General features: G+C 61.8%; 54 protein-coding genes (2 of these 54 only partly in view). 27 read left to right on the top strand and 27 right to left on the bottom strand.

The features are described 5' to 3' along the window. A protein-coding gene (locus tag B9N88_RS11825) for a LysR family transcriptional regulator (protein WP_027604681.1) crosses the window boundary here: on the bottom strand, nucleotides 1-840 show its 5' portion. The gene continues 33 nt to the left of window position 1, outside the view; the window shows 840 of its 873 coding nt (coding positions 1-840); the start codon lies at nucleotides 838-840; its stop codon lies off the left edge, out of view. Between the two features lie 105 nt (nucleotides 841-945). Between B9N88_RS11825 and B9N88_RS11820 the strand changes: the two genes are divergently transcribed. Continuing rightward, a complete protein-coding gene (locus B9N88_RS11820) occupies nucleotides 946-2,457 on the top strand; it encodes an MFS transporter (protein ID WP_027604682.1) in 1,512 nt (503 codons plus the stop codon). A 51-nt stretch (nucleotides 2,458-2,508) separates the two neighbouring features. Here the strand turns inward: B9N88_RS11820 and B9N88_RS11815 are convergent, their stop codons facing one another. Continuing rightward, nucleotides 2,509-2,919 (bottom strand): HPF/RaiA family ribosome-associated protein, encoded by a 411-nt coding sequence (locus B9N88_RS11815; RefSeq protein WP_027604683.1) that lies wholly within the window; start codon nucleotides 2,917-2,919, stop codon nucleotides 2,509-2,511. A 213-nt stretch (nucleotides 2,920-3,132) separates the two neighbouring features. Further along, complete coding sequence (locus B9N88_RS11810) at nucleotides 3,133-4,080, bottom strand: LysR substrate-binding domain-containing protein (RefSeq protein ID WP_027604684.1); 948 nt, start codon at nucleotides 4,078-4,080, stop codon at nucleotides 3,133-3,135. Between the two features lie 137 nt (nucleotides 4,081-4,217). Between B9N88_RS11810 and B9N88_RS11805 the strand changes: the two genes are divergently transcribed. The 3 genes from B9N88_RS11805 (at nucleotide 4,218) to B9N88_RS11795 (ending at nucleotide 7,559) form a co-directional block, all read left to right on the top strand. Beyond that, complete coding sequence (locus tag B9N88_RS11805) at nucleotides 4,218-5,594, top strand: L-serine ammonia-lyase (RefSeq protein WP_027604685.1); 1,377 nt, start codon at nucleotides 4,218-4,220, stop codon at nucleotides 5,592-5,594. Nucleotides 5,595-5,655: 61 nt separating this feature from the next. Beyond that, nucleotides 5,656-6,942: a serine/threonine transporter gene (locus B9N88_RS11800; protein ID WP_027604686.1), complete on the top strand. Its 1,287-nt coding sequence runs from the start codon at nucleotides 5,656-5,658 to the stop codon at nucleotides 6,940-6,942. A gap of 299 nt (nucleotides 6,943-7,241) precedes the next feature. After that, nucleotides 7,242-7,559, top strand: coding sequence for a DUF3509 domain-containing protein (locus B9N88_RS11795; protein ID WP_027604687.1), 318 nt, complete (start codon nucleotides 7,242-7,244; stop codon nucleotides 7,557-7,559). Here the strand turns inward: B9N88_RS11795 and B9N88_RS11790 are convergent. Then, the gene (locus B9N88_RS11790) at nucleotides 7,556-8,044 is read right to left on the bottom strand and encodes a phosphate-starvation-inducible protein PsiE (protein WP_027604688.1); all 489 of its coding nucleotides are present in this window, start codon (nucleotides 8,042-8,044) and stop codon (nucleotides 7,556-7,558) included. The genes B9N88_RS11795 and B9N88_RS11790 overlap by 4 nt on opposite strands. A 248-nt stretch (nucleotides 8,045-8,292) precedes the next feature. On the opposite strand from B9N88_RS11790, the gene B9N88_RS11785 reads away from it, so the two are divergent. Further along, nucleotides 8,293-8,553 (top strand): YebG family protein, encoded by a 261-nt coding sequence (locus B9N88_RS11785; RefSeq protein WP_012722374.1) that lies wholly within the window; start codon nucleotides 8,293-8,295, stop codon nucleotides 8,551-8,553. A gap of 54 nt (nucleotides 8,554-8,607) precedes the next feature. Here B9N88_RS11785 and B9N88_RS11780 read toward each other — a convergent pair whose 3' ends face one another. Continuing rightward, entirely contained in the window at nucleotides 8,608-9,627 is a 1,020-nt protein-coding gene (locus B9N88_RS11780; RefSeq protein ID WP_027604689.1) for a Leu/Phe/Val dehydrogenase, read from the bottom strand. Between the two features lie 185 nt (nucleotides 9,628-9,812). On the opposite strand from B9N88_RS11780, the gene B9N88_RS11775 reads away from it, so the two are divergent. Next, nucleotides 9,813-10,616, top strand: a complete 804-nt coding sequence (locus B9N88_RS11775; RefSeq protein ID WP_027604690.1) for a SirB1 family protein — start codon at nucleotides 9,813-9,815, stop codon at nucleotides 10,614-10,616. Between the two features lie 79 nt (nucleotides 10,617-10,695). Here B9N88_RS11775 and B9N88_RS11770 read toward each other — a convergent pair whose 3' ends face one another. From B9N88_RS11770 to hmgA, 4 genes are read right to left on the bottom strand one after another with little or no spacing between them, the layout of a single operon-like run. Beyond that, nucleotides 10,696-12,066 carry an MFS transporter gene (locus B9N88_RS11770; RefSeq protein ID WP_027604691.1) on the bottom strand — a complete coding sequence of 457 codons (1,371 nt, stop codon included), beginning with the start codon at nucleotides 12,064-12,066 and terminating at the stop codon, nucleotides 10,696-10,698. 49 nt (nucleotides 12,067-12,115) lie between these two features. Next, entirely contained in the window at nucleotides 12,116-12,754 is a 639-nt protein-coding gene (gene maiA, locus B9N88_RS11765; protein ID WP_027604692.1) for a maleylacetoacetate isomerase, read from the bottom strand. 12 nt (nucleotides 12,755-12,766) lie between these two features. Continuing rightward, entirely contained in the window at nucleotides 12,767-14,053 is a 1,287-nt protein-coding gene (gene fahA, locus B9N88_RS11760; protein ID WP_027604693.1) for a fumarylacetoacetase, read from the bottom strand. A gap of 3 nt (nucleotides 14,054-14,056) precedes the next feature. Continuing rightward, on the bottom strand, nucleotides 14,057-15,340 hold the full coding sequence (gene hmgA, locus B9N88_RS11755) for a homogentisate 1,2-dioxygenase (RefSeq protein ID WP_027604694.1): 1,284 nt from the start codon (nucleotides 15,338-15,340) through the stop codon (nucleotides 14,057-14,059). A gap of 120 nt (nucleotides 15,341-15,460) precedes the next feature. Here hmgA and B9N88_RS11750 point away from each other — a divergent pair, with 120 nt between their 5' ends. After that, nucleotides 15,461-16,240, top strand: a complete 780-nt coding sequence (locus B9N88_RS11750) for an IclR family transcriptional regulator (RefSeq protein ID WP_027604695.1) — start codon at nucleotides 15,461-15,463, stop codon at nucleotides 16,238-16,240. Between the two features lies 1 nt (nucleotide 16,241). Here B9N88_RS11750 and dacB read toward each other — a convergent pair whose 3' ends face one another. From dacB to B9N88_RS11715, 7 genes are all read right to left on the bottom strand, one after another. Beyond that, nucleotides 16,242-17,687, bottom strand: a complete 1,446-nt coding sequence (gene dacB, locus B9N88_RS11745) for a D-alanyl-D-alanine carboxypeptidase/D-alanyl-D-alanine endopeptidase (protein ID WP_027604696.1) — start codon at nucleotides 17,685-17,687, stop codon at nucleotides 16,242-16,244. 332 nt (nucleotides 17,688-18,019) lie between these two features. Next, nucleotides 18,020-20,437 carry a TonB-dependent siderophore receptor gene (locus B9N88_RS11740; protein ID WP_027604697.1) on the bottom strand — a complete coding sequence of 806 codons (2,418 nt, stop codon included), beginning with the start codon at nucleotides 20,435-20,437 and terminating at the stop codon, nucleotides 18,020-18,022. A gap of 109 nt (nucleotides 20,438-20,546) precedes the next feature. After that, the gene (locus B9N88_RS11735; protein WP_027604698.1) at nucleotides 20,547-21,482 is read right to left on the bottom strand and encodes a glutathione S-transferase family protein; all 936 of its coding nucleotides are present in this window, start codon (nucleotides 21,480-21,482) and stop codon (nucleotides 20,547-20,549) included. A 75-nt stretch (nucleotides 21,483-21,557) separates the two neighbouring features. Next, nucleotides 21,558-21,833 (bottom strand): GIY-YIG nuclease family protein, encoded by a 276-nt coding sequence (locus B9N88_RS11730; RefSeq protein WP_027604699.1) that lies wholly within the window; start codon nucleotides 21,831-21,833, stop codon nucleotides 21,558-21,560. A 36-nt stretch (nucleotides 21,834-21,869) separates the two neighbouring features. Then, nucleotides 21,870-22,340 (bottom strand): nuclear transport factor 2 family protein, encoded by a 471-nt coding sequence (locus B9N88_RS11725; RefSeq protein ID WP_027604700.1) that lies wholly within the window; start codon nucleotides 22,338-22,340, stop codon nucleotides 21,870-21,872. Between the two features lie 96 nt (nucleotides 22,341-22,436). Continuing rightward, on the bottom strand, nucleotides 22,437-23,072 hold the full coding sequence (locus B9N88_RS11720) for a response regulator (RefSeq protein ID WP_027604701.1): 636 nt from the start codon (nucleotides 23,070-23,072) through the stop codon (nucleotides 22,437-22,439). 208 nt (nucleotides 23,073-23,280) lie between these two features. Next, on the bottom strand, nucleotides 23,281-23,706 hold the full coding sequence (locus B9N88_RS11715; RefSeq protein ID WP_133822123.1) for a hypothetical protein: 426 nt from the start codon (nucleotides 23,704-23,706) through the stop codon (nucleotides 23,281-23,283). Nucleotides 23,707-24,160: 454 nt separating this feature from the next. Here B9N88_RS11715 and B9N88_RS11710 point away from each other — a divergent pair, with 454 nt between their 5' ends. The 8 genes from B9N88_RS11710 (at nucleotide 24,161) to B9N88_RS11675 (ending at nucleotide 31,833) form a co-directional block, all read left to right on the top strand. After that, nucleotides 24,161-24,784 carry a DUF1120 domain-containing protein gene (locus B9N88_RS11710; RefSeq protein ID WP_027604702.1) on the top strand — a complete coding sequence of 208 codons (624 nt, stop codon included), beginning with the start codon at nucleotides 24,161-24,163 and terminating at the stop codon, nucleotides 24,782-24,784. 46 nt (nucleotides 24,785-24,830) lie between these two features. Further along, nucleotides 24,831-25,445 (top strand): DUF1120 domain-containing protein, encoded by a 615-nt coding sequence (locus B9N88_RS11705; protein ID WP_027604703.1) that lies wholly within the window; start codon nucleotides 24,831-24,833, stop codon nucleotides 25,443-25,445. A 29-nt stretch (nucleotides 25,446-25,474) separates the two neighbouring features. Continuing rightward, entirely contained in the window at nucleotides 25,475-26,095 is a 621-nt protein-coding gene (locus B9N88_RS11700; protein ID WP_027604704.1) for a DUF1120 domain-containing protein, read from the top strand. Between the two features lie 80 nt (nucleotides 26,096-26,175). Beyond that, a complete protein-coding gene (locus B9N88_RS11695) occupies nucleotides 26,176-26,799 on the top strand; it encodes a DUF1120 domain-containing protein (protein ID WP_027604705.1) in 624 nt (207 codons plus the stop codon). A 29-nt stretch (nucleotides 26,800-26,828) separates the two neighbouring features. Next, nucleotides 26,829-27,524 carry a fimbria/pilus chaperone family protein gene (locus B9N88_RS11690; RefSeq protein ID WP_027604706.1) on the top strand — a complete coding sequence of 232 codons (696 nt, stop codon included), beginning with the start codon at nucleotides 26,829-26,831 and terminating at the stop codon, nucleotides 27,522-27,524. Nucleotides 27,525-27,604: 80 nt separating this feature from the next. Continuing rightward, the gene (locus tag B9N88_RS11685) at nucleotides 27,605-30,037 is read left to right on the top strand and encodes a fimbria/pilus outer membrane usher protein (protein WP_081744403.1); all 2,433 of its coding nucleotides are present in this window, start codon (nucleotides 27,605-27,607) and stop codon (nucleotides 30,035-30,037) included. Further along, nucleotides 30,034-31,164 carry a DUF1120 domain-containing protein gene (locus B9N88_RS11680; RefSeq protein ID WP_027604708.1) on the top strand — a complete coding sequence of 377 codons (1,131 nt, stop codon included), beginning with the start codon at nucleotides 30,034-30,036 and terminating at the stop codon, nucleotides 31,162-31,164. Before B9N88_RS11685 ends, B9N88_RS11680 begins: the two co-directional genes overlap by 4 nt. 18 nt (nucleotides 31,165-31,182) lie before the next feature. Then, the gene (locus B9N88_RS11675) at nucleotides 31,183-31,833 is read left to right on the top strand and encodes a DUF1120 domain-containing protein (protein WP_027604709.1); all 651 of its coding nucleotides are present in this window, start codon (nucleotides 31,183-31,185) and stop codon (nucleotides 31,831-31,833) included. Here the strand turns inward: B9N88_RS11675 and B9N88_RS11670 are convergent. Next, entirely contained in the window at nucleotides 31,830-33,095 is a 1,266-nt protein-coding gene (locus B9N88_RS11670; protein WP_027604710.1) for a CynX/NimT family MFS transporter, read from the bottom strand. The two genes, B9N88_RS11675 and B9N88_RS11670, sit on opposite strands and share 4 nt — an antisense overlap. After that, nucleotides 33,085-33,744, bottom strand: coding sequence for a FadR/GntR family transcriptional regulator (locus B9N88_RS11665; RefSeq protein ID WP_027604711.1), 660 nt, complete (start codon nucleotides 33,742-33,744; stop codon nucleotides 33,085-33,087). Before B9N88_RS11665 ends, B9N88_RS11670 begins: the two co-directional genes overlap by 11 nt. Before the next feature lie 159 nt (nucleotides 33,745-33,903). On the opposite strand from B9N88_RS11665, the gene B9N88_RS11660 reads away from it, so the two are divergent. Together B9N88_RS11660 and B9N88_RS11655 are read left to right on the top strand one after the other, a co-directional pair. Next, nucleotides 33,904-34,215, top strand: a complete 312-nt coding sequence (locus B9N88_RS11660) for a type II toxin-antitoxin system MqsR family toxin (RefSeq protein WP_027604712.1) — start codon at nucleotides 33,904-33,906, stop codon at nucleotides 34,213-34,215. After that, nucleotides 34,212-34,694: a type II toxin-antitoxin system MqsA family antitoxin gene (locus B9N88_RS11655; RefSeq protein ID WP_027604713.1), complete on the top strand. Its 483-nt coding sequence runs from the start codon at nucleotides 34,212-34,214 to the stop codon at nucleotides 34,692-34,694. The genes B9N88_RS11660 and B9N88_RS11655 overlap by 4 nt, the downstream gene beginning before the upstream one ends. A 50-nt stretch (nucleotides 34,695-34,744) precedes the next feature. Here B9N88_RS11655 and B9N88_RS11650 read toward each other — a convergent pair whose 3' ends face one another. The 4 genes from B9N88_RS11650 to B9N88_RS11635 form a co-directional block, all read right to left on the bottom strand. Further along, nucleotides 34,745-35,509 (bottom strand): amino acid ABC transporter ATP-binding protein, encoded by a 765-nt coding sequence (locus B9N88_RS11650; RefSeq protein ID WP_003171943.1) that lies wholly within the window; start codon nucleotides 35,507-35,509, stop codon nucleotides 34,745-34,747. 11 nt (nucleotides 35,510-35,520) lie between these two features. Further along, nucleotides 35,521-36,618: an amino acid ABC transporter permease gene (locus tag B9N88_RS11645; protein ID WP_027604714.1), complete on the bottom strand. Its 1,098-nt coding sequence runs from the start codon at nucleotides 36,616-36,618 to the stop codon at nucleotides 35,521-35,523. 10 nt (nucleotides 36,619-36,628) lie between these two features. Next, nucleotides 36,629-37,810 carry an amino acid ABC transporter permease gene (locus B9N88_RS11640; protein WP_027604715.1) on the bottom strand — a complete coding sequence of 394 codons (1,182 nt, stop codon included), beginning with the start codon at nucleotides 37,808-37,810 and terminating at the stop codon, nucleotides 36,629-36,631. Nucleotides 37,811-37,882: 72 nt separating this feature from the next. Beyond that, a complete protein-coding gene (locus B9N88_RS11635; protein ID WP_027604716.1) occupies nucleotides 37,883-38,914 on the bottom strand; it encodes an amino acid ABC transporter substrate-binding protein in 1,032 nt (343 codons plus the stop codon). A gap of 345 nt (nucleotides 38,915-39,259) precedes the next feature. Here B9N88_RS11635 and B9N88_RS11630 point away from each other — a divergent pair, with 345 nt between their 5' ends. Both B9N88_RS11630 and rhlB read left to right on the top strand, forming a co-directional pair. After that, complete coding sequence (locus B9N88_RS11630) at nucleotides 39,260-39,916, top strand: alpha/beta hydrolase (protein WP_027604717.1); 657 nt, start codon at nucleotides 39,260-39,262, stop codon at nucleotides 39,914-39,916. A 95-nt stretch (nucleotides 39,917-40,011) separates the two neighbouring features. Beyond that, nucleotides 40,012-41,469: an ATP-dependent RNA helicase RhlB gene (gene rhlB, locus B9N88_RS11625; protein ID WP_177327725.1), complete on the top strand. Its 1,458-nt coding sequence runs from the start codon at nucleotides 40,012-40,014 to the stop codon at nucleotides 41,467-41,469. 82 nt (nucleotides 41,470-41,551) lie between these two features. Here rhlB and moaE read toward each other — a convergent pair whose 3' ends face one another. The 5 genes from moaE to B9N88_RS11600 all read right to left on the bottom strand — a co-directional run bounded on the left by moaE (nucleotide 41,552) and on the right by B9N88_RS11600 (nucleotide 45,671). Then, nucleotides 41,552-42,001, bottom strand: a complete 450-nt coding sequence (moaE, locus tag B9N88_RS11620) for a molybdopterin synthase catalytic subunit MoaE (protein ID WP_027604719.1) — start codon at nucleotides 41,999-42,001, stop codon at nucleotides 41,552-41,554. A 2-nt stretch (nucleotides 42,002-42,003) separates the two neighbouring features. Further along, complete coding sequence (moaD, locus tag B9N88_RS11615) at nucleotides 42,004-42,246, bottom strand: molybdopterin converting factor subunit 1 (RefSeq protein WP_027604720.1); 243 nt, start codon at nucleotides 42,244-42,246, stop codon at nucleotides 42,004-42,006. Next, on the bottom strand, nucleotides 42,243-42,716 hold the full coding sequence (moaC, locus tag B9N88_RS11610; RefSeq protein WP_027604721.1) for a cyclic pyranopterin monophosphate synthase MoaC: 474 nt from the start codon (nucleotides 42,714-42,716) through the stop codon (nucleotides 42,243-42,245). The genes moaD and moaC overlap by 4 nt, the downstream gene beginning before the upstream one ends. 88 nt (nucleotides 42,717-42,804) lie before the next feature. Continuing rightward, nucleotides 42,805-44,199, bottom strand: a complete 1,395-nt coding sequence (locus tag B9N88_RS11605) for a PhoH family protein (protein WP_005785025.1) — start codon at nucleotides 44,197-44,199, stop codon at nucleotides 42,805-42,807. 347 nt (nucleotides 44,200-44,546) lie between these two features. Continuing rightward, nucleotides 44,547-45,671, bottom strand: coding sequence for a polysaccharide deacetylase family protein (locus tag B9N88_RS11600; protein WP_027604722.1), 1,125 nt, complete (start codon nucleotides 45,669-45,671; stop codon nucleotides 44,547-44,549). A 121-nt stretch (nucleotides 45,672-45,792) separates the two neighbouring features. On the opposite strand from B9N88_RS11600, the gene yaaA reads away from it, so the two are divergent. From yaaA to B9N88_RS11555, 8 genes are all read left to right on the top strand, one after another. Continuing rightward, complete coding sequence (yaaA, locus tag B9N88_RS11595; RefSeq protein ID WP_027604723.1) at nucleotides 45,793-46,572, top strand: peroxide stress protein YaaA; 780 nt, start codon at nucleotides 45,793-45,795, stop codon at nucleotides 46,570-46,572. A gap of 886 nt (nucleotides 46,573-47,458) precedes the next feature. Beyond that, nucleotides 47,459-48,775 (top strand): nucleotide sugar dehydrogenase, encoded by a 1,317-nt coding sequence (locus B9N88_RS11590; protein ID WP_027604724.1) that lies wholly within the window; start codon nucleotides 47,459-47,461, stop codon nucleotides 48,773-48,775. A gap of 83 nt (nucleotides 48,776-48,858) precedes the next feature. Continuing rightward, nucleotides 48,859-50,340, top strand: a complete 1,482-nt coding sequence (gene alg8 / locus B9N88_RS11585; protein ID WP_161985711.1) for a mannuronan synthase — start codon at nucleotides 48,859-48,861, stop codon at nucleotides 50,338-50,340. 38 nt (nucleotides 50,341-50,378) lie between these two features. Then, complete coding sequence (locus B9N88_RS11575; RefSeq protein WP_027604726.1) at nucleotides 50,379-51,545, top strand: alginate biosynthesis protein Alg44; 1,167 nt, start codon at nucleotides 50,379-50,381, stop codon at nucleotides 51,543-51,545. A gap of 2 nt (nucleotides 51,546-51,547) precedes the next feature. Continuing rightward, nucleotides 51,548-52,939, top strand: coding sequence for an alginate biosynthesis TPR repeat lipoprotein AlgK (gene algK, locus B9N88_RS11570; protein WP_027604727.1), 1,392 nt, complete (start codon nucleotides 51,548-51,550; stop codon nucleotides 52,937-52,939). Next, nucleotides 52,936-54,423 (top strand): alginate export family protein, encoded by a 1,488-nt coding sequence (locus B9N88_RS11565; RefSeq protein ID WP_027604728.1) that lies wholly within the window; start codon nucleotides 52,936-52,938, stop codon nucleotides 54,421-54,423. Before algK ends, B9N88_RS11565 begins: the two co-directional genes overlap by 4 nt. Beyond that, the gene (gene algG / locus B9N88_RS11560) at nucleotides 54,423-55,991 is read left to right on the top strand and encodes a mannuronan 5-epimerase AlgG (RefSeq protein ID WP_027604729.1); all 1,569 of its coding nucleotides are present in this window, start codon (nucleotides 54,423-54,425) and stop codon (nucleotides 55,989-55,991) included. The genes B9N88_RS11565 and algG overlap by 1 nt, the downstream gene beginning before the upstream one ends. Before the next feature lie 11 nt (nucleotides 55,992-56,002). Then, a protein-coding gene (locus B9N88_RS11555) for an alginate O-acetyltransferase (protein ID WP_027604730.1) crosses the window boundary here: on the top strand, nucleotides 56,003-56,675 show its beginning. It continues 776 nt past the right edge of the window; 673 of the gene's 1,449 nt are visible here — the first part of the coding sequence; its start codon is at nucleotides 56,003-56,005; its stop codon lies off the right edge, out of view.

Genomic DNA, 56,675 nt, shown 5'->3' with positions numbered 1-56,675 from the left:
GACCAGTGCGTCGATTGCACAACGGGTCTTGGCCGGCATATGCACGGCTGTCGGCCAGATCACATGGATCGGCGCGGGTTGCTCGCGATAGCCGGGCAACACCGCGACCAGTTGCCCACGCAGCACATAGTGCGCAATCAACCAACTCGGCAACCAGGCCAGGCCGACGCCCGCGATGGCGGCATCGGCCACGGCCTGGAGGTCGTCCATCATCAACGGCGAGGCCACGGGATTGCGCTGCGAGGTCGTGCTGCGATAGGCGATGCCGCGATGGCCGGCAAGGTCTTCGATGCATTCAATCGGCCCGACGCGCTGCAAGTACGCCGGTGACGCCGCCAGCCCAACGGCCTGTTCGCCCAGGCGACGTGCACTGAGGCGGTCGGTGTCGGGCAGCGGGCCGATCCGCACGGCGACGTCGAAGCCTTCCTGTGCCAGGTCCACCAGACGATCGGCGAAGCTGATCTCGATCTCCAGTTCCGGATAGCGCGCCATCAACCCCCACAATGCCGGGGCTGCGTAGTGATGCCCGAAGGCCAGTGGCAAGCTCGCCCGCAAACGACCGCGTGGCTGTTGCCGGCCGCTTTCCAGCACCGATTCGGCCGCCTCGAGTTCCGCCAACGCGCGCAGGCAATGTTCGTAGTAGGCCTGGCCGTCCTCGGTCAGCCGCTGGCGGCGGGTGGAACGCTGCAACAGGCATGTGCCCAGGCGTGCTTCCAATCGTGCCAGGCCCTTGCCGACCGCAGAGCGGGTGAGGTTCAGCCGTTCGGCGGCCTCGGTCAGGTTGCCGCTTTCGACGATGTGCAGAAACAGCTCAACGCCATCAAAACGCGGTGTCGTCATGGCTCGATTGTCGCCCTTGATTCCCCTATCAGTGGAAAAGTTATCACGAATAACGAAACAGATTCCCCTGAAAATAACGCGACACTTTATCCACAGGAGAATCCCATGCCACCCGCCGCCACGCTAACCACCGCCAGCCCCCCGCGTACCGCCAGGAATGGGCTGGCCCTCACGGCCGTGTGCCTCGTCGCCCTGATGTTCGGCCTGGAGATTTCCAGCGTGCCGGTGATCCTGCCGACACTCGAGCGAGAGTTGGGCACGGGCTTCCAGGACGCCCAGTGGATCATGAACGCCTACACCCTGGCCTGCACGAGCGTGCTGATGGCGGCGGGCACGTTGGCGGATCGCTTTGGTCGCCGCCGCATGCTGGTGTTGTGCCTGTGGGTGTTTGGCCTGGCTTCACTGGCCTGCGGGCTGGCCGGGGATGCCTCGCTGCTGATCACAGCGCGGTTTGTCCAGGGCATCGGCGCCGGGGCGATGATGATTTGCCAGTTCGCCATCCTGTCGCACCTGTTTCGCGAACCGGCAGCGCGGGCGCGGGCGTTTGCAATATGGGGCGTGATTGCCGGCGTGGGCCTGGGCTTCGGTCCGATGATCGGCGCATTGATCCTGGCGGTGGCGGATTGGCGTTGGGTGTTCCTCGTGCATGTGCCGCTCACCCTGTTCACCCTGGCGCTGCTGCGCATCAGCGTGCAGGAATCCCGCGATCCGGCCGCCCATCGCCTGGACATCGCCGGCATGCTCACCTTGACCCTGTCGGTGTTTGCCCTGGTGTACTTCATCACCCAAGGCAGCGAGCACGGTTTCGGCACACCGGCCATGCTCGGTTGGGCGGCGTTGTCGGGGCTCGGCCTGCTGCTGTTCATCACGGTCGAGCTCCGCAGTGCGCACCCGATGTTCGACTTCTCGGTGTTCCGCATCCAGCGTTTCAACGGTGCGTTGATGGGTTCGATCGGCATGAACTTCAGCTTCTGGCCGTTCATGATCTACCTGCCGTTGTACTTTCAGGCGGGCCTGGGTTACGACACCTTGACCACCGGCGCCGCGCTGCTCGCCTATACCCTGCCGACCTTGCTGGTACCGCCGCTGGCCGAGCGCCTGGCCCTGCGCTATGGCGCCGAACGCATCATCCCCCTCGGCCTGGGCCTGATGGGCGCGGGCTTTCTCGCCATGGCCGCCGTCAACGGCGCCGAGCACCCACGTATCGGGCTGGTGCTGCTCAGCTGCGTGATCGCCGGCGCAGGCCTGGCGCTGACCAACTCGCCCACCACCAATACCACCACCGGCTCGGTATCGGCCGACCGCGCGGGCATGGCCTCCGGCATCGACCTCAGTGCGCGGCTGATCACCCTGGCGCTCAACATTGCCCTGATGGGGCTGGTGCTGTTGCTGGGGATCAGCCATCAGCTGGCCGAGATGCTGCCCGCCACCACGTCAATGGAGTGGCCGGCCATCAGCCAGAACATTGCCGCAGGAAAGTTGGAGTCGATGGGGCTGGCAGCCAACGATGCTAAGGCGGCACTGCGCCACGGCGCCGGTTGGGCGATGCTGTTTGCCGGGTTGGGCGCTGGGGGGCTGGCGCTGTTGAGCCGGTATTTTTTCCGACGCGGCGCCTGAACGAAAACGGGCCTGCAGATGCAGGCCCGTTTGCAGGGGGTGAAAAGAACGTCAGCCGTTGATGACCGCGTTTTCGTTTTCCAGGAATTCCTGTTCCAGCGCGTCTTCATTCACTTTGTTAATGGGCTGGTTTTTCGCGGCAGCGCGGGGCTTGCCTTGCAGTCGACCAAACAGATGTTCCAATGCGTGATCCAGCTTGGTGGCCGCGCTGTCAATCGCTTGTTCCAGGGTATCGCCCTTGGCGGACACCGACAGCGGTTGATGGCCTTTTGGCCGCGCTTCCAGTCGGCAACTTAAATCGTGGGGACCGGGCTTGTCGCCGTTCTCATCCCGCAGGTAGACCTCCACTCGGGTCAGGTCTTCTTCATAACGTTCGAGCGTGCTCTCAATGGTAGTACGTACCCACTCCTCCAGTCGGATGCTGCTTTCAATATGGTTATCGCTATTGACTTGGATTTGCATAGTTCTTCCCTTATTTCAGCTAGCTCGCGAGAGGTCACAAACTGCAACACCGGGGTGGTGAAACCATGACCTCTTGATTACACAATTGAGCAGTCAGAGAAACATTTCAACCCCTTTGCAAAGATAAATCCCACATTACAAATTAACCCTGACGACAAGCAGAAACACTGTTAGGGTGGGGAGTTAGTTACATCTTCTTACGCTCCGCGCCCCTCACAATTGCCCTTCCCCCAGCGGGTGCAAGGCGCGAAAAATGCCTGCTTCCTCCACCAGCCAGTCATGCACCGCGCGCACGCCCGGATGGTTCAGGGCGCCCGGCGCATACAGCAGCACATAACGTTTGTGGTTGGGCACCGCGAGGCCGAACGGCACGATCAAGGTGCCACGTTCCAGCTCATCATTGAGCAAGGTGCGTCGCGCAATCGCCACGCCCATGCCGGCGATGGCGGCTTCGATGGTCAGGTGGTTGCGATTGAAGGTGTGGCCACGGCGTACATCGGCGACGTGATAGCCGATGGCATTCAGGTAGAACTCCCACTCCGCATACTCATAACTCCCACGCCAGGCGGTAATGTCGTGCAGCAGCGGGAAATGCGCGAGATCGGCCGGACCGTGCAAGGGCGGTCGACCCCGCAACAGGCTGGGGGCGCAGACCGGGAAAATCTGCTCATCCAGCAGGGCTGTGGATAACAGGCCAGGGTAGCTGCCGTCATTGAGGTCGATGGCTAGGTCAAAGTCGCCTTCGTGCAGGGCGATGCTGCTGTCCTCGGCGACCATGCGCAGTTGGATATCCGGGAAGCGCTGCTGCAAGCGCGGTAGGCGTGGGGTCAGCCACTTGCCGAGAAATGATGGAATCGAGCGCAGGCGAAGCGTGCCGCTGATCATTCCCGCATCCAACCGCTGCAACTCGGCGTCAATGCTGCCGTAGGCTTCCCCCACCGTTGCCGCCAGGCGCTGGCCCTCGGCACTCAGCTCCACCCCCCGTGCCCGTCGATGAAACAGCCGAAACCCGAGGCGCTCCTCCAACTGGCGGATTTGCTGGCTCACCGCCCCCGGCGTGATGTGCAGTTCTTCGGCGCAGCGGGTGAACGACAGATGCCGGGCAGCGCAGGAAAACACGTGCAACCAGACGTAAGTCTGGCCATGGAGAGGGCGAGCCATAGGGTTTAGTCCTGCTAAAGGGTGTCTTAGGATAATTCGTTGGTCAGTGCCGATCCAGAGGCTCAGTATCGCGCCAATTGCGCTCGTCCTACAAAACATGGCAGCGATTCCTACTCCATTGCTTGTAAGGCTTTAGCATGGCTATCAGCGTTTTCGACCTATTCAAAGTGGGCATCGGCCCGTCCAGCTCCCATACCGTCGGCCCCATGCGCGCGGCGGCGACCTTCGCCCAGGCCTTGAACGACCAGCACTTGCTGAGTGAAACGCGCCGGGTCGAAGTGCGCCTGTATGGCTCGCTGTCCGCCACTGGTGTCGGCCACGCCACCGACCGCGCCTGCGTCATGGGCTTGATGGGCGAATGGCCGGATCAGGTCGATCCCACTTCGATCAACACGCGAATCCAACAGCTGCGCGAGTCCGGACAGTTGTTGCTGGCCGGTCAACAGGAAATTGCCTTCAACTGGCACAGCGACCTCCTGCTGCTGGACGAAAGCCTGCCCTACCACCCCAACGCCATGTCCCTGCACGCCTACGGCGACCACGGCCTGCTCAGCGAGCAGACCTATTATTCGGTGGGTGGCGGTTTCATCATCGAAGCCGCTGAAGCGGCTTCGGGCATCGCGCCGGCCAGCGATGTGCAATTGCCCTACGACTTCTCTAGCGCCGTCGAGCTGCTGGCCCTGTGCAACCAGCACGGCCTGCGGGTTTCGGAATTGATGATGGCCAACGAACGCGCCTGGCGCAGCGAAGAACAGATCCGCAGCGGCCTGCTGCATATCTGGTCGGTGATGCGCGAATGTGTGGAACAAGGCTTGCGCGATGAAGGCATCCTGCCCGGTGGCCTGGACGTGCCACGGCGTGCGGCGAAATTGCACCGCAGCCTGTTGGAAATCGGCAAACCCAATGTAATCACCTCGACCTTGTCGGCCATGGAATGGGTCAACCTGTTCGCCCTCGCCGTCAACGAAGAAAATGCCGCAGGCGGGCGCATGGTCACGGCGCCGACCAATGGCGCAGCGGGAATCATCCCGGCGGTACTGCATTACTACATGAAGTTCAATGCCGACGCGTCTGACGACGACGTGGTCAATTTCTTCCTGGCCGCCGCAGCCGTCGGCATTCTGTGTAAGAAAAACGCCTCGATCTCCGGTGCCGAAGTCGGCTGCCAGGGCGAAGTCGGTTCAGCCTGCGCCATGGCCGCCGCCGGCTTGGCCGACATCCTCGGCGCCACCCCCGAGCAACTGGAAAACGCCGCCGAAATCGGCCTGGAACACAACCTCGGCCTGACCTGCGACCCGGTCGGCGGCCTGGTGCAGGTGCCGTGCATCGAGCGCAATGCCATCGCCGCGGTCAAGGCCATCAACGCCACGCAAATGGCCCTGCGCGGTGACGGCAAGCACTTCATTTCCCTCGACCGGGTGATCCGCACCATGCGCGATACCGGCGCCGACATGCACGACAAATACAAAGAAACTTCACGGGGCGGCCTGGCGGTCAGCTGGGTGGAGTGCTGATCGGAGCACTTCGTCCCGCCCCAACGTGAGCCCGCGCAAAAATAATAACGAGGCAATAACGATGACCGATGTACGTACACCTGCGGCTGAAAATCCTGCTTTAGACACTACCGTTACCACTGGCTGGACCCAACACGACACCACGTGGATGCTCGGCCTCTACGGCACCGCCATTGGCGCCGGCACCTTGTTCCTGCCGATCAATGCCGGCGTCGGCGGCTTCTGGCCGTTGATCGTGCTGGCGCTGCTGGCCTTCCCGATGACCTTCTTTGCCCACCGTGGGCTGACGCGCTTTGTGTTGTCAGGCAAATCCGGCGACATCACCGAAGTCGTCGAAGAACACTTCGGCGTCGGTGCGGGCAAGCTGATCACCCTGCTGTATTTTTTTGCGATCTTCCCGATCCTGCTGGTGTACAGCGTGGCACTGACCAACACCCTGGGCAGCTTTATGGAGCACCAACTGCACCTGGCGCCGCCGCCCCGGGCGATCCTGTCGCTGGTACTGATCCTCGGCCTGATGGCCATTGTGCGCTGCGGCCAGGGTGTGATCGTCAAGGCCATGAGCGTGCTGGTCTATCCGTTCGTCGCCGCCTTGCTGTTGCTGGCGCTCAGCCTGATCCCCAACTGGAACGGCGCCTTCTTCGCCTCCGCCAGCGAAGGCATGCCCCTGCCAGTGTTTTTCAACACGCTATGGCTGGCGATCCCGGTGATGGTGTTCTCATTCAACCACTCGCCGATTATCTCCGCCTTCGCCGTCGACCAGAAGCGCGTGTACGGCCCGCTGGCCGAACGCAAAAGCAGCGGCATCCTCGCCACGGCCCACGGCATGATGGTGCTGACGGTGATGTTCTTCTGCTTCAGCTGCGTGCTGGCCCTGTCGCCGGCTGACCTGGCGGCGGCCAAGGCGCAGAACATTTCGATCCTGTCGTACCTGGCCAACCATTTCCAGACGCCGGTGATCGCTTACGCCGCGCCATTGATCGCGCTGGTGGCGATTACCAAGTCCTTCCTCGGCCACTACATCGGCGCCAGCGAAGGCTTCCAGGGGCTGATCGTCAAATCCCTGCGCGGGCGTGACCGTTCGATGTCATCCAAATGGCTGGAACGCTGCACCGCGCTGTTCATGGTGCTGACCTGCTGGGCCGTGGCCACCTTCAACCCGAGTATCCTGGGCATGATCGAAACCCTGGGCGGGCCGATCATCGCCTGCCTGCTGTTCCTGATGCCGATGTACGCCATCCATCGCGTGCCAGCTTTACGCCAGTATTCGGGCCAGGTGTCGAATGTGTTTGTGGTGCTGATCGGGCTGATTGCGCTGTCTGCGATCGTTTTTTCCGTGTTGCCCTGAAACGGATCACCAACCTCAATAACAACATAAAACCCATGTGGGAGGGGGCTTGCTCCCGATAGCGGTGCATCAGCCAAGTATTCATTGACTGATGCACCGCTATCGGGAGCAAGCCCCCTCCCCCATAAGGAGCTCATTGTTTGACAGATCGCTGTACGGCACGCCCTTTGCTGTACAGCCCATGAGGTAAACGGAATTTGTACCACCTCAGCGACGGAGTGGCCGGTGGTCAGGCAACGCGAACTAATCACGACACCGGTCGTCAATGACTGCATGTTCTTATCAGGCGGTAACGCACCATGGACAATCCTTTTCAGATCATCACCGACACCTTCACCCCAAAATACCGTGTCAACCTGAGCATCCAACGGCTCGACGGCAGCATCATGCTCACCCTCTCGGACGAGACGGGCGTAGTGGCCAAACGCATGATCAGCGCCGAACAACGCAACGACCCGCAACGGCTCAAACGCCTGGTGCAAAGCATTCAATTCGGCATCGCCATCGAGCAGGGCCACAGCGCCATGGAGATCCTGGCGGTGATGACGGACGGCGACAGCCACAAATTGTTGCAGCGGCCACCGGCCCGCGCCCTGCCCTTCAGCGTCGGGCTTTAAAGCTCACCCTTCTCGGTCTCCAGGCTCGCCTCGCCCTTGCGACGCGGGCCTTCGACCTTCACCGACGGGAACGCCGACGACGCGTAGCGCACCACCAGAATCGCAAACGCCAGCAGCAGAATCCCGCCGCACAGGTAGATGATGCCGAGGTCGGGCGGATTGTGGTGGGACACGTTGGAGATCAACAGGCGCGTCAGCGCGGTGATCGCCACGTAGATCAGGAAGCGCACCGGCATGTGGTTGGTCTTGAAATAAATCCCGACCATCGCGCCCAATTCCAGGTAGATGAACAGCAGCAGGATGTCGTCGATCTTGATGTGCCCGTTCTCCAGCATCCCCAGGAATTCCATCACCGCAGCCCAGGCGGTCACCGCACCGATGGCGAACAACGCCAGGTAATGGAACGACTCGACAAACAGGTTACCCAGGGACTCGGCCAGCCCATGGACTTGATGGCGCAGCTTTTCGGCCCAATTAAATTTCACGATGGTGCTTCCTTAGGTCGGTTCGACCGGATAATGCGGGTTGGACGTGACGGTTGTTCTGCATGCAGAAAAAAGGCCAGAGGCGGGTATAAGATGATGGCGGGGTGACATGAGGCACGCCTGGCCTGTATTTACGGGCTACATTAAAAAACTGCTACCCAAACCCCACGGTTTGGCTTACCCTTTTCGCTGTATATAAATACAGTAGTCGCAAAAGACAACTATCGTGAAGGCATGTGAGGTGGTGAATGGCCGTCGAAGTGGTATACCGCAGCAGCCGAGATCTGGAGCGTTTGTTCATGGATAAAGCCGAAGCTGACCGTCATGACAAGATGCTTGAACTCGCTGAGTTGCTCGCAGAAGTGTTGCAAAAAGCCGTGCCGTCCCTGAGCGAGCAGCAGGTGGAGGAAGCCGGGATCTACATGGCGAAGAATCGCGATGTGTTTGCCAAGGCGTTCAAGAGCCAACCGGATGCATTGTCCGAGTTGCTGAACGCACCGGCGGAATAAGCCCGAATTGAACAGGCCCTGAGTCGATGATTCAGGGCCTTTTTAATGCCTGGCCTATTTGTAGAGCAGGCGCTCGGCCAGTTCGTCCGCGACCCGTGCGGGTGAGCGTTTTTCGGCCTGGGCGTGGGCGAAGATTTCAGTCAGGCGCGTGCCGATGTTGGACAGGTGCGCGGTGATGGTCGGCAGTTCGGCACCGCTGTGCTTGAGGGCGACGTAGATCAGGCCGCCGGAGTTGATCACGTAGTCCGGGGCGTAGAGGATGCCGCGGCCTTCGAGTTGGTCGGCCACTTGCAGGTTGGTCAGTTGCGCACTGGCGGAACCGGCGACGGCGGCGCAGCGGAGCTGGCCGACGCTCTGGCGGTTGAACACTGCGCCCAGGCCGCAGGGCGCGAGGATGTCGCACGGGGTGCTGAGCAAGGCGTCGTTGGCGATAGGGTGCGCGCCGAGCTGTTCCATGGCCAGCTGCACCTTGCCGTGGTCGATGTCGCTGACCAACAGTTCGGCGCCGGCGGCGTGCAGTTGTTCGGCCAGGGCGAAGCCCACGTTGCCCAGGCCCTGGATAGCTACGCGCAAGCCTTCGAGGTTGTCGCTGCCCAGGCGGGCCATGGCGGTGGTGCGGATACCCGCGAACACGCCCATGGCGGCATGGGGCGAGGGGTCGCCGGCGGCGGTGGTGCTGGTAACGAAGCGAGTGTGCTGGGCGATGCAGTCCATGTCGGCGACCGAGGTACCGCTGTCGGTGGCGGTGATGTAGCGACCGTCGAGTTGCTCGATGCAACGACCAAAGGCTTCAAACAGCGCCGCACGGTTTTCCACATGGGCGGGGCGCAGGATCACCGCCGTCCCGCCCCCCACCGGCAACCCGGCCAGGGCGGCCTTGTAGCTCATGCCTTGGGCCAGGCGCGCGGCGTCCGCCACGGCGCTTTCATCGTCGGGGTAGGCAAGGTAGCGACAACCACCCAGGGCAGGGCCCAGGCGGCTGTTATGGATGGCTATGACCGCCTTCAACCCCGTCACCGGGTCGATGCTCAGGTGCAGCGATTCAAGGCGGGTGCTGTGCATGAGAGCAAACATCGTCGAGCTCCCGAATCACTTCTTGTGTCGCCAAGTATAGGCTTGCGGCAGAAAACTGCCGAAGTGCGCTGGAATAAGCCGTCCGGTTTTGTAGGTCTTGTGACATAAGCGGATAGGATATTTCTTAAGCCACTGGACGAAAATTCCCAGCAAGGCTAAAACGGGGGCATTCGCCGGAGAATGCAATGAATCCCCGTCACGCTTTTTTCGCCTGCCTGGAACGTTCGCCCCCCGCGCTGTTTGAAGCCGCGCTGTGGATCGCCGCCGAGCATGACCCGGCGGTGCAACCGGCGTTGATCATGCAGGACCTGAAATTGCTCGAGCAACAGGTCAGCCTGGGCATGCCTCTGCTGCCAGCGGATGAACTGGGCCAACCCTTGCTGCGAGGTATGAATGACCTCGGCTTCGCCCAGGATGATTTCACCCCGCTGCGCCCCGCCGCCGCCCTGCTGGACAAGGTGTTGCAACGCAAACGCGGGCAACCCCTGGCCATGGGGTTGATTGCCATGGAGCTGGCGCGACGCCTGGGCATTCCCATGGTCGGCGTCAACTTCCCCGGCCACTTCCTGCTGCGGGTGCCCGGTGCCGATCACTTGCTGGACCCTTGCGGCGGGCGACGCCTGTACCCCAACGACTGCCGCGAGCTGCTGCAACGCCAGTATGGTCCCAACCTCAAGTTGCAGGCCGATCACCTGCACACCGCCGAACCCCGTTCGATCCTGCAACGGTTGTCCCGCAACCTGCGCCAGTTGCACCTGGCCAATGACAACCCCCTGGCCGCGCTGATCGACGCCGAACGCGTGCTGGAACTGGGCAATGCCAGCGCTGCCGATTACCTCGCGCGGGCCAGCCTGTATCAACGCCTGGACTGCCCCAACGCCGAGCGCTTCGACCTGGAACACGCGTTGATGCTCAGCGAAGACCCGATCCAACGCCTGCGCCTGACTGAACGCCTGGGGCACCTGCCACCCAACTCCGTGGTGCATTGAACCCACTGCTCTCAAGCGCCTATTTCCCTGTGGCAAGCGGGCTTATGTGGTGATCCTGCTCGATGTAGATGCAACATCTTCAGTGATTGGCCGGCACCTTGAGGATATCGCCATGCAAAGGGCTCTTCGGCGCGTCAGTCGCGGGCGAGCGCACTTGAATGATCAACAACGCCGCGATCACCGCCGGAATCGCGCAGAAGAAGAAAATCTGCTGCACCGGAATATGCATCGCCAGCAGCATGCTGCCCAGCAACGGGCCCAGGATTGAGCCGAAGCGCCCTACACCCAATGCCCAACCCGTACCGGTGGCGCGTACATGCGCCGGATAAAAATTGCTGGCGAAAGCATTAAGGGTCAGTTGCCCGCCGATGATGCAAAACCCGGCGGCAAACACACAGGCCACCAGATAGCGCGGATTGTCGTGGTTCAGCCCCAGCAGCACGGTACACACCGCCGCTGCCGCCAGCACGCCGGACAACAGCCGCACCTTGTGCTTCAATCGATCGGCAAACCAGGCCATGCCGATGGCCCCCAAGGTGCCGGCGAACAGGAACATTGAGGTCACCAGGTTGGCTTCACTCAACGCCAGGCCACTTTCCAGCAGCAGCGACGGCAACCAGCTGATCATGAAATACAGCAGGATCAGGCTGACAAAGAAGGTCGCCCAGATCAGCACGGTCGGGCGTGCATAGCCATGGCGAAACAGCTCCACCACCGTCAACGGGCTGCCCTGCTCGCGGCGGTTTTCGTCCTCGCCCGCCAGCGGCGCACGCCACCCGGGCAACATGCGCGCGGTGACCTTATGCAAGCGTGCATACGGCGGCGCATCGCGCAGCAGGCGCGGCAGGGATTCCGGCAGCAGCCACACCAGGAAAGGGAACAGCAGCAACGGCGTCACGCCGCCGGCAAGAAACACCGCCTGCCAGCCAAAGCCGTCGATAAATCCTGCGGCCACAAACCCACCGGCTGCGCCGCCGAACGAAAAGCCGCACGCCGCCAACGTCACCATCAAGGTGCGCAAGCGTGGCGGGGAATAGTCCGACATCAACGCCATGGCACTGGGCATCGCGCCGCCCATGCCGATACCGCAGATAAAGCGCGCCGCCATCAGCGTGGTCAGCGAGCTGGCGAAGACCATCAACACCGTGAGGCTGGCGTAGATCAGCACGCAGCCCAGCAGGATGCGGCGAACGCCAAAGCGGTCGGCCAGGGGTGTCACCAGCAACGAGCCCAAGGTCAGCCCCAGCAGGTTGGCACTGAACACCGGTCCGAACGCGGCCTTTTCCAGCCCCCAATCCGACGCCAGCGCCGGTACCACATAACCCAGCACCTGGGCATCGTAGCCATCGGTTACCAGCAACAAGGCCAGCAACAGGAGAATCAACCACTGGTAGCGCGACACCGGACGGGCATCGAGTGCCGCGCGAAAGCTGGCAATCTGATTGTGCATCGCAAGGTACCTGTTTTTATTATTGTGCTCACGCTCTGCGCGGGCACGATCACTCAGGAGTGTCGGGTTGATTGGCAGGATGGGCCTGGATAAATGCCGGATGCTGCGCCGCCAACGCCGCCACCCGGCCGATGCGTGGATACGCCCCCAACGGCACCTTGAAGCGCTCCGCCGCATACAATTGGGGAATCAGGAAGGCATCGGCCATCCCCGGCTGCTCGCCGAAGCAATAGCCCTTATCGCCAATCAACTGTTCCACCGCCCCCAGCCCCTGGCTGATCCAATGCCCGATCCACTCCAGCACCTGCGCCTCGTCATGTCCCCACTGACGCAACAGGTTCTGGGTGCTGGAGTTGTGCAATGGGTGAATATCGCAGCCGATGATCGACGCCACTGCGCGCTCATGGGCACGGGTGGCCATGTCCTTGGAAAGCAGCGGCACCTGTGGATAACGTTCGTCCAGGTATTCAATGATCGCCGCGGACTGAATCAGCAGCTCGCCGTCATCGGTGCGCAAGGCCGGCACACGACCTTGGGGGTTGATGGCCAGGTATTCGGGCTGGCGATTGGCGCCACCCGCCGGCACCAGCAGGTTGACGGGCACCGCAGTGAAATCCAGGCCCTTGAGCGCAAGGGCGATGCGCACCCGGTAGGACGCCGTAGAGCGGTAGTAGGTATAGAGTTCCATCGCCCTGCCCTCCTAGCGCGCCGCGACCACGGTGCCACGGCATTCGCCGAAGCCGATGGAGGCGAAGCCTTCACGGTTGCAACGGGCGCGCAGGATGACCTCGTCACCGTCCTCAAGGAACCTGCGCACTTCGCCGGAAGGCAGTTCGATGACCTTCTTGCCGCCTTCGGTCATCTCCAGCAGGCTGCCGAACTGCCCGGCTTCAGGGCCGGACAAGGTGCCCGAACCAAACAGGTCACCGGCCTGCAGTTGGCAGCCGTTGACGCTGTGGTGCGCCACCAATTGCGCGACGGTCCAGTACATATGCAGGCTGTTGCTCAGGGCCACGCGATGGGCCGGCAGGTTCTGTTCGCGCATGGCGGCGGTGGTCAACAGCACCTCAAGCTCGATATCCAAGGCGCCAGCGGCCTGGTCACGCTTATCCAGCAGGTACGGCAGTGGCTGCGGATCGCCTTCGGGCCGCGCCGGCTGGGCTTTGCGGAACGGTTCCAGGGCTTCGGCCGTGACCACCCACGGTGAAATGCTGGTGATAAAGCTCTTCGACAGGAACGGCCCCAGCGGCTGGTATTCCCAGGCCTGGATGTCCCGCGCCGACCAATCATTGAGCAGGCAGAAACCGGCGATATGCTCGGCCGCATCGCCAATGGCAATCGAGTCGCCCATGGCATTGCCCTGGCCGATCCAGATGCCCAGTTCCAGCTCATAGTCCAGGCGTGCGCAGGGGCCGAAGGTTGGTTCGGTCTGGCCAGCCGGCAAGGTCTGGCCTTTGGGGCGACGGACGTCGGCACCCGAGGGGCGAATGGTCGAGGCGCGGCCGTGATAACCGATCGGCACGTACTTGTAGTTCGGCAGCAGCGGGTTATCCGGGCGGAACAGTTTGCCGACGTTTTGCGCGTGCTCGATGCCGACGTAGAAGTCGGTGTAGTCGTTGATCTTCGCCGGCAGGTGCATCTGGCAATCGGCGGCGCGGTGCAGCACCTGCGCTTCACGGGCCTGCAGCCTGCTGCCCTCGGCAAGCAGTTCCAGCAGGCGCTCGCGCAAGGCCACGCGCGGGCCACGGCCCAGCTCGAAAAAGGCGTTCAGCTGGCCGCCCGCAGTCGCGTCAACGGCGCGGCGGGCTTCGCCCTCAAACTCATCCAGGGCGGCGTGCAGGTCGAGGATCGCGTCGCCAATCGCCACGCCACTGCGCGGGGCCGAGCCGTTGATGCTGAACACGCCCAGCGGCAGGTTTTGCAGGGGGAAATCGCGGTGACCATTGGCGGAGGCTACCCAACTGCGGGTAAGGGTTGGCTGCGTCATGGGTTATCTCCGGTTCGGGTTGAAGGTGACGGGCAACGAGGCCCAGCACGCGTCATAGGAAGGTTGCAGTTGCGGGCACTCCAGGGCGAACTGAGTAGGACGCAGCACTTGGCTGGTCTCGAACATGAAGGCCATGGTGTTATCGATCTTGTGCGGTGCCAGGTCGACGTTGATGGCCTTGGTGCAGGTCTCGCCGTCCGGGCCGTGGGCGCTCATGCAACTGTGCAGCGACGCGCCGCCGGGCAGGAAGCCTTCGGCCTTGGCATCGTAGGCGCCCTGGATCAGGCCCATGTATTCGTTCATCAGGTTGCGGTGGAACCACGGCGGACGGAAAGTGTTCTCGGCCACCATCCAGCGCGGCGGGAAGATCACGAAGTCGAGGTTGGCCAGGCCGTGCACGCTGGTGGGCGAGGTCAATACGGTGAAGATCGACGGATCGGGGTGATCGAAGCTCACGGTGCCAAGGGTGTTGAAGCGGCGCAGGTCGTATTTGTACGGCACGTTATTGCCGTGCCAGGCCACCACGTTCAGCGGTGAATGGTCCAGCTCACAGGCCCACAGTTCACCGAGGAATTTCTGCACCAGCGTGGTCGGTTGCCTGAGGTCTTCGTAGTGGGCCACCGGGGTGAGGAAGTCACGCGGATTGGCCAGGCCGTTGCTGCCGATAGGCCCCAGGTCCGGCAGGCGCAGGGGCGCGCCGTGGTTTTCGGCGACGTAACCGCGCGCCTGTGCATCCAGCAGCTCGACACGAAATTTGAGGCCACGGGGCAACACCACAATGTCCAGCGGCTCGACGTCCAGCACCCCCAGTTCGGTGGCGATGCGCAGGCGGCCCTGCTCGGGGACGATCAACAGCTCGCCGTCGGCATTGAAGAACACGCGGTCCATGGAGCGATTAGCGCAGTAGTTATAGATGCTGATGCCCGAGGGTTTTTCCGACCCGGCGTTGGCTACCATGCCGACCAGGCCGTCGATAAAGTCTGTCGGCTCACTCGGAATATCCAACGGGTTCCAACGCAAGCGATTGGGCGTCACCGCGCCCAACGGACCGCCGGCCAGCTGCCGCTCCAGCTTGATAAACGCGGGGTGATTGGCCGATGGCTGGATGCGGTACAGCCAGGTGCGGCGGGCTTCGCTGCGTACCATGGTGAAGGCGGTGCCGGAAAACAGCTCGGTATACAGCCCGTAGGGGGCTTTTTGCGGGGAGTTCTGGCCGACCGGCAAGGCGCCGGGCAGGGCTTCGCTGGCGAATTCATTGCCGAAGCCCGACAGGTATTCGAGGTTCATGGATCATCCTCAGGGCGGAAGTTGTTTTTATCGTAATCCAGTTACGCATAACGTAATTTGATCACTATCGACCGTCAAGCTATAAAGACGCCCATTCATCTCTCGGATTCTCGCCCCTCCATGGAAAAGCCCCGCGACACCGGTAAACAGAAAGTCCGCTCGGCCGAAGTGGGCACCGATATCCTCAAGGCCCTGGCCGAACTGTCGCCCTCCACGTCGTTGTCGCGGCTGGCCGACCACGTGCAGATGCCGGCGAGCAAGGTGCACCGTTATTTACAGGCGCTGATCGCCTCGGGTTTTGCCGAACAGAACGCCGCCACCAACCATTACGGCCTGGGACGCGAGGCGTTGCGCGTGGGCCTGGCCGCGCTGGGCAGCATGGACGTGCTGAAAGTCGGCGCGATGCCCCTGGCAGAGCTGCGCGACGAGTTGAATGAAACCTGCTTCCTGGCGGTATGGGGCAACCAGGGCGCGACGGTGGTGCAGATCGAACCGGCCGTGCGCGCCGTGACAGTGGTGACGCAATTGGGTTCGGTGTTGCCCCTGCTCAGTTCATCCACCGGGTTGGTGTTCAGTGCCTTCCTGCCGTCGCGGGAAACCGTCGAGTTGCGTGAGCGTGAAATCCAGGCCGGCACCGCCCATGCCCTCGCCGACGACCAGGCTTACGCCACCACCTGCGAACAAATCCGCAACCGTGGCCTGCACTTTGTGCATGGCCTGCTGATGCCGGGGGTGGATGCGCTGTCGGCACCGGTATTCAACGCGGTCGGGCACGTGGCGGCGGTGATGACCGTGGTCGGCCCCACCTCGCTGTTCCACGCCGACGAAGATGGCCCGGCGGCGCAACGCTTGCTGGCGGCGACCCGAGCCGTGAGTTGGCGGATGGGTTACCAGCCCTGAACTAGTCGTGCCACTGGGCCAGGGCAAGCGCCAGGCGGTTCTCGAGGGCGCGGACAGGGGCTGCGTCACTGAGGTAGTTATTGCTGATTATCGAAAACACCAGGCGTCGCCCCTCGGCATCGGTGATATAGCCGCTCAACGATGATACGCCGGCCATGGAGCCGGTCTTAGCGTGCAGGTTGTTTTCGGCAGCCGTCCCGCGCAGGCGATAACGCAGGCCGCCGCCGGTCATACGGTCGGCATTGCCGGCAATCGGCAAGGCGTTGTACCAGGCGTCGAACCAGGGTTGCCTGGCGGTGACCAGCAGCAGGTCCGTCAGGTTCTGCGCCGACACCAGGTTGCGTCGCGACAAGCCTGAGCCATCTACCTGGCTGAGCGTCGCCGGGGCCAGGCCCTGGCGCTGCATGAACGCCGCCACCGCCGCCACGCCCGCTGTCGCAGTGCCCGCGTTGGCGGTTTTGCGGCCCATGGCCTTGAGCAGGGCTTCGGACATGTTGTTGTTCGAGAGCTTGAGCAGCGGTGTGATCAAGTCCTGCAACGGCGCCGATTGATGCTCGACCAACACCGTCGCCGTCCCAGGGCTGGCCCCCCCGATCACGCGCCGCCCGAGCACCTGGATACCTTGCTGCGCCAGCGCCTGCTCAAACAGATTGGCCACCAGTTGCGTCGGTTCCCACACACTCACCCACTGCCGACTTTGCTTGCCCGGGGCGAGCGCGCCGCTGAGTTGCAGCAGGTTAGTGCCGTGCTGGCGGGTGATGGCGTAGCTGTTGCCGGGGCCGCTGACGGCACGGTTGCTCAGTTGCACGTAGTCGGTGGACGGGCTCACCACCACGTTCACTGGCTGGCCGAGGGCGACGGGAGCCTTTGCCGTGACGAGTAAGGTGCCTGCGTCAAAATCCGCATTCGGCGACACCGTCAACGCCGAAATCTGCGCGCCGTAGTAGGTGCTCTCATCGTCTTGCGCCCAATCCACGCCCAGGCGCTCGGCATCGAACCAGGTGTCGTCGAACACCAGGTCGCCTTGCACCTGGCGCACGCCCCGGCTCGCTAGCTGGGCCGCCAATGCCTGGTAATCGGCGAATTGCGTGGTCGGGTCGCCCAAGCCACGCAGGTACAGGTTACCGGCCAGGCGCTCGCCTTGCTGGGTGCCGTTGCTCAACAGCTGGGTGGAAAAACGGTAGTGCGGCCCCAGCACATCCATCGCCGCAGCGGTGGTGAGCAACTTGAGGTTGGAAGCCGGAATCAGACGGGTGCGCGGGTTGTGCTGATAGAGGGTACTGCCGCTGCGGGCGTCGCGCACCATGACGGAGACCATGGCGCCGTTGAGGACAGGATCGGCCAGCAGCTGATCCAGGGTTGAAGGCGTGGATGGCTGCGAAACACTCGCGCAGCCGCCCAGTAAAACGCTCAGGCACAGCAGGTGCAGCCATCTTCCAAAATGCATCAGTAACGTGTTCCGCAAAGCCATGGGTGGCCGCAACGCTAACAGCTCCGTACCTTTGTGGCGAGCGGGCTTATCCCGCGTTGGGTGGCGAAGCCGCCCTTACTGATGCCGTCGTGTTTTTTCAGGAGCACCGCAGAGTCTGTTTTGGGGCTGCTTCGCAGCCCAACGCGGGGCAAGCCCGCTCACCACAGGAAGCCCACTTACCAGAGGAAGCCCGCTCACCACAGGAAGCCCACTCACCAGAGGAAGCCCGCTCACCACAGGAGGCCCGCTTACCAGAGGAAGCCTGCCCACCACAAGGAGCACACTTGCCATAGGGAGCCCGCCAGGTTTTAGAACTCCAGGGTGCTGGACACCGATACCTGCCGCGCATCGCCCATGGACACAAACAGGCGACTGGCCGCCGAGGTGTAGTAGACGCGGTCGAACAGGTTCTTCACGTTGACCTGGAACTTGACCTTCTGCCCGTCGATCCTGGTGTCGTACGTGGCGAAGGCGTCCGCCACGGTGTAGCCCGGCAGGTTGAAGTCGTTGGCGGCGTCGCCTGCGCGCTCGCCGACATAGCGCGCACCGGTGCCCACGCGTAACTGATCGCCGCCGAAAATGTTGCCGAAGTCGTAGGCCACCGACAGTGAGCCGGTGTGCTTGGCCACGTTTTGCAGACGGTTGCCTTCCAGCGTCGGGTCGTTGTCCTTGATGTCTTCGGCGTCGGTGAAAGCGTAGCTGCCGATCAGGCTCCACTTGTCGGTCAACTGGCCGCTGGCGTCCAGTTCCAGGCCACGGGAACGCACCTGCCCTGCGATGCTGTAGATGGTGTTGGCGCCGGAGCCCACCGACACCAGCACATTGCGTTTGTCGATAGTGAACAACGCCGCGCTGGCGGTGATGCGCCCGGGGATGTCGAGCTTGGCGCCCAGCTCCCACGACTTGGACTCCTCCGGCGTGAGGTCGCCGGTCAACGTGCTGCCATTAAGCAGTGGGGCGATGGTGGAGTTGGGCTTGAACGACTCGGTGTAGCTGCCGTAGAACGACAACTCATCGGTGTAGCGGTACACCAGGCCGGCACGCGGCACCCAGGCCTGGCCGTTGCCGTCGGTGTTGGCCTTGAACGGCACGCCCTTGCCGGCGTACTGGTCATACATCTGATAGCGCGCACCGGCCACGAAGATCCACTGGTCAGTCAGGTGAATCGCGTCCTGGAAGAACAGCGAATCGCTGCGCAGCAGGTCGGTCTGGGCGCTGTCGGCGGCGCTGACGGTGGTGCCCGCAACTTCGTTGCCGTACACCGGGTTGTTGTAGTTGAAGGTACCGCGCGAGCTCTGGCGAATCAGGTCGGCGCGGTAGATCTTGCGGTACTCGTCGTCCAGGCCGAACACCAGGTCATGCTGCATGCCCAGCACATTGACCTTGCCTTCCAGGCTGGCCGTGGCGAAACGGTCGGTGGTGATCGCACCTTTGGTGCCGTCCATCTTGCGGGTCAGGGTGCCGTTGGTGTTCACCGCACTGACGCGCACCTGGCTGGCGTCGTAGGTTTCACGGTTCCAGCTGTAGCCGAAGTGGGCTTTCCAGTCGTCGTTCAAATCGTGGTCGGCTTCAAAGCGGTACAGGTCGGAACGGCCTTCCATGTTATTGAACGGCTCGTCCAGACGGCGAGTGGCGGGGATGTCCAGCGGGTGGTTGGACTTGTCGATGGCCGTGCCGCGGTCGAACGGCGAGAGAAATTCGCGGTGTTCGTAGGCGAACAACAACTTGGTGGTATCGCCGTACCAGGCCAGGGACGGCGCCACCAGCGACTCGCGGTGGGTGCCGAAATTGCGCCAGTAGTCTTCGTCTTCATGGTCGACGATCAGGCGATAGGCCAGGCCCGAATCGCCGATGGGGCCGGTGGTGTCGAGGTTGCCGCCGCTGCCGTTCTTGCCATCCCCGAAAGTCGAGCCGCGCACGGTCAGGGACGTGGCCTGGGTCAGTTGCGGTTTTTTGCTGACGATATTGACCACGCCGCCCGGGTCCTGGATGCCATACAGCAGCGACGACGGGCCCTTGAGCACTTCGACCCGTTCTGCGGTTGAATTCAACGCCCGGCCCTGCACCACCGGCATGCCATCGCGCATGATCGAGCCGTTACGGTTATCGCCGAAGCCGCGCAGCATCACCGCGTCCTGGGTGCTGGCCAGGGTGTTGGCCTGGGTAATGCCGCTGATATTGGCCAGGGCGTCATCCAGGTTGCGCGGGGTCTGGTCGCGCAACACTTGGGCGGGGACCACGTTGACGGTCTGCGGGGTTTCCAGCAGCAACGCGCGGGAACGCATCACCGAGCTGGTGGGCGGGGGCTGGTAGCTGGTGCTGTCCTCGGTTTGGCCGACACCGCTGATGGTGGTCGCGCCGAGGTTGAGCGCGCCCTCGGTGGGCACGGGTTCCAGAGCCAGGGTGCGGGCATCGATCTGGCGGAAAGTGAAACCGGAGTTGCCCAGCAGACGTTGCAGGGCCTGGGTCGCGCTCATTTGCCCGCTGACCGCCGGCGCACTGAGGCCGTAAGGCGCTTCATCGGTGTAGATCACGCTGATCCCGGTGACCCGGCTGAAATCGCTCAAGGCCTGGGGCAACGGTTTGGCAGCCAGGGCAAAGGTGAACCGGGCGCTTTGCTGCTCCTGCGCCTGCGCCACGCCGAGGGGCAGCAATGCCAGCCCCGACACCGCCAATACCGAGGCTCCCAGCCACTGTTTAACCAAACCGCCCGCCGTCGACTTCATGCTGTGAGAACCCGTGTAGAAAACGCTGTTAATGCGAATAGATCGCAGTTTCAAGCACTACACGGATGGACTGACGGTTTACCTCACCTTTATTTGCAAATATTTTTATTTATTGCGCCTGAATGCAAAAACCCAAGCGTGGGAAATGCACATGCACGGTGCCGGCGCGTTCATCGGTGCGACGCAGGATCAGCTCTTCGCGCCCGGCAAACAGCAGTTCACCGGCCACGGGGTCGGTGCCGTAGTCAGTGGCCGAGATGGTCACCTGCTGGCCGGGTTTGAAGCCGTTCAAGTCCTCGAAAACCTCATCGGACAGCGCAGTGGGCGTAGCGTTACGCGCCACTTCCAGCGCTTGCTCGGCGCTGATCTCACTGGCAGTGCCATGGCCAAAGCTCAGTACGCGGTCCAGCCACGCCGCCACAGCGGGATACGCATCCACCAACGGCGCAGTCACCGATGAGCCCTTGAGGAACCACAGCGGATGGGCCAGGGCAAAGTCGGCAATCGACGGTTCACCAAACAGGAAGTCCCCCGTCGGGTGCTGCAATTGCTGATCGATACGATGGATGATCGCCGGCCATTGATGCTTGGCCTGGTCCAGTTGCAAGCGGGCGGCGGTGCCACCGCTGAACAATTTGCTGCGGTCAGTCACCAGCACCTGGAGCATTTGCGGCGGTACCTTGGCAAATTTGACGGCCAGGGATTCAGGCTGGAACACCAGCGCCACGGCATGGGAAAACACTACCGAGTCGGCCCAGGCGGCGAAGCCTTGGGTAACCAGTTCCAGGCCTTGGGGAAACAGCGTCGGGGCGGATTTTTCCTGCTCCAGGCGTCGGGCGATCAAGGCGGTGTCGCAGTAGATGTCGGCACCGACTTGCAGCACCGGCGTCTTGCGATAGCCGCCGGTCAAGGCGGTGAGGTCAGGCTTGGGCATCACCGGCGAGATGCGCACGGAATGCCAGGACAAGCCCTTGAAGCCCAGCATCAGGCGGGCTTTTTCAGCAAAAGGGGACTGCGGGTAATGGTGGAGAATCAACTCAGACATGCCAGGCTCCGCTCGATAGGTGAGCGGCTAGCTTAGCCTGCAAAACCCCGGGCGGGGACGATGGGAACCCATCAGTCAAATCAATGAGCCACTTGCGGCCAGGCACTCCTTGGCGCTTTTCTTCAACTTCTTGATCAAGCGCTCCTGGCGCAACGCCTCGCCCTTGCTCGCGCATTGCTCCGTGTACACCAGCGCGACCGCCGGGCTGGACAGGAAAAACCGTGCGCCCTTGCCGCTCTGATGCGCGGCAAAACGGCGCACCGGGTCATTGCTGATGCCGCAATACAACGCGCCATTGGCGGCGCGTACCAGGTACACAAACCAGGGTTTGGGTTCAGAAGGATCAGTCACGGGTCGATTCGGTAAACCAGAAGAGCGCCAAGCTTATCAACGACCGGCCTGGAATGCCCTGAGGCCTTTGAGCGCCTGGGCACGCACGGCGTTTTTCAGGGCCGGCGACCAGCCCAGCAACAGGCCCTTGAGGCCCAGGGCCTGGCGCGACCAGCGCCACAGATCGAAGTGGTCGTGGTGTTCGCAGATCTTGCCATCACGAAACACAAACCGCGCGCCGATATCGTTGACCACCGTGTTACCGGTGGCGCTGAACAGGTAGGTCGCGACCCAATGCGCGCTGCCGGTGGTTTCATCGCTGCGCACATGGTCGAACGTCAGGGAGAAATCCTTGGCCCGGGTGGTGAGCATGCGCCACATATCGCCGGCGTTACGCCCGCGCAACTCACCGAAGGCCGGGTCGCTGAACAGCACATCCTCGGTGTAGCAGGCCGCCATGGCCTCGGCATCCAGCCGCTGGAAAGCGCTGTAGAACTCGGTGATCAGGGCGTTGTGTGCGTCGCTCATGGGCAGGTTCCAGACCAGGGGTTGTAAGCCGTCCAAGATAGTCCGGGCGCCGATAAAACTCTATCGCCATTTACACCGGGAATGCCCCACCCGGCGCTACGGCACCATGCCGCAGCTGCGGGCGTAGGCAAACAGGTCCACATCGGTGGAGATGCACAGCCGGCTCATGGCCGTGCTTTTCTGCTTGCTGATCGTGGAAATACTGCGATTGACCCGGGCCGCAATCTGGCTGACGGTCATGCCGCTGGCCAGCATCCTGACCACTTCGCGCTCCTTGCTGGACAGCTGCGGCTGTTGCAACTGATCGCCGGTGCCCGCCTCCACCAACTGCGCGCGCAGGCATTCACTGACAAACGTCTCGCCCCTGGTCACTGTAGCGATAGCGGTGGGCAGCTCCCGGGCCGAGGCGCTCTTGGCGACAATCGCCCGTGCCCCGTGGGCAAAGGACGCACGCAGCGTCGCCACATTGGCGAACATGGTGACCAGAATCACCGGCAAAGTCGGGTACTGGCGCCGCAACAGCCCCAGCAGTCCGTAGCCGTCGGCCTGCTGGCCGCCGGGCATGGCGAAGTCAGTCACCAGCACGTCACACGCCACGCTGCCCAGCAACTTGAGCAATTCATCGGGACCGTCGGCCTCACCGACCACTGTGCATCTACCGCCCGCCTCAATCACCACCCGTTGCCCGATGCGCACAATGGGATGATCGTCGGCAATAATTACACGCAACATAAATACCCACGAATGATGGCAACTTGGAATTGGCGCAAAAATACCTGTGTCCTCTTGTCTCAACAACCACTCGATGCAGCCGGTTCCGGACCGCGCCCAGCGTTTGATAGATGGCAACTTTACGCCTACAAAATAAAAAGAAATTACCTACACCCAAAACTTCCAACCCACAGTAATAACCTCCTACAAACCTTTGAGTCCCGAAGACTCATAACCGGCTCAGATAAGCCATGTACCCCCGCAAGTTGCGCTGGAAGGCTTGCAACTGCGGCGTATTCGCCACCACACCATCGGCCTGGACCCGCGCAATCAACTGCTCGCCGCAACGCTCCAGGTCGACTCCGCCGACGAAGGCCAGGCTGCCCACCAAACGGTGCAATCGCTCCACCAGCAAGGGCCCATCGGCGCGGGCCTGCGCCAGGTCCAGCCAGGCATCGTCTTCCCGTGCTTCCTCAATCAGGCTGGCCACCGCCCGATTCACCATCTCATCACTGCCGAAAATCTCGATCAGGCTGGCTCGCGTCGGCCATGCAATCGCGCCTGGACGACGAACCGGCTCCTCCACCAACGGTGGCAAGGGTGAGGGTGCCAACTTCAGGACAGGTACTCGCTTGGAAAATACCCTTGTCACCATGGTCACCTCACTGTGCTTACATTGATTGCTCAGCCCATGAGTTCATCAACATCCACTTGAACAGGAGCGGGAAGCTGCAACAGCCAAATCAACGAACAGCGTGCAACATCCCCATGGCACTCATGTGACTGTCATAAGCAACAATGAATAGCCTTGCGGACAGGGAAAAGACGATACAACAACTACGAAAAACCCAACTTTCCTACAATCCAAAACATTAATTCCCACGAACTTGCACTCAAATACTGACTACTCCGATTGTCGTAATAGTTGTATTTCCCCCGCCACTCCCCCCGGCTAAATTGCCGCCACCCCCAAAGAGGGGATGGATCGGCCCGTTTCGTCGATCCCAGCAAGACACCACCCGCCGCCCTGCTCGCCGCCTTCCACAAAAAGCTCGGACGATGCCGTGCGCAAGCCTTTATCAGCCAGCCCCTTAGTGGAACCTATAGAAATGAGCAAGTCCCTCACCCTGTTCAGCGCCGCCCTGTTGCTCACCAGTGCCTTGCCTGTCTTGGCTGCCAGCACGGTGGATCTGACGGTCAAAGGTTTGATCACGCCCAGTGCGTGTACGCCCAACCTGCCGGGCGCAGTGGATTTCGGAAAAATTTCCGCGAAAGACCTGAACCTCGACAGCCAGACCCCGCTGCCCACACAAACCGTACAACTGTCCGTCAGTTGCGAGGCATCGACGCTGTTTGCCATCAAGCCTTTCGACAACCGTGCCGGCTCCTCTACCCGCCCCGCCTCGTTCGGACTGGGCCTGATCAACGAGACGGAGAAACTGGGCAGGTACTTCCTGACCATGCGCAATCCCGTCGCCGACAAGCCGTCGACCTTGCTGGTGTCGTACACCGAAGGCCGTTGGACGTGGCTCGCAGAAGACGACACCGTTGAGCCCAACTACCTGATTGCACTGGGAGGCCTGGACGAAACGATTGGCTGGCAGCCTCACCCGCTGCAGGACATGAGCGTGGAGATTGTGCTCAACACCGCGATCGCGCCGGCCAACACACTGACGCTGACCAACGAGGTGGCACTGGATGGTTCTGCGACCTTTGAAGTGAAGTACCTGTAGTGCTTACCCCGCGTCCATCGACCCTGCTCAAATGGTGATTGCCCCTATGAACCTATTTGTCACTCGCGCAGCACTGTTGCTGTTGTTTACGCCAGCGGTGTTTGCCGCCAGCAATACCGACCTCACCGTCAAGGGCAGCATCACGCCCAGCGCCTGCGCGCCGCTGATTTCCGGGGGCGGCGTGGTCGACTTCGGGAAAATGTCGGCCAAGTCGCTCAATGCCGAGCAACACACCGTGTTGCCCAACCAGAACATGCAATTGAGCGTCCGTTGCGAAGGGCCGACATTTTTCACCCTCAACACCATTGATAACCGCGCCGGTTCTTCGGCCAACCATGATCACTGGCATGGCCTGGGCATGACCCCGAACGATGAAAAGATCGGCGGCTCGACCTTCCACCTCTACACCCCCGTGGCCGACGGCGCGGCTGCACGCATCATTACCTCAAGCGATGGCGGGGTGAGCTGGGCCCCCACCAACCAGTTGAACCATATCTGGCTGACCGCCGTTGCAAGCAGCAATGGCCTGGTGCCCATCGCCGTCCGCGACTTTGACGCGCAGATCCGCCTGTACACCCACGTCGCCCCCGCCGACCGCCTGACCCTGCTGGACGAAGTCCCCATCGACGGGCACGCCACCGTTCAACTCAAGTACCTGTAATTCCGCCTATCGAAAGGAGTTCGCTCACCATGAAAACCCTGTTCAGTGCCGCTGCCACCAGCTTGATGCTGCTCACCTGCGCCACCGCCCATGCCGCCTCCACCGTGGACCTGACCGTCAAGGGCCTGATCGTGCCCAGCGCCTGTACCCCCAACCTGTCCGGCGGCGGCGTCATCGACCACGGGAAGATTTCCGCCAAGGACCTGCGCCCGGACAACCCTACCCACATCGGTAAGAACGTCATGACGATTGCGGTGGTCTGTGATGGTGCGACCTCGTTTGCCCTGAATGCGATCGATAACCGCGCGGACTCCGCAATAATGGCGAGTCTCTTCGGACTGGGCTTTATCAACGGTACGCAAAAACTGGGCTGGTTCGACCTGATGTTGCAAAACGCCGTCGCCGACGGCGTACAGGTGGAAACCATCGCTTCCGGCGACGGGGGCAATACCTGGTACAAGGAAAAGTTCTGGGACCCGGGCCTGTACATGTCGGTCGCCACGACGGATGACACCACCCAGCCGGTGCCCGTGAAGGAATTGGTCATGGAGATGGAGGTCAGCACCTCGATTGCCCGCACGGACAGCCTGGACCTGAGCAACGAGGTCACCCTCGACGGGTCGGCCACCCTGGAAGTGAAGTACCTGTGATGCCGGGGATGCCATGCCAGGCCAGTCCTGCCATGGCCTCCCTTACAGATCGGCCACCGTCTCCCAGCCAGTGATGCCCTATGAACACGCCCGCCACGCTTTTCGCTGCCCTGCTGACACTGACCTTCGCCGCCCCGGCGTGGGCCGCCTCTATCGTCGATATCACCGTGACCGGCCGGTTGACCCCGGACGCCTGTCACGTCGAGCTGTCGGAAGACGGTATGGTTGACCATGGCAAGATTCCCTCCCATACGCTGAGCAGTGATGAATTCACCCTGATGCCGAGCCGACTCCTGGAGCTGTCCGTACAGTGCGCCCGGCCCATGCTGTTTGCGCTGGTGGGCCTGGACAACCGTGCGGAGTCGGCGCTGGCCCCAGGGGTCTTCGGCTTGGGCAGGAACATCCATGCCCCCGAAGAACGCCTCGGCGGCGTGGCACTGTCCTATCGCAACCCACTGGGCGACGCGCAACCCATGCAGGTGCTGATGTCCCTCGACAACGGTGAAACCTGGACGCCTCGCCCCAACGCCGCGCCCAAGGCCTACACCGGTTTTGCCCTGCCGGGGGATCGCCAGCCGGATTTCATCAGGCATCTGAGCGCCCAACTGCACATCGAAACCTCGATCAACTTTTCCAACTACCTGACCCTGGATCAAGAGGTGCCGCTGGATGGCTCCATCGTCCTGGATCTGCGCTACCTCTGACTCCTCTCCTGCCCAATGGAACTCTTGTCATGACGACACTACTTTTGAACATTGCGACCCTGGCATTGCTGTTCAGCATGAATGCCCGGGCTGATGGCATGGTCCCCGACACCTCCGTGGTGATCGTCTACGAAAGCGACGGCGAAGCCAGCGTTTCGGTGACCAACACCGACAGTCAGCTGGCCCTGCTGCACGTGACCCTGGAAGATATCCCGGAAGACAACGAGCCCTTGCTGGTGGTCACCCCGCCGTTGTCGCGGGTGGAACCGACGAAATCGCAACTGGTGCGTTTCATCCTGCAAGATCATTTGCCGCTCAAGAGCCAGCGCCTCAAACGCGTGATTTTCGAAGGCATGCCCAAGGGCCGCCCCGCAGCCGAGGCCGGACATGCACGGGTGGGTGTCACCGTGCGCCAGAACCTGCCGGTGATCATTCATCCCAAGGGCCTGGCGCCCAATCGCACGCCCTGGACCGGCTTGACCTGGTCCCTGGAAAACAACCAATTGCTGGTCAGCAATGACACGCCGTATGTGGTGCGGCTGGCCCAGGAACTGCGCCTGCTGCCCGGCGACGGCAAGGCGATGCTGCCGCGCACCTATGTGTTGCCGGGTGAGCGCCTGCGTGTACCGGCAACCGCCTCCGGCGCCCGCACCGTAAGACTGCAACCGGCCACCCTTTACGGTTTCGCCGTCGCCGCCTACGACGCGCCGCTCACCCTCCCCTGACGCAAGACGACGTGACGGCCTGACAAGCGCCGCTAAGACGCGCAGCCGCCCAATATTCGAATGCCTTGGTGAAAACAGTCGTGAATGATCGTGACGGCAACGCCGTGCCCGCCGCCCCACCCCGCCTTGCCTTACCCGTGCTGCTGTTGACCTTTGCCTTGTTCCCCGAAGAGGTACGGGCCGACGAGTACGCAGGCTTTGATACCAAGACCCTGGACCAGCGCGGCATCGACCCGCAACTGGCGAGCCTGCTACTGGATGCCCCGCGCTTCACGGCAGGCACACACGCCGTGACCTTGCGGGTCAACGGGCAACGCCGCGGCCGCCTGCAGGCACGTTTCGATGAGCACGGCGCCCTGTGCTTTGACCGCGCGCTGCTGGACACCGCCAATCTGCGGGTCCCGGCGGACAGCGGCCCGTGCCATGACTTTCTCGCCCGCTTCCCGCAGAGCCTGGTCGAGCCGGACCCGGCCAGCCTTACCGTATCGCTGGTGGTGCCAAGCGAAGCCTTGCGCCCCCTGCAGCAGGACATCTCGGAGTACCAGGCCGGCGGCGTCGCGGGCCTGCTCAACTACGACCTCAGCGGGTTCTACAACCGCTTCGGCGACGACGCCAGCCGTTTCGGCTCGGCCAATACCGAGGTCGGCTTCAATGCGGGCGACTGGATCGTGCGCAGCCGCCAGGTGCAGACCTGGCAGGATGGCCTGTCACGCAGCACCCACCTGGAAGCCTATGCCCAACGCACCTTTGCCCGTTATCAAACGGTGCTGCAGGCCGGGCAAGTCAGCCTCTACAACCCGGTGTTGTCCGGCGCCCAGATCACCGGCGTGCAGGTATTTACCGAACAAGCCCTGCAAGACCAGGAGCAGGGCGCGACCATCGAGGGCATCGCCAACAGCCCCGCACAGGTCGAGGTGCGGCAGAACGGCGCGCTGATCCACTCGACGGTGGTCCCCGCCGGCCCGTTCGCCCTCACCGATGTACGGCGCTTGAACACCCGCTCGGATGTGGAGGTAACGGTCAAGGAAAGCACAGGCGGCGAACGGCGCTTCACCGTCCCGGCGGCGATGCTTGGCCTGGGGCTGCCGGCTGCCGGTTACTCGGTGGCGGCAGGACGCGTGCGCAATATTGGTAACGCTCAAGGTGACGATCCGTGGGTGGTCAGTGCGGGCTGGAACGGCGCCGTGCATCCGCAATTGTCCGTGGGCGGTGGCGTGCTGGCCGCCAGCCAATACCGTGGAGTGGGAGCAAGCATGGCCTGGTTGCCCGGGCTGGACAGCCAGTTGCAGCTGGCCAGCCAACTCTCCGATGCCCAGGCCCGCGACAAGGCACAGGGTGTACAAACCGATCTTTCCTGGGCCCAGCGCCTGGGTGAACAATGGTCATTCAGTCTCGCCAACTCCTGGCGCACCCCAGGCTACCGCGAGCTGGAGGAAGCCACCTACGCAGCCCAACCCGACCGGCACCGCAGCACACGCTATCGCGATCAACAAAGCGCCACCCTGGGCTGGTCGCACCCGTGGCTCGGGGCATTCAGCGCCGGGCTCTCGCGCTCCAGCAATTTTGACGGGGCCAACAGCAGCCGCGCGCTGGCGTCCTGGGGGACGAGCGTCAACGGCGTGTCGCTGTCGGCCAGTGCCGAATGGCAGATGGGCGGGCGCCAGCAACAGGACAATGCGGTGTACCTGAACCTGAGCCTGCCCCTGGGCGAGAGTCGCCGGGCCCGCGCCTGGGTGCGCAACTCGGGCGGCGAGCACCGTTCCGGGCTCGGCCTGAACGAACAGGTCAACGACCAACTCAACTACCGGGTCAGCGCCGAGTACGACAGCCGTGACCGCCAGGTGGAGACCAGCGTGGGCCTGTCCGCCCTGCCGCGCTACAGCCAGTTGGACCTGAGCTACAGCCGCAGCGACGCCGAACGCTCGAGTTACCAGGGCGGTGCCCGTGGCGCGATGGTGGTGCATGGCGGCGGGATGACGTTCTCGCCGTACCCGGTGCGCGACACCTTCGCCCTAGTGTCGGTGGGCGACATGAGCGGCATCAAGCTCAGCACCCCCAGCGGCCCGGTCTGGACCGATTGGCAAGGCCAGGCGGTGGTTTCCCAGGTCAATGCGTACGGACGCAGCCCGGTCGAGGTACAGACCCGCTCGCTGCCACGCAACGCCGATATCCACAATGGCCTGGCAATGATCTCGGCCGGGCGTGGTGCGGTGGATCGCGTCGAGTTCGGCGTAGCGCTGACGCGCCGCTTGCTGCTGACGGTACGCACCGACCAGGACCAGCCGTTGCCCCGTGGCGCCACGGTGAGCACTGCCGAGGGTGAATTCGTCACCCTGGTCCAGGATGGCAGCCAGGTGTTCCTGCCCAATGTGCTGGAGCACACCACGCTGTGGGTCGGCACCGCAGGCAAACAACGCTGTGAATTGCGCTTTGAATTGCCGGCCAAGGCGAATCCGACGGTGTATTACGAAACCGCCCCCGCCCTCTGCCATACCCCCGAGGATGATCGATGACAGCCCTACGACTAGGCATCGCCTGCGTGCTGATGGGCGCGCTCAATAGCGCCCTGGCCCAGGACGAATGCCGCCTGAACGTCAGCGAGGCGTTGCTGGATTTTGGCCTGATGAACCGCGCCGCCCAGCGCGACAGCGCCCCACAGCGTTTGCTCGGCGAGCGGCGCCTGAGCCTGACGTTCACGTGCCCGCACCCCACCGACCCGAGCCTGTTCTATCGCGCCCTGGCGGCAAGCCCAGAGCGCTGGCAATTTACCGAGCAGGGCAGCTACACCCTCCACGCCAGCGACGCTGTACTGGATGGCCAGGCGGTGGCCCTGGGGTTGCTGCCCGCCAGCGGCCAGCCTGCCGTCGCCACAGGTAACAGCCTGGATTGGCGGCCGGGCCACGGGATTGCGCCGGTCCAGAACGGTACGCTGCTGACGGGCAAGCACTTTTCACTGCAACTGAGCGTCAACGCCTGGGCCGACAGCGCCGCCACCCGCGTCAGGGATGCCACCACCTGGGAAGTCTCCGGCACGGTCTACAACCGTCCCAGCGATCGCTACCGCGAACTGACACTGCAGGCGCATTTCGCTCCCGTGGCCTGTGTACCGCAGTTGTCTAATGGAGGGCTGGTGGATTACGGCACGCTGGCGGCCAAAGACCTGAACGCCACCCACGAAACCCCACTGCCCACCCGCACCCTGCAGTTTTCTGTCAGTTGCGACGCCGCCACCCCCTTCGCCTTGAAGATGCACGACAACCGCAACGGCTCGGCGACCGGAGGCACCGATGAAACCGCCTACGGCCTGGACCTGGACGCCAGCCAGAACAAGATCGGGCGCTACTACCTGAACATCGACCCGGCCGAGTTCAGCGCCGATGCCCTCGGCACGCTGTATCGCACCGACTCCACCAGCGGCGGGGTGGCCTGGAGCAGTTCCAGTGCCCGGCAGATCCCCATCGCCGCCAACAGCCTCATGGGGTTCACCGACCGCGCCGCCAGCACGTTGGGGCCGGTACCGATCCAGCACCTGGCCGGCACGGTGCGCCTCAAGGCCTACCTGGCGCCGACCCAGGCCCTGGACTTGCGTAACGTGGTGTACATCAACAGCTCCGGCACCCTCGAAATCATCTACCTGTAACCCATTGGAACCCGCCCCATGAAAACCCCCGGCATCACCCTGCTCTCCCTGCTGTTACTGGGGAGCGCGCTCCCCGCACAGGCCGCCTCGCGCGTGGACCTGGCGGTCAAGGGCCGCATCACGCCCACCGCCTGCACCCCGCAGTTGTCCAACGGCGCGTTGATCGACTACGGCAAGATCTCCCACCAGGACCTGAACACGGACAAAAACACGCGCCTGCCGGTCAAGCTGCTGCAAGTCAGCATCGCCTGCAACGCCTCGAACCGCTTTGCCTTGCGCATGCACGACAATCGCGACGGTTCGGCCATGGTCAACAGCGAGATTTACTACGGCCTGGGCCTGGACAGCAACGGCAACCGTATCGGCCTGTACGCCATGACCTTCGACCCCAGGCAAACCCTGGTCGACAGCACCACGCAGGTGTACGGCACCGAATCCACCACCGGCGGCGTGGCCTGGCGCACCGCCAACCTCAACCCGATCAATATCGGCGCCAACAGTTACCTGGGCTTTACCGACATCGCCGGCAGCACGGCCGGGCCCTCGGCAATCCAGGAGCTGATCAGCACGGTCAAGGTCGAAGCCGTGATCAATGCCACGCAAAACCTGGACCTGAGCAGCGACACACGACTCGACGGCCTTGCCACGCTGGAGGTGGTGTACCTCTAGACTTTCTCGCTGCTGACCTGCACATACTGCGCCCGCCCCGCCCCCAGCCCGGCAATGATGGCGCCCAGGCCGAGCACCGCGAAAATCCAGCCGATGGCCGACCAGCCGCCCGTCCAGTCGTGCACCAGGCCCACCGCAAATGGGCCAATGGACGCCAGGGTGTAGCCAAAGCCCTGGGCCATGCTCGACAGGTTGGCCGCCACATGGGAGTCGCGCGAGCGCAGCACGATCAGGGTCAGCGCCAGGCTGAACGTACCGCCCTGGCCCAGGCCGAGCAGGATCGCCCAGCCCCACAGGCCGTCCAGCGGTGCATACAGGCAACCGAACAAACCGCCGAGGGTCAGCAGCATCACCACTACGATCGCCAGGCGCTGGTCTTTGCCACGGGTGGCGAGCCAGGGTGCGGCGAGGGAACTGAACAATTGCATGACGATAGAGCCGGACAACGCCAGCCCGGCTTCGGTGGCGCTCAGGCCACGACCGATCAGGATCGACGGCAGCCAGCCAAACACGATGTACGACAGGGACGATTGCAGGCCCATGTACAAGGTGACCTGCCAGGCCAACGGATCACGCAGCAGGCCCTTCACTCGGTAGGCGACCTGGTGGGTGGCGTGTCTGCGGCCGACCTGCGGTAACCAGAACAACGCCGCCGCCAACGCCGGCAGAATCCAGAAGCCCAGACCAATGGTCCAGCGGTCACCGAAGTAATGACTCAGCGGCACCGTGGCACCGGCGGCCAACGCCGCGCCCAGGCACAGGGCCATGGTGTAGACGCCGGTCATGGCACCGGCCTGCCTGGCGAAATCACGCTTGATCAGGCCCGGCAGCAAGACGCCGATGATGCCGATGCTCGCACCGGCGATCAGGCTGCCGACGAACAAGCCCACTTCGCCAAAAGCGCTGCGCAGGATGATGCCGGCGGCCAGGGTCAGCAAAATCCCCAACACCACCCGCTCGGCGCCAAACCGCCGGGCCAGGATCGGCGCCGTGGGTGCGAACAGGCCGAGGCACAACACCGGCAGGGTGGTGAGCAAACCGGCCTTGGCCGCCGACAACCCCAGGCTGCTGGAGACGTCGGCCAGCAATGGCGCCACGCTCGACAACGCCGGACGCAGGTTCAAGGCCACCAGGATCAGGCCCAGCAGCAACAGCCAGGGTCGACTCACCACCGGGTGGCTGCTTTGCACCACGTCGTCGTCGGCCTCGGCGTCGATCAACAGTTCGTCCAACTCGCTCGTACGCTTGGTTTCAGGGTTCATTGATCAACTGCCGGCAAAGGGATTTGGCGCGTTCCGGGTCCTGGTGTTCCACGGCTTCGAGCAGGGCGATATGCAGGTCGAACACCGCCTGGCGACGCGGCGAAATGTTCAGGGTCTGGCGCAACTGCGCGCCGACGATGGCGGAAAAGTACTGGTACAGCTCGCTCAACGCCGGGTTGTGCGCGGCGTCCACCAGGCGTTTGTGGAACAGCAGGTCGGCGCTGATATAGGCCTCGAGGTCACCGTGGTACAGCACCGCGCTGGCCTTGAGTGCCTCATGCAAAGCGGTGAGGTCGGCTTCGGTACGGCGCACCGCCGCGAGCCCGACGGCCTCCACTTCCAGGATCTGCCGCGTCTCCTGCGCCTGCTCCAGGGTGCAGTGGGATAACGCGCGCATGGCCCCCAGCGGGTCGGTCATCGAGCGCAGGTAACTGCCGTCGCCCTGGCGGATCTCGATCAACCCGGAGAACGCCAACACGCGCATGGCCTCGCGCACGGTGTTGCGGCTGATGCCCAGCTCGGCGGCCAGCTCCGGCTCGGTGGGCAGGCGTTCGCCGATGGCCCACCGGCCTTCGCTGATGCGCCAGCGCAATTGCTCAAGGGCCTGGTCCACCAGGGAGCGTTTGATCAAGGGGGCGATGTCTGTCATGGAATGCAGGCTTTCGTCCAATCATAGGATGAATTTTCCTACAGCCTATTCAGAGTTGCCTACAAAGGCAACGCACTAGGGTTCTTAGGCAGGAAAAGGAGCAGTATTTTCGATTGGTAAAATTACCCTCAAAGGGTAATTATTCGGCTCAGGTGTCTTATGGAAAAGTACACACCTCATTACGATCTGGCGGTGATCAAGGCGGACGTCAGGCGGCTTGGAGGCCGGGCATTTACGCTCGCAGCAAAGCAAACAGGCGCGCGGCTCGGTCTGAATATCAAGGAGATGCAAGAGGTCGTTTTCGAACTACAAAACAGGATGTTGTACAAATCGATGACCACGTATGCCGATCACCGGGTGTGGCAGGACGTGTACCACATCAATTCACACGGTCTGGAGATTTACATCAAGGTCACTTACTGCACAGCCGGTAACCCTCCAGTGATCTCCTTCAAGAAGAAGAGCTCATGAACACTCAACATTGCTTCATTTGCGGTGCACCCGACGCCATGAGGCGCTTCGAAAGCCGCAGCGAAACCCTCCGTGTCAACGGTATGGAACGGCGTGTCGATGACCTGTCTGGCTGGGAATGCCAACTGTGCGGCGACGGCATGCATGACCCTGACAGCTCCGACCGCTATAGCGCCGCCAGCGATGAACTGGTCCGTACCGCGCGGACAATGATCGGCAACGAGATGAAACGCATCCGTCGCAAGCTGCACCTTACGCAGAAAGAAGCCGTGCAACTGTTGTCCGGTGGCGGTCACAACGCTTTTTCACGTTATGAACGCGGTGAGCTTCTGCCACCGAAGCCACTGGTTCTATTGATGCGATTGTTGGACCGTTACCCTCACCTGCTCGCCGACGCCAGGGGCTTGGCCGAAGGCGCTGACCTGCGGGGCTTCACCCATACCGCGAACACAGGGCAGGAGGCGCTCAAGGCCTCCTGAACAGACAAAAATAAACCCGGCCAGGCCGGGTTTATTTTTTCAGGCATCGATCAATGCAGGATCTGGCTCAAGAACAGCTTGGTCCGGTCATTCTGCGGGTTGTCGAAGAAGTCATTCGGCGCCGCCTGTTCGACGATCTCGCCCTTGTCCATGAAAATCACACGGTTGGCCACGGTGCGCGCGAAACCCATTTCGTGGGTCACGCACAACATGGTCATGCCGTCTTCGGCCAGGCCGATCATGGTGTCGAGTACTTCCTTGACCATTTCCGGATCGAGGGCCGAGGTCGGCTCATCGAACAGCATGATTTTCGGCTTCATGCACAGGGCGCGGGCAATCGCAACGCGCTGTTGCTGGCCGCCGGACAGTTGCCCCGGAAACTTGTGGGCCTGCTCCGGGATGCGCACACGCTCCAGGTAGTGCATGGCGATTTCCTCGGCCTTGCGCTTGGGCATCTTGCGCACCCACATCGGCGCCAGCGTGCAGTTCTGCAGGATGGTCAGGTGCGGGAACAGGTTGAAGTGCTGGAACACCATGCCGACTTCACGGCGGATCGCTTCGATCTGCTTGAGGTCGTTGGTCAGTTCCACGCCATCGACCACGATGCGGCCCTGCTGGTGCTCTTCCAGACGGTTGAGGCAACGGATGGTGGTGGACTTGCCCGAACCCGACGGGCCGCACAGCACGATACGCTCGCCCTGCTTGACGTTGAGGTTGATGTCTTTCAACACATGGAACTGGCCGTACCACTTGTTGACGCCCTGCATCTGGATAATGCCTTCAGGGCTCACAGGCTGTTTGATCGCTTCGCTCATAACATCAACTCCTAACGCTTGTGGCCTGTGTCGAGCTTGTGTTCCAAATGAATGGAATAGCGCGACATACCAAAACAGAAAATCCAGAACACCAGGGCGGCAAACACATAGCCTTCGGTGGCCATGCCCAACCATTTAGGGTCGGCGGCGGCTTGCTTGACGCTGTTGAGCAGGTCGAACAGGCCGATGATGATCACCAGGCTGGTGTCCTTGAACAAGGCGATAAACGTGTTGACGATGCCCGGGATCACCATCTTCAGGGCTTGCGGCAGAATCACCAGGCCCATGCTGCGCCAGTAACCCAGGCCCATCGCCGCGGCCGCTTCGTACTGACCTTTAGGGATCGCCTGCAAACCGCCACGCACCACCTCGGCCACGTAGGCCGACTGGAACAGGATCACGCCGATCAACGCCCGCAGCAGCTTGTCGATGCCCATGCCTTCGGGCAGGAACAACGGCAGCATCACCGAGGACATGAACAGCACGGTGATCAACGGCACGCCGCGCCAGAACTCAATGAAGGTCACGCAGACCACACGAATCGCCGGCATGTTCGAGCGCCGCCCCAAGGCCAGCACAATCCCCAGCGGCAAGGCACCGGCGATGCCGACAGTGGCGATGACCAGGGTCAGCATCAGGCCGCCCCATTGGCTGGTTGCCACATTGGTCAGCCCGAAGATCCCGCCGTGGAGCAGGAAGTAGGCGATGATCGGGTACAGCACCAGGAAGCTCAGGCCATAGACCGCCTTGCGTGGGAAACGCGAGATGAACAACGGCGCCACGCCGACGATGGCCAGCCACACGGTCAGGTCCACACGCCAGCGCAGGTCGCCGGGGTAGTAGCCGTACATGAACTGCCCGAAGCGCTGCTGGATAAACACCCAGCACGCGCCTTCCTTGGTGCAGTCGGCGCGGGTGGTGCCGACCCAGTTGGCATCGAGGATGGCCCACTGCAGGATCGGCGGCACCACCAGGTAGATCAGGTAGAACGCCAACAGCGTCAGCAGGGTATTGAGCCAACTGGAGAACAGGTTGGCGCGCATCCAGGCCATCGGTCCGAAGACTTTGCTCGGCGGCGGCATATCAGGTTTGAAAGTATGCGAACTCATGTGCGTTTCCTCACCGCTCGATCAGCGCAATGCGCTTGTTGTACCAGTTCATCAGCAGGGAAATGCTGATGCTGATCGCCAGGTACACGCTCATGGTGATGGCAATAACCTCGATGGCCTGGCCGGTCTGGTTGAGCACCGTGCCGGCAAACAGCGAAACCATTTCCGGGTAACCGATACCGGCGGCCAGCGACGAGTTCTTCGCCAGGTTCAGGTACTGGCTGGTCAGCGGCGGAATGATCACCCGCAGGGCTTGCGGGATGATGACCTTGCGCAGCGTCGGCCCAGGGCGCAGGCCCAGGGAGCGCGCAGCTTCGGTCTGGCCGTGGCTGACGGACTTGATGCCCGAACGCACGATCTCGGCGATAAACGCTGCCGTGTACACGGTAAGCGCCAGGGTCAGGGCCAGCAGTTCAGGGATCAGTACCCAGCCGCCGACAAAGTTAAAACCTGAAAGCTTTGGCATTTCCCAGTGCAGCGGCGCGCCGAAGATCAAGGCACACAACGCCGGGATCACGATAAACAGCGCCAGGCCCGCCCAGAACTTGTGGAAGGGTACGCCGGTCGCCTCAAAGCGCTTGTTGGCCCAACGCGCCATCAGCACGATTGCCACGATGGCAACCACGATGCTGGCCACAAACGGCCAGAACCCGTCAGCGGCCAGCGCTGCGGGCATGTTCAGGCCACGGCTGCTGACAAAGAAGGTGTCACCGAAGTTATGGCTGTTGCGCGGCCCCGGCATGGTCAGGAACACCGCGAAGTACCAGAACAGGATCTGCAGCAGCGGCGGAATGTTGCGGAACACTTCCACATACACGGTCGCCAGCTTGTTGATCATCCAGTTCGGTGACAGGCGCGCCACGCCGATGATGAAGCCCAGCAGGGTCGCCAGGATCACCCCGATAAAGGTCACCAGCAAAGTGTTGAGCAGCCCGATCACAAAGACACGGGCATAGCTGTCCGATTCGGTGTAGTCGATCAAATGCTGCGCGATGCCGAAGCCGGCACTGCGCTCAAGAAAGTCGAAACCCGAGGTAATGCCCCGGTGCTGAAGGTTGGTCTGGGTATTGTCGAAGAGGTACCAGCCCAGCGAGATCACCGCCACAATCGTGATGATCTGGAAGAGCCACGCACGCACTTTGGGATCGCTGAAGCTGAGCTTCCGATTTGGTGCGCCGATTTGTTTTTGCATGAAGTGCCCCGGAAAGAATGGAACAGAACATCACCCGGCGGTTGGCCCACCGGGTGACAGAACCATCAGCGATCAGCGCACAGGCGGTGCGTATTGAATGCCGCCGTTGTTCCACAGCGCGTTCAGGCCGCGGTCGATTTCCAGCGGGGTGCTCTTGCCCAGGTTGCGCTCGAACACTTCACCGTAGTTACCGACTTGCTTGACGATCTGTACGACCCAATCCTTCTTCACTTTCAGGTCTTTGCCGTATTCGCCGTCAGCACCGAGCAGACGCGCAACGTCCGGGTTCTTGGTGGACTTGGCTTCAGCTTCAACGTTTTTGGACGTGATGCCGGCTTCTTCAGCGTTGAGCATGGCGTAGCCCACCCAGCGCACGATGGCCAGCCACTCGTCATCACCGTTACGCACGACCGGGCCCAGCGGTTCCTTGGAAATGGTTTCCGGCAGAACTACGTAGTCTTTTGGCGAGGCCAGCTTGCTGCGCTGGGCGAACAGTTGGGACTTGTCGGAAGTCAGTACGTCGCAACGACCGGATTCCAGCGACTTGGCGCTTTCATCGGAGGTGTCGAAGGTGATCGGGGTGTATTTGAGGTTGTTGCCACGGAAGTAGTCGGAAACGTTCAGCTCAGTGGTGGTACCGGCCTGGATGCAGATGGTTGCACCGTCCAGTTCCTTGGCACTTTTGACGCCCAGCTTGTTGTTAACCAGGAAGCCGATGCCGTCGTAGTAAGTGATGAAGCCCGGGAATTTCAGGCCCATGCCCGCATCGCGGGAGCTGGTCATGGTGGTGTTGCGCGACAGGATGTCGACTTCGCCGGATTGAAGCGCGGTGAAACGCTCCTTGGCGTTCAACTGGCTGAATTTGACCTTGGTGGCGTCGCCGAAAACGGCAGCGGCCACGGCGCGGCAAACGTCAGCATCGATCCCGAGGATCTTGCCGCTGGCATCCGGTACCGAGAAGCCCGGCAAGCCGTCACTCACGCCACATTGCACAAAGCCTTTCTTCTGCACGGCGTCCAGAGTGGCGCCAGCCTGGGCGAAACCACTGACACCCAGTACAGCCGCCGCGCTAACGATGGCCAGGGTGGATTTCAATACCTTCATTCAAACCTCCAGTTGCTCTTGTTGTGTCGAAGCTCCAACCTCAGCGCACCCTTATGAGGCGATATCGACCCGTGTTGGCTTTTTTTAGGGTCAAGCAGCATGAGGCTTTCGCGGTAATTCCAGCGGCTATCCCAGAAGCGGCAGTCACTGATAGTGTTACCGTCCAGGGAAAGTTCTGACATCGACCTACACATAGCAAGGCGCGTACCAGAGTGGCGGCTGAGTCGTTTCAGCCCCTCGTCAATGGAAAAAGATTCAACCTTGCGACATTCTCTTAACAGATCAACCTGTCGCGCACCGTTCCGACGCACCCAATCGGAGCGCACGCACATATATGGAGCAGACATGACCGAACCCTTGATTCTTCAGCCCGCCAAGCCCGCAGACGCCTGCGTAATCTGGTTGCATGGCCTGGGTGCCGATCGCTACGACTTCCTGCCGGTGGCCGAGGCGCTGCAGGAAAGCTTGCTGTCCACCCGCTTTGTTTTGCCCCAGGCACCGACCCGTCCGGTGACGATCAATGGTGGCTACGAGATGCCCAGCTGGTACGACATCAAGGCCATGAGCCCGGCCCGCTCGATCAGCCTGGAAGAGCTGGAAGTGTCAGCAAAAATGCTGACCGATCTGATCGAAGCACAGAAGAGAACCGGAATAGACGCTTCGCGGATTTTCCTCGCGGGCTTTTCCCAAGGTGGCGCCGTGGTATTCCACACCGCGTTCCTGAATTGGGAGGGGCCATTGGGCGGCGTCATCGCCCTCTCCACCTACGCGCCCACCTTCAGCGATGAGCTTGAATTGTCGGCCAGCCAACAACGCATTCCAACGCTGTGCCTGCACGGCCAGTACGACGAGGTGGTACAGAACGCCATGGGCCGCAGCGCCTACGAGCACCTGAAAACCCGTGGTGTCACCGTGACATGGCAGGAATACCCAATGGGCCACGAAGTGTTACCCCAGGAGATTCACGATATAGGGACTTGGTTGACCGCTCGCCTGGGCTGAACCCCACGTTTATGTAGCCGTATGACAGACGCACTACGCCGCGCCCGATTCTTGCATTACACTGGCCGGCGTACATTCCTTAACCAATTAATGAGATCACCGTGCTCAAAGCACTCAAGAAGATGTTCGGCAAAAGCGAGGCTGAGCCGCTCGCGCCTGTTCCCAGTGCTCCTGTCCCCTCCTCCGGCAGCCGCAATGACGGTCAACAGCCAGGCCGGACTGCACCTGTCGCCCAGCCGAAGACGCCGACGGTGACACCGCCCGAACAGGCAAAACCCGAGACCCAAGCCGCACCCAAGCCTCGCCGGGAACGCGCGCCCAAACCGCCGGTGATCCCGTGGAAACTCGAGGATTTCGTCGTCGAGCCCCAGGAAGGCAAGACCCGCTTCCATGATTTCAAACTGGCCCCGGAACTGATGCACGCCATCCAGGACCTGGGGTTCCCGTACTGCACGCCGATCCAGGCGCAGGTACTGGGCTTTACCCTCGCCGGCAAAGATGCCATCGGTCGTGCCCAGACCGGTACCGGCAAGACCGCCGCGTTCCTGATCTCGATCATCACCCAGCTGCTGCAAACGCCGCCGCCGAAAGAACGCTACATGGGTGAACCGCGTGCGCTGATCATCGCGCCTACCCGTGAACTGGTGGTGCAGATCGCCAAGGACGCCGCCGACCTGACCAAGTACACCGGCCTCAACGTCATGACGTTCGTCGGCGGCATGGACTTCGACAAGCAGCTCAAGCACCTCGAAGCCCGCCACTGCGACATCCTGGTGGCAACCCCCGGCCGCCTGCTGGACTTCAACCAGCGCGGCGACGTGCACCTGGACATGGTCGAAGTGATGGTGCTGGACGAAGCCGACCGCATGCTCGACATGGGTTTCATCCCACAAGTGCGCCAGATCATTCGCCAGACCCCGCCGAAAAACGAGCGCCAAACCCTGCTGTTCTCCGCGACCTTCACCGAAGACGTGATGAACCTCGCCAAGCAGTGGACCACCGAGCCGTCCATCGTCGAGATCGAAGCGCTGAACGTCGCCAGCGAAAACGTCGAACAGCACATCTATGCCGTGGCCGGTGCCGACAAGTACAAGCTGCTCTACAACCTGGTCAACGACAACGGCTGGGAACGCGTGATGGTGTTCGCCAACCGCAAGGACGAAGTGCGCCGCATCGAGGAACGCCTGGTGCGCGATGGCGTGAATGCCGCGCAACTGTCGGGCGATGTGCCGCAACACAAGCGCATCAAGACCCTGGAAGGCTTCCGCGAAGGCAAGATCCGCGTGCTGGTGGCCACCGACGTGGCCGGGCGCGGGATTCACATCGACGGCATCAGCCACGTGATCAACTTCACCCTGCCGGAAGTGCCGGACGACTACGTGCACCGCATCGGCCGTACCGGCCGGGCGGGGGCTGCGGGCGTGTCGATCAGCTTTGCCGGGGAGGATGACTCGTATCAGTTGCCGTCGATCGAGACCTTGCTGGGCCGCAAGATCAGTTGCGAGACTCCGCCGACGCACTTGCTGCGGGCTGTAGAACGCAAACGCCCGTAAGCTGAAAAGCGATAAAAATGTGGGAGGGGCGGTGCGACGATTCGACTTGCCCCCTCCCACATTTGGTTAAGTGTTCGGCTGGTTATTTCCAGCGATCCGCCGCAGCGTGGTCGCTGTCCCGCCCTTCCACCCAGCGCGCACCCTCACGGGTGTTTTCCTTCTTCCAGAAAGGCGCACGGGTTTTCAGGTAATCCATCACAAACGCACAGGCATCGAACGCGGCCTGGCGATGGGCACTGGCGGCGGCCACGAACACTATCGGCTCGCCAGGCTCCAGCGCACCGATACGATGCAGCACTTCGAGCTTGAGCAGCGGCCAGCGTTGCTCGGCTTCGACGGCGATCTTGGCCAAGGCTTTTTCAGTCATGCCCGGATAGTGTTCGAGAAACATCCCGGACACCTCTCGGCCCTCGTTGAAATCGCGCACATAGCCGACGAAACTCACCACCGCGCCCACGCCCACATTCGCCGCGTGCATCGCGTTGACCTCGGCACCGGGGTCAAACGGTTCGACCTGTACACGAATGGCCATGTTCAGCCTCCGGTCACGGGCGGGAAGAACGCAACTTCATCACCGGCCTGCAACGGCTCGTCGAGAGCACACAACTCCTGGTTGCGAGCACACATCAAGCTGGTTTCGTTGAGCACTTCAAAGCCCGGATCAGCGGCCAGCGCCTGGCGCACGGCATCGACCGTGGCGAATTCGCCTTCCATCTCAAGTGAATCCAGGCCTATTTTTTCGCTGTAACGCGCGAAAAACAGTACGTTGATGCTCATTGTCCATCCGCCTTGAAATGCCCGCTCTTACCGCCAAGCTTTTCCAGCAGGCGGATGTTTTCGATGGTCATGCCGCGATCCACGGCCTTGCACATGTCGTAGATCGTCAGCGCCGCGACGCTGGCCGCCGTCAACGCTTCCATCTCTACGCCGGTCTGCCCGGACAGCTTGCAGCGCGCGACGATGTGTACCGAGTCTGCGCCATCGGCACTCAGTTCGACCTTGACTCCGGTCAACATCAGCGGGTGACACAGGGGAATCAGATCACTGGTTTTTTTCGCCGCCTGGATCCCGGCGATGCGGGCCACGGCAAACACGTCGCCCTTGGGATGGGCGCCGTCGACGATCATTTGCAGGGTCTCGGGCAGCATGCGCACCCGCGCTTCGGCCACCGCCTCCCGGAACGTCACGGACTTGTCGGTGACGTCGACCATATGGGCGCGACCTTGGGAATCGAGATGAGTCAGCACAGGGATACTCCTGATCAGGAGCGGCGATTGTAAACCCAACACGCAATAAATGTGGGAGCAGCGGTGCGACGCACCGCCGCTCCAACGGTTACAGGTGCGACTCTGCGTATTCAGCCAGAATCGAGCGAGGCACCCCTTGCAGCGCGATATGCACGCCGTTCGGGAAGTCCTTGAAGCGTTCCGTCAGGTAGGTCAGCCCGGAGCTGGTCGCGGACAGGTAAGGGGTGTCGATCTGTGCCAGGTTGCCCAGGCACACCACTTTGGAACCGGCGCCGGCACGGGTGATGATGGTTTTCATCTGGTGCGGGGTCAGGTTCTGGCATTCATCGATCAAAATCAGGCTCTGCTGGAAGCTGCGACCTCGGATGTAGTTGAGGGATTTGAACTGCAACGGCACTTTGCTGAGGATGTAGTCGACGCTGCCATGGGTGTTTTCGTCATCCATGTGCAAGGCTTCGAGGTTGTCGGTGATCGCCCCCAGCCACGGCTCCATTTTTTCCGCCTCGGTACCGGGCAAAAAGCCGATTTCCTGGTCCAGGCCCTGCACGGAGCGGGTGGCGATGATGCGGCGATAGCGCTTGGTCACCATGGTCTGCTCGATGGCGGCAGCCAGGGCGAGGATGGTTTTACCGGAACCGGCAGCGCCCGTCAGGTTGACCAGGTGGATGTCCGGGTCGAGCAGCGCATACAGCGCCAGGCTCTGGTAGATGTCACGCGGTTTCAGGCCCCAGGCTTCCTGGTGCAACAGGGGTTCCTGATGCAGGTCGAGGATCAGCAGCTTGTCGACCTGGATCTCTTTGATCCAGCCCACGAAGCCCTGTTCGTCGACAATGAATTCATTGATATGCACGGCCGGCAGGTTGTCGATCAGTTGTACCTGGTGCCAGGTACGGCCATGGTCCTGACGGGTTTCGACCTTGCTGACACGGTCCCAGAACGAGCCGGTCATCATGTGATAACCACGGGACAGCATCGACACGTCGTCGACCAGTTGGTCGGTACTGTAGTCCTCGGCAGCGATCCCACACGCTCGTGCCTTGAGGCGCATATTGATGTCTTTGGTCACCAGCACCACGCGCAGGTCCTTGTCGCGAGCGTGCAGGTCGATCAATTGGTTGATGATTTTGTTGTCGTTCAGGTTTTCCGGCAGCAGGCTGTTGGGCTCGCTGCGCTTGCTCATCAGGATCGACAGCAAGCCCTTGGGCCCGCTTTTGCCGCGCTGGATCGGCACGCCGACCTCAACGTCCTCGGGTGACGCTTCGCCCAGGGTCTTGTCGATCAGGCGGATGGCCTGGCGGCATTCGGCAGCCACGCTGTGGTGCCCGCTTTTGAGTTTGTCGAGCTCCTCAAGCACGATCATCGGGATGGCGACGTGGTGTTCTTCGAAGTTAAGCAGTGCGTTTGGATCGTGGATCAGTACATTGGTATCAAGCACATAAAGGATTGGCTGGTCGGAAGAAGGGTTACGTCCATGATCATCCATACTCGGTCACCTTTGTGGGAGCCAGTCGACGCAATACCACAACAGTGCTGCGCCTCGATTCGACCACCGACTGCACCTGAGTGACGTCAAGCGCAGTGCCCACATGAGGAGTCTTGGAAGACGCCACCTGTGTTGCAGGTTTCGGCGATCTGACTTCGTAATACCGCAAAACCCATGACAGGAAAAAGTACTTTGACGCTTTTTTGAAGTTTATTTTTCAGGATGACGAATAGCACTAGCCGAGTGCCCGATGCACCGTTAAAGTCGGAAGTCCGCCTGCATCGAAATGTCGCACAAAATCAGCGCCAAAATGCCTCCAACCCAACAGGGCCGGGCACTTCATCCTTTTAACGAAACGCCTCCCGGCAGTCCTGCCAACCCAGCCCACTCTGCGCCGTTGCCTGCAGCAACATCGGCAATGCCACGCGCGCCTTATCCTGGGTGTCGTGAAACACAATCACGCCTTTGCGCCACAACAGCATCAACGTCAGCACCCGTTGCGCCGACTCATCGGCCTTGAGCTTGCCCGGCTCGTCCTGGGAATCGATGTCCCATAACGCCACCTGCAAGCCCTGGGACTGGAAGAACCCCTGGCTGTCCGCGCGCCGCTGCCCGTAAGGCGGTCGGAACAGCGGCACGTAGTTTTCCGGCATCAGGTTCTGCACCAACTGCGCGCTGCGGGTGATGGAACTCTGCCAGTCCACCCAATGGCTGTGGGAACGGTACTGCCAGCCCTCGGTACCGACGCACTGTCCCTGGTACAACGCCTCCACCTCAGCGGCAGAACTGCGCTCCACACGGTTTTGCAGGCTGCTGCCGAGGACAAAGAAGGTGGCGTTCATCTTCTGCTTGCGCAGGTAGTCGGCGAGCCAGTCGGTGTTGCCGCTGACCGGTGCCGGACCGCCGTCGAAGGTCAGCAGGAACAGGCGGTCGTTGAACTCATCGCCATTGCGTTCATGGTCGCCAAAGCGCGCGACTTCGCTGCTGATCTGCGGAAACAGCGCGGCCTTGCGCAGCAGTTCGTCCAGATAACGCTCGTGGAAAGCATGGCTGGGGGCGGCCCAGCCTATATAGAAGGAGTCTTCGCTGATCGCCAGCTTGCCGGCCTGCTCGCGCAGGTCGTCCATGTTCTCCACCAGGTAGCAGAACGAGGCGTCGACTTCGCAGCTCTGCTGGGCGAACGTGTAGTTCTCCAGCAGGCGCTGCCAAAGCTCGCGACGCAGATCGTCGATGGCGGCCAGGTTGATGATCTTCAAGCCCAGGCGCTGCTTGAGTGCGGTTTCATCCTGGGATTCACTGGCCAGCAGGCTGTGGGCGAACATCAGGATTTCCGCACGCGAAGCCACGTCGAACAGGGCGGGACTGCTGAGTTTTTCCGGCCAGGTGCCACGGTCCAGGCTGGCTACATCCACCGGCGCCGCCTGGGCATTCAGGCACAGCAGGCACGCCGACAATAAAAGCGCTATTCGCACGCAGGGGTCTCCCTCTCCAGAGTCACCGGCCATCATAGCGGATCGCGCCTATCGCCATCATAGGTGGAGTCAAAACGCCCAACCCCCTAGAATCCCCGCACGATTTACAGGAGACGACTTCATGCTGATGGTGATTTCCCCCGCCAAGACCCTCGATTTCGAGACCCCAGCGGTGACCCAGCGCTTTACCCAGCCACAGTACCTTGACCATTCCCAGGTGCTGATCGAGCAACTGCGCGAGCTGAGCCCGGCGCAGATCAGCGAATTGATGCACGTGTCCGACAAGATCGGTGGCCTCAATGCCGCCCGCTTCGGCAGCTGGACCCCGGCCTTCACCCCCGAGAATGCCAAGCAGGCCTTGCTGGCGTTCAAGGGCGACGTGTACACCGGCCTGAACGCCGAGACCTTCAGCGATGCCGACTTCAGCTACGCCCAGGACCACCTGCGCATGCTCTCGGGCCTGTACGGCCTGCTGCGCCCCCTGGACCTGATGATGCCGTACCGCCTGGAGATGGGCACCAAACTCGCCAACGCCCGTGGCAAGGACCTGTACGCCTTCTGGGGCACGCGCATCAGCGAATGGCTGAACGAAGCCCTGGCCGAACAAGGCGACGACGTGCTGCTCAACCTGGCCTCCAACGAGTACTTCTCGGCGGTCAAGCGCACGGCCCTGAACGCGCGGATCATCAACACCGAGTTCAAGGACCTGAAGAACGGCCAGTACAAGATCATCAGCTTCTACGCGAAAAAGGCCCGGGGCATGATGAGCCGCTTCGTGATCGAAGAGCGCATCAACGATCCGGCCAGGCTCAAGCAGTTCGATGTGCAGGGTTACCGCTTCAATGCGGAGCAGTCCAAGCCGGACAATCTGGTGTTCCTGCGCGATCACGCACCGGAATAAGGCCGTACCAGCCTCTTTCATACAATGAAATCCAAATGTGGGAGGGGCTTGCCCCGATTGCGGTGGTTCAGTCACGAATCTATCGACTGATGCACTGCCATCGGGGGCAAGCCTCCTCCCACATTTTTATCCGCGCTTCACACCAAGAATCGTCATTTATTTGACGTCAAAAAATATCCCGACACATCCCTAACATTTCTTTCACTCGACTTTTCCGATTTTTTTTCGTAGTGGCACCACTTTTTTAAAACACTAGTGGCACAAAACTATCCCTTCGCGCCAACTACCCGTAACTACTGGCCCAGATAGCAAGTGCTATCAATATAGTACCAGTGCCATCTTTACCTATATTTCAAGAAATTTCGGGAAACAGGATGAGCGGCCAGGAACTTCGTCCTGAAGCGCCGCTCATACCACCGGTAACGAAATTCTCTGTTTCTGTAGGAGATGACTTACAAGGCGGACCAACGGAAGTAGCGAAGTTGTCATATTCAACTTTGACTCAGTGGTCACATTACCAACCGATTAGTTGAGAGCGGCGATAAGGATCCATTGCCACGAACTATAAGGCCAAGGCTGTGCTTACCCTAATGGGTCAGTGAGACAACCCAAGGCATTGATATGTAAAGGCTTACAGCCTCTATCAAGGCCCTGCGGCACTGGCGCCAGGCCCTTCTCCCAGGAAGGCTGGCTGCATTTCAGGGCAGGCCCCAATAACAAGGCCAAGTTGCGCACAACTTGAGTGCAATAGTTAGTCACTCGTTATTCAACATGCCTGTACGCGGCAAGTCGGCGTCTATTCGCCCAACTTTCGCGGCATTTGTGACGTTTGCAAACATGAACTCCGGCCATCTAATGGCATGATTTAAATACAGAGGTAATTGCGATGCGCATCAGCATATTTGGTTTGGGTTACGTTGGCGCAGTGTGTGCCGGTTGCCTGTCTGCCCGTGGCCACGAAGTGGTCGGCGTAGACATCTCCAAGGAAAAGATCGACCTGATCAACGCCGGCAAATCGCCGATCGTCGAGCCGGGTCTGGGCGAACTGTTGAGCCAGGGCATCGCAAACGGTCGACTGCGCGGCACCACCAACTTCGCCGACGCCATCCGTGATACTGACCTGTCGATGATTTGCGTCGGTACGCCGAGCAAGAAGAACGGCGACTTGGAACTCAACTACATCGAATCGGTATGCCGCGAGATCGGTTTTGTCCTGCGTGACAAGACCACCCGCCACACCATCGTGGTACGCAGCACCGTGTTGCCGGGCACCGTCGCCAACGTGGTGATCCCAATCCTCGAAGACTGCTCCGGCAAGAAAGCCGGCGTCGACTTCGGTGTTGCGGTCAACCCGGAATTCCTGCGCGAATCCACCGCCATCGCCGACTACGACCTGCCACCGATGACCGTTATCGGCGAATTCGACAAAGCCTCCGGCGATGTCCTGCAGTCGCTGTACGAAGAACTCGACGCACCGATCATCCGCAAGGACATCGCCGTAGCCGAGATGATCAAGTACACCTGCAACGTGTGGCACGCCACCAAGGTCACCTTCGCCAACGAGATCGGCAACATCGCCAAGGCGGTCGGCGTCGACGGTCGCGAAGTGATGGAAGTGGTCTGCCAGGACAAGACCCTCAACCTGTCCCAGTACTACATGCGCCCAGGCTTCGCGTTCGGCGGCTCCTGCCTGCCTAAAGACGTGCGCGCCCTGACCTACCGCGCCAGTTCCCTGGACGTGGAAGCGCCGCTGCTCAACTCGCTGATGCGCAGCAACGAGTCCCAGGTGCAGAACGCCTTCGACATCGTCGCCGGCCACGACAAACGCAAAGTCGCCCTGCTGGGCCTGAGCTTCAAGGCCGGTACCGACGACCTGCGCGAAAGCCCGCTGGTCGAGCTGGCGGAAATGCTGATCGGCAAGGGCTACGACCTGAGCATCTACGACAGCAACGTCGAGTACGCCCGTGTCCACGGTGCCAACAAGGACTACATCGAAGGCAAGATCCCCCACGTGTCGTCCCTGCTCAACTCGGACTTCGATGATGTGATCAACAACTCCGACGTGATCATCCTCGGTAACCGCGACGAGAAGTTCCGCGCCCTGGCGCAGAACGCACCGCACGGCAAGCAAGTGATCGACCTGGTGGGCTTCATGTCCAAGGCCACCAGTACGACAGGCCGTACCGAAGGCATTTGCTGGTAACAGCAACGGTAAGTTTCGAGCTGCAGGCGTACCAATCCCCAGCGCTTGCAGCTCGAAGCCTTCTTCACCTTCGGATGACGCTTATGTCCAAGTTAAAACACGTACTGCTCCAATCCGCCGGCTGGCTGTTCTTTCTGAGCCTGCTGATGGGTCTCGCCCTGCTGTTGCCGGCGAGTACGTTCGACTCCGAGTCGAAGAATTTTATTTTCCTGATTGGCGCTGTCGGTATCTGGCGCTACTCGATGGGTGCTACGCATTTCTTTCGCGGCATGCTGTTCCTGTACGTGGTCTACCCGCACCTGCGCCGTAAAGTGCGCAAGCTGGGCAAGGCTGCCGATCCGTCCCACGTGTTCCTGATGGTCACCAGCTTCCGTATCGATGCGCTGACCACCGCGCAGGTCTACAGCTCGGTGATTCGCGAGGCCATCGAATGCGGCTTCCCCACCACCGTGGTCTGCTCGCTGGTGGAAATGTCCGATGAGCTGCTGGTCAAGAGCCTCTGGGAACGCATGAACCCGCCGGATCACGTCAAGCTCGACTTCGTGCGTATCGCCGGTACCGGCAAGCGCGACGGCCTGGCCTTCGGTTTCCGCGCCATCTCTCGCCACCTGCCGGACGACCGCGCCGTGGTTGCCGTGATCGATGGCGACACCGTGCTCGCCGAAGGCGTGGTGCGCAAGACCGTGCCGTGGTTCCAGCTGTTCGGCAACGTCGGCGGCCTGACCACCAACGAATTCTGCGAAGTGCGCGGCGGCTACATCATGAGCGAGTGGCACAAACTGCGCTTCGCCCAGCGCCACATCAACATGTGCTCCATGGCCCTGTCCAAGCGCGTGCTGACCATGACCGGCCGTATGTCGGTGTTCCGCGCCAACGTCGTGACGGACCCGGGCTTTATCGCCGACGTGGAAAGCGACTCGCTGCAGCACTGGCGCCTGGGCCGCTTCAAGTTCCTCACCGGTGACGACAAGTCCAGCTGGTTCAGCCTGATGCGCCTGGGCTACGACACCTTCTACGTGCCGGACGCCGCGATCCACACCGTGGAACACCCGCCGGAAAAGAGCTTTATCAAAGCCAGCCGCAAGCTGATGTTCCGCTGGTACGGCAACAACCTGCGCCAGAACTCCCGAGCCCTGGGCCTGGGTGTGCGTCGGCTGGGCCTGTTCACCAGCATCGTGTTGTTCGACCAGCGTGTGTCGATGTGGACCTCCCTGCTCGGCCTGACCGTGGCAATCATCGCCACCTTCAAGTACGGCGGCGCGTTCATCCTCGCGTACCTGCTATGGATCGGCATCACCCGCCTGATCCTGACCCTGCTGCTGTCGTGCTCCGGCCACAAGATCGGCCCGGCTTACCCGGCGATTCTCTATTACAACCAGATCATGGGCGCGTTGGTGAAGATCTACGTGTTCTTCCGCCTTGATCAACAGTCCTGGACCCGCCAGGACACCAAACTGACCCGCGATTTGGCCAGCTTTCAACGTTGGTTCAACACCTGGTCGTCTCGGACCATGACCTTCTCCGCCGGCAGCATCTTCGTTGCCGTGTTGCTGATGATGGTCTGACCCTGCCAAGCCTGAATTAACCAAGGAATTACACCGTCATGAACAGCCAAGTAAATGCCAACGTTGTCCACGAGTCCGAAGCCCAGCGTCAACATGCCCGGGTCAAAATCCCGGCCAAGCTGCGCTTCTTCAACACTGACCGCACCCAGACCGAAGCGCGGGTGATCGACCTGTCCGCCGGCGGCCTGGCGTTCACCGCCACCCAGCCGTTGACCGTGGGTGAAGTGCACAAGGGTCGCCTGCAGTTCGTCATCGATAACCTCGGCCTGGCCATGGATGTGGAGCTGCAGATCCGCTCCTACGACCGCCAGACCGGCCGCACCGGTTGCCAGTTCCAGAACCTCGACGCCCAGGATATTTCCACCCTGCGCCACCTGATCACCTCGCACCTGTCCGGCGACATCGTGACCATGGGTGACGTGCTGGCGACCCTGCAACGCGACAACTTCACCAAGGCGCGCAAGGTCAAGGACAGCGGCAGCAACATGAGCGCCTTCGGTCGCCTGCGCGCCGTGACGTTCAGCCTGGCGATCTTCCTCGTCGGCCTGGCAGCCTTCGGCTTCGTGTTCAAATCGGTGTACGGCATGTACTTCGTCAGCCACGCCCAGGCGGGCCTGGTCAGCGTGCCCGGCATGAACGTGACCATGCCCCGCGACGGCACCGTGCAAAGCCTGCTCAAAGGTGACGCGGTGGCGGCCAAAGGTGCGCCACTGGCGACCTTCAGCACCAGCATGCTGGATGTGCTCAAGGGCCACCTGGACGAAGACCAGCTGCAGCCGGCCAAGGTCGAAGAGCTGTTCGGCAAGCAAATGACCGGCACCCTCACCTCGCCATGCGATTGCGTGGTCGCCCAGCAACTGGTCGCCGACGGCCAGTACGCCAGCAAAGGCGACGTGATCTTCCAACTGGTGCCACGCGGCAGCCAGGCTAACGTCGAAGCTCGCTTTACCTATCGCCAGTTCGGTGACGTGCGCCCAGGCACCCCGGTGAGCTTCCAGGTGGCCGACGAAGAACAGACCCGCACCGGCACCATCGTCAGCAGCACCAGCCTGAACAGCGCCGACCTGTCCTCCGACATCCGCGTACAGATCAAGCCTGACGCCCCGCTGGACAGCGCCTACGCCGGCCGCCCGGTGGAAGTGACCAGCGACCGTGGCCCATCCCTGAACTGGCTGATCGATAAAGCCATGGCTGCGGGTCTTTAATCATGAGCGCCCTTCGAACCCTGCCGGTGCCCCTGGCGCTGGCCATCGCCCTCGCCGGTTGCGCCGGCCTGCCCGACCAACGCCTGGCCAATGAAGCGCTCAAGCGTGGCGACACCGTCACCGCGCAGCAGAATTACCAGCAACTGGCAGAACTGGGTTACAGCGAGGCCCAGGTGGGCCTGGCCGATATCCAGGTAGGCACCCGCGATCCGGCGCAAATCAAACAGGCCGAGGCCACCTACCGCGCTGCGGCGGATACCTCGCCGCGCGCCCAGGCCCGCCTCGGTCGCCTGCTGGTGGCCAAGCCAGGCTCCACCGAAGCCGAACACCATGAAGCCGAAGGCCTGCTGAAAAAAGCCTTTGCCAATGGCGAAGGCAACACCCTGATCCCGCTGGCGATGCTGTACCTGCAATACCCCCACAGCTTCCCCAACGTGAATGCCCAGCAGCAGATCAGCAAGTGGCAGGCCGCCGGTTACCCGGAAGCCGGCCTGGCCCAGGTCCTGCTGTATCGCACCCAGGACACCTACGACCAGCATCTGGATGATGTGGAGCGCATCTGCAAGGCCGCGCTGAACACCACCGATATCTGCTATGTCGAGCTGGCCACGGTCTACCAGAAAAAAGCCCAGCCGGAAAAACAGGCCGAACTGCTCAAGCAGATGGAAGCCGGCTACAGCCGCGGCACCGTCACCGCCCAACGCGTCGACAGCGTCGCCCGCGTATTGGGCGACGCCACGCTGGGCAAGACCGACGAGAAAACCGCCCAGGCCCTACTGGAAAAAATCGCCCCCGGCTACCCCGCTTCCTGGGTCAGCCTGGCGCAACTGCTCTACGACTTCCCCGAACTGGGCGACGTCGACCAGATGATGAAATACCTGGACAACGGCCGCGCCGCCGACCAGCCGCGCGCCGAGCTGTTGCTGGGCAAGCTCTACTACGAAGGCAAGTGGGTGCCGGCGGACGCCAAGGCGGCTGAAGCGCACTTCCAGAAAGCCGTGGGCCGCGAAGTAGCTGCCGACTACTACCTCGGTCAGATCTACCGCCGTGGTTACCTGGGCCAGGTCTATTCGCAAAAAGCCCTGGACCACCTGCTGACCGCTGCGCGCAACGGCCAGAACAGCGCCGACTTCGCCATCGCCCAATTGTTTTCCCAAGGCAAGGGCACCAAGCCCGACCCATTGAATGCCTATGTCTTCAGCCAATTGGCCAAAGCCCAGGGCACGCCAGAGGCCAACGACCTGGCCACGCAGCTCGAAGCCCCGCTTACACCGGAACAACGCGCCCAGGGCCAACGCCTGGTGCAACAGGAACTGGCCGCCCGCGGCACCCTGGCCCAGAGCACGCTGCAACTGCACGCCCTGGAAGAAGAAGACGGCGAGGAATCCCTATGAAGCTCAATCCATTCGTGCAGGCCGGCATCGGCCTGACCTTCGCCCTGCTGTGGTCGTGCCCGACCCTGGCCGCGCTGACCGAAGCCAAGAATTTCGGCCTGGAAGTCAAAGTCACCGGCCAGTCCGAAGATGACCGCGACCTCGGCACCCAGAAAGGCGGCGACGTCAACGGCATCGGCCTCGACCTGCGCCCGTGGATCTACGGCGAAAGCGGCAACTGGAGCGCCTACGCCATGGGCCAGGCGGTTGCTTCGAGCGACATCATCGAGACCGACACCCTGCAACAGTCGGCGGATGACGAAAACCAGCAAACCACCAACAACGACCGCAAGACCAAGAAAAACTACCTGGCCATGCGCGAGTTCTGGGTCGGCTACAGCGGCTTCACGCCCTACCCCGGCGAGATCCTCAAACTTGGTCGCCAACGCCTGCGCAACGACGACGGCCAATGGCGCGACACCAACATCGAAGCGCTGAACTGGACCTTCGACACCACCCTGCTCAAGGCCAACGTCGGCGTCGCCGAACGTTTCAGCGAATACCGTACCGACCTCAAGGAACTGTCGCCCAAGGATAAGGACCGTCAGCACCTCTACGCCGACGCGTCCTACCAGTGGACGCCAGGCCAGTGGATCGGCCTGCGTGGCCACCACACCCATGACAACGGCAAACTCGACTACCCGGAACCGGGCGTCGCCACCGACTCCCTGGACAAGCGCGAGAACGGCGACCTGACCTGGCTCGGCATCGAAGCCAACAGCGACGCCTACAACTGGCGCAACACCAACACCGTCAACTACTGGGCCAGCATCACCGGCATGAAAGGCGACCGCGACTCGGTCAATGCCTTGAACGCCGACGGCACCCGCCCGACAGAGGCCAAGCGCAGCGATGACGTGAGTGGCTGGGCGACCGACCTGGGTATCCGCCTGCGTCTGGACCCGCAATGGCAAGTGGGTGCGGCCTATGCCCGCGCCAGTGCCGAGTACGAGCAGAACGGCCTGCAAAGCAACCGTTCGAACTGGACCGGTACCCAGTCCCGCGTGCACCGTTTCGGCGAAGCGTTTCGTGGCGAGATGAACAACATGCAGTCCATGAGCCTGTTCGGTTCCTGGCAGCTGCGTGAGGACTACGACGCCAGCCTGGTGTACCACAAGTTCTGGCGCGTCGACGGCAACAAGCCAGTCGGCAGCAACGGCATCGACGCCGTGCAGAACAACACCGATGACGTCACCGGCGCGATCCTGTCCAGCACTTCCCTGCCCCTTGAAGACGGCAAGAAAGACCTGGGCCAGGAGATGGACCTTGTCGTCACCAAGTACTTCAAGACCGGCCTGCTGCCGGCCGCGCTCAGCCAGTCGGTTGACGAGCCATCAGCCCTGGTGCGGTTCCGTGCCGGTGTGTTCAAGCCAGGTGATGCCTATGGCAGCCAGGTCGACTCGTACATGCATCGCGCGTTTGTCGACGTGATCTGGAAATTCTGATGGGAGCCTGCGCAATGAATGCTCAAAGCCTACTCGTCGCGGCAATGCTGATGGCCAGTGCCACAGCGTTTGCCGATACGGCGGCCAAGGCGCCGACCATCGCCAAGGAACTGCAACAGGCCAAGACCTACACCATTTCCAGCCCGCCGACCGCGCCGCTGGAAATGGCCAAGCCAGCCCTGCCTGACCTGTCGGGTTATACCGCCGCAGCGATGGAAAAGAAGATCGTACGCACCAAGCCCGGCAAGATCAGCATCCGCCGCATGATGCAGGAAGACGCCCTCAAGGACTTTATCGGCGGCGACAACAAGATGGCCGAATGGGTGGTGCGCCAGCACGGCATTCCCCAGGCGATCTTTGTCGACGACGGCTACATGAACCTCAAGGACCTGCTGGGCAAAGTGCCCAAGCAGTACTTCAGCGAAACTTCGCCGGGCGTGTTCCTGGCCAAGTTGCCGATCGTGGTCGGGCGCAAGGGCATCCTGGACATCGATAAAAACACCCAGGAGCTGCGCCTGTCCCAGGAGGGTGGTTCGTTCCTGATCAACGACGGTCAGCTGTTCGTGCGTGACACCAAGATCACCGGTTGGAGCGAAAAGGCCAATGGCCCGGCGCTGTTCAAGTCGCCCAAGGAATTCCGCCCGTTCCTGCTGGCCTGGGGCGGCACCGAGACCTACGTTTCCAAGACCAAGATGGCCAGTTTCGGCTATGCCAACAGTAAGTCGTACGGGGTGAGTATTTCCCAGTACACGCCGAACATGGCCAAGGTGCTCAAGCGCCCCGAGCCGACCGGCTGGATCATCGATTCCGAGTTCTCGGACATGTGGTACGGCTTCTACTGCTACGAGACCACGGGCTTCGTGATCAAGGGCAATACCTACAAAGACAACATCGTCTACGGCATTGACCCCCATGACCGTTCCCACGGCCTGATCATCGCGGACAACACCGTCTACGGCACCAAGAAGAAGCACGGCATCATCATTTCCCGTGAGGTGAACGACAGCTTCATCTTCAACAACCGCAGCTACGACAACAAGCTTTCGGGCCTGGTGATCGACCGTAACAGCGTGAACAACCTGATCGCCGACAACGAGATCTACCGCAACCACACCGACGGCATCACCCTCTATGAGAGCGGCGACAACCTGCTGTGGGGCAACAAGGTGATCAGCAACCGTCGCCACGGCATCCGCGTGCGTAACAGCGTGAATATCAAGCTGTACGAAAACACCTCGATGGCCAACGGCCTGACCGGCGTGTACGGCCACATCAAGGATTTGACCGACACCGACCGCGACATCGCCCTCGACCCGTTCGACGCCAAGGTCTCGCTGATCGTGGTCGGCGGTGAACTGGCGGGTAACGGCAGCGGGCCGTTGTCCATCGACTCGCCACTGAGTATCGAGCTGTACCGCGTGTCGATGCTGGCGCCGACCAAATCCAGCGGCATCAGCTTTTCCGGCGTGCTGGGCGATCGCCAGGAAGAAATTCTCGACCTGCTGGTGCGCCAGCAGAAAGCCGTGCTGATCGACCCTGTCGAACGCCAGACCGAAATGCAGGACTGAGGATGACCCTTATGCACCCACACATGATCAAACTGCTGAGCCTCTCGGGTCTGGCCCTCGGCCTGCTCGCGGCCAGCCAGGGCGTGCGCGCCGACGAAATCAAGGCGCCGACCTTCACCGCCGAACCCTGCTGCAGCCTGTGCCCGGCCGCCCATGACGCGAAGAACTACACCACGCGCTACCAGCAGAACTTCACCACCCTGGTGCAAGCCCAGGGCGACTGGCTGTTCCGTACCCAGGAAGACCTGCGCACCGAGTTCGACACCAGCCCGGCCGGCTACAAGCGCATGCAACAACTGCACGACGCGTTCAAGGCCAAGGGCGTGGAACTGGTAGTGGTCTACCAGCCGACCCGTGGCCTGGTGAACCGCAACAAGCTCAACCCCGCGGAAAAAGCCTCGTTCGATTTCGACAAGGCCCTGGGCAACTACAAGACCATGCTCGGCCGTTTCGCCAAGATGGGCTACGTGGTGCCGGACCTGTCGCCGTTGACCAACGAGCAACTGCCGGACGAACTGCCGGCCCACGACTTCTACTTCCGCGGCGACCAGCACTGGACTCCATACGGCGCCCAGCGCACGGCGAAAATCGTCGGCGCCAAGGTGCGTGCAATGCCTGAGTTCGCCGATATTCCCAAGCGCGAATTCGAGACCAAGCGCTCCGGACGCATGGGCAAGACCGGCA

The organism is Pseudomonas sp. LAMO17WK12:I1, assembly GCF_900177315.1.
GTDB classification, from domain to species: Bacteria; Pseudomonadota; Gammaproteobacteria; order Pseudomonadales; family Pseudomonadaceae; genus Aquipseudomonas; species Aquipseudomonas marginalis.
Note: the sequence above shows the minus strand (reverse complement) of the source record. Positions and strands in the feature narration are given on the sequence as shown.

Bases quoted from the DNA above. Each gene is read 5' to 3' on its own strand.
- B9N88_RS11805 (WP_027604685.1), top strand. From the start codon at position 4,218: ATGGCTATCAGCGTTTTCGACCTATTCAAAGTGGGCATCGGCCCGTCC.
- B9N88_RS11695 (WP_027604705.1), top strand. From the start codon at position 26,176: ATGAACACGCCCGCCACGCTTTTCGCTGCCCTGCTGACACTGACCTTC.
- dacB (WP_027604696.1), bottom strand. From the start codon at position 17,687: ATGCATTTTGGAAGATGGCTGCACCTGCTGTGCCTGAGCGTTTTACTG.
- B9N88_RS11660 (WP_027604712.1), top strand. From the start codon at position 33,904: ATGGAAAAGTACACACCTCATTACGATCTGGCGGTGATCAAGGCGGAC.
- B9N88_RS11680 (WP_027604708.1), top strand. From the start codon at position 30,034: ATGACAGCCCTACGACTAGGCATCGCCTGCGTGCTGATGGGCGCGCTC.
- B9N88_RS11780 (WP_027604689.1), bottom strand. From the start codon at position 9,627: ATGTTTGCTCTCATGCACAGCACCCGCCTTGAATCGCTGCACCTGAGC.
- B9N88_RS11740 (WP_027604697.1), bottom strand. From the start codon at position 20,437: ATGAAGTCGACGGCGGGCGGTTTGGTTAAACAGTGGCTGGGAGCCTCG.
- B9N88_RS11705 (WP_027604703.1), top strand. From the start codon at position 24,831: ATGAACCTATTTGTCACTCGCGCAGCACTGTTGCTGTTGTTTACGCCA.
- B9N88_RS11565 (WP_027604728.1), top strand. From the start codon at position 52,936: ATGAAGCTCAATCCATTCGTGCAGGCCGGCATCGGCCTGACCTTCGCC.
- alg8 (WP_161985711.1), top strand. From the start codon at position 48,859: ATGTCCAAGTTAAAACACGTACTGCTCCAATCCGCCGGCTGGCTGTTC.
- B9N88_RS11665 (WP_027604711.1), bottom strand. From the start codon at position 33,744: ATGACAGACATCGCCCCCTTGATCAAACGCTCCCTGGTGGACCAGGCC.
- B9N88_RS11575 (WP_027604726.1), top strand. From the start codon at position 50,379: ATGAACAGCCAAGTAAATGCCAACGTTGTCCACGAGTCCGAAGCCCAG.
- B9N88_RS11810 (WP_027604684.1), bottom strand. From the start codon at position 4,080: ATGGCTCGCCCTCTCCATGGCCAGACTTACGTCTGGTTGCACGTGTTT.
- B9N88_RS11590 (WP_027604724.1), top strand. From the start codon at position 47,459: ATGCGCATCAGCATATTTGGTTTGGGTTACGTTGGCGCAGTGTGTGCC.
- maiA (WP_027604692.1), bottom strand. From the start codon at position 12,754: ATGGAACTCTATACCTACTACCGCTCTACGGCGTCCTACCGGGTGCGC.
- fahA (WP_027604693.1), bottom strand. From the start codon at position 14,053: ATGACGCAGCCAACCCTTACCCGCAGTTGGGTAGCCTCCGCCAATGGT.
- moaE (WP_027604719.1), bottom strand. From the start codon at position 42,001: ATGGCCATTCGTGTACAGGTCGAACCGTTTGACCCCGGTGCCGAGGTC.
- B9N88_RS11670 (WP_027604710.1), bottom strand. From the start codon at position 33,095: ATGAACCCTGAAACCAAGCGTACGAGCGAGTTGGACGAACTGTTGATC.
- B9N88_RS11640 (WP_027604715.1), bottom strand. From the start codon at position 37,810: ATGCAAAAACAAATCGGCGCACCAAATCGGAAGCTCAGCTTCAGCGAT.
- yaaA (WP_027604723.1), top strand. From the start codon at position 45,793: ATGCTGATGGTGATTTCCCCCGCCAAGACCCTCGATTTCGAGACCCCA.
- B9N88_RS11690 (WP_027604706.1), top strand. From the start codon at position 26,829: ATGACGACACTACTTTTGAACATTGCGACCCTGGCATTGCTGTTCAGC.
- B9N88_RS11675 (WP_027604709.1), top strand. From the start codon at position 31,183: ATGAAAACCCCCGGCATCACCCTGCTCTCCCTGCTGTTACTGGGGAGC.
- B9N88_RS11655 (WP_027604713.1), top strand. From the start codon at position 34,212: ATGAACACTCAACATTGCTTCATTTGCGGTGCACCCGACGCCATGAGG.
- B9N88_RS11720 (WP_027604701.1), bottom strand. From the start codon at position 23,072: ATGTTGCGTGTAATTATTGCCGACGATCATCCCATTGTGCGCATCGGG.
- B9N88_RS11750 (WP_027604695.1), top strand. From the start codon at position 15,461: ATGGAAAAGCCCCGCGACACCGGTAAACAGAAAGTCCGCTCGGCCGAA.
- B9N88_RS11710 (WP_027604702.1), top strand. From the start codon at position 24,161: ATGAGCAAGTCCCTCACCCTGTTCAGCGCCGCCCTGTTGCTCACCAGT.
- B9N88_RS11645 (WP_027604714.1), bottom strand. From the start codon at position 36,618: ATGAGTTCGCATACTTTCAAACCTGATATGCCGCCGCCGAGCAAAGTC.
- B9N88_RS11815 (WP_027604683.1), bottom strand. From the start codon at position 2,919: ATGCAAATCCAAGTCAATAGCGATAACCATATTGAAAGCAGCATCCGA.
- B9N88_RS11795 (WP_027604687.1), top strand. From the start codon at position 7,242: ATGGACAATCCTTTTCAGATCATCACCGACACCTTCACCCCAAAATAC.
- B9N88_RS11820 (WP_027604682.1), top strand. From the start codon at position 946: ATGCCACCCGCCGCCACGCTAACCACCGCCAGCCCCCCGCGTACCGCC.
- B9N88_RS11605 (WP_005785025.1), bottom strand. From the start codon at position 44,199: ATGGATGATCATGGACGTAACCCTTCTTCCGACCAGCCAATCCTTTAT.
- hmgA (WP_027604694.1), bottom strand. From the start codon at position 15,340: ATGAACCTCGAATACCTGTCGGGCTTCGGCAATGAATTCGCCAGCGAA.
- B9N88_RS11800 (WP_027604686.1), top strand. From the start codon at position 5,656: ATGACCGATGTACGTACACCTGCGGCTGAAAATCCTGCTTTAGACACT.
- B9N88_RS11630 (WP_027604717.1), top strand. From the start codon at position 39,260: ATGACCGAACCCTTGATTCTTCAGCCCGCCAAGCCCGCAGACGCCTGC.
- B9N88_RS11735 (WP_027604698.1), bottom strand. From the start codon at position 21,482: ATGTCTGAGTTGATTCTCCACCATTACCCGCAGTCCCCTTTTGCTGAA.
- B9N88_RS11715 (WP_133822123.1), bottom strand. From the start codon at position 23,706: ATGGTGACAAGGGTATTTTCCAAGCGAGTACCTGTCCTGAAGTTGGCA.
- B9N88_RS11635 (WP_027604716.1), bottom strand. From the start codon at position 38,914: ATGAAGGTATTGAAATCCACCCTGGCCATCGTTAGCGCGGCGGCTGTA.
- algK (WP_027604727.1), top strand. From the start codon at position 51,548: ATGAGCGCCCTTCGAACCCTGCCGGTGCCCCTGGCGCTGGCCATCGCC.
- B9N88_RS11650 (WP_003171943.1), bottom strand. From the start codon at position 35,509: ATGAGCGAAGCGATCAAACAGCCTGTGAGCCCTGAAGGCATTATCCAG.
- B9N88_RS11785 (WP_012722374.1), top strand. From the start codon at position 8,293: ATGGCCGTCGAAGTGGTATACCGCAGCAGCCGAGATCTGGAGCGTTTG.
- algG (WP_027604729.1), top strand. From the start codon at position 54,423: ATGGGAGCCTGCGCAATGAATGCTCAAAGCCTACTCGTCGCGGCAATG.
- moaD (WP_027604720.1), bottom strand. From the start codon at position 42,246: ATGAGCATCAACGTACTGTTTTTCGCGCGTTACAGCGAAAAAATAGGC.
- B9N88_RS11700 (WP_027604704.1), top strand. From the start codon at position 25,475: ATGAAAACCCTGTTCAGTGCCGCTGCCACCAGCTTGATGCTGCTCACC.
- B9N88_RS11770 (WP_027604691.1), bottom strand. From the start codon at position 12,066: ATGCACAATCAGATTGCCAGCTTTCGCGCGGCACTCGATGCCCGTCCG.
- B9N88_RS11725 (WP_027604700.1), bottom strand. From the start codon at position 22,340: ATGAGCGACGCACACAACGCCCTGATCACCGAGTTCTACAGCGCTTTC.
- B9N88_RS11775 (WP_027604690.1), top strand. From the start codon at position 9,813: ATGAATCCCCGTCACGCTTTTTTCGCCTGCCTGGAACGTTCGCCCCCC.